This is a genomic window from Streptosporangium nanhuense, assembly GCF_059358815.1.
In genome coordinates this window covers 286,536-342,581 of the sequence record NZ_JCADBG010000008.1, presented here as the reverse complement: position 1 = coordinate 342,581, position 56,046 = coordinate 286,536, and the positions used below count along the sequence as shown (strand labels likewise).

Sequence of the window (56,046 nt, the reverse complement as noted above, 5' to 3'; positions counted from 1 at the left end):
CCTCCGTCTCTTCGGACGTCTCTTCGGACGTCTCTTCGGACGCCTCCTTGGACGCCTCCGCGGTCACCTCCGGGACGCCCGCCATCCGCCGCGCCTGTTCGGCCGCCTCCCACAGTTCGCGGAACCGGCCCTCGTCCTCCCGGCACAGCCGGGCGAGCCCTTCCACCGCGCCGAGGGGAATCCACGTGTCCCCGGCGAGCCATCGCCCCCAGGACGACCGGCTCGCGTGGGTGGCCTGCTCCAGCGCTCGCAGATCGAGCCCCGCCCGTTCCTTGAGGGCCCTCAGCTCCCGCAGGAGAACGCGGGTCGGCTCGGGCAGATCGTCGGGCAGCGGGCGCTGTCGTCGGCTCCGGCTCGTGTTCTCGATCCCATTCACCACGGTGATTCGTCCCAACCTTGTCCCAGAGGCCTGAGTCATCGCAGGTCATACCGTCACATTGGGAACTATTGTCCCAACTTCCCCAATTTCACGATGTGTTTCAGGAATTTCCTGTCAGCGTGTGTCCCGCCAACCGAACGATCAACGGCAGGGACAAGGAGAGCACATGCCCTCGAACCGAAGCTCCTGGATCACGGCGGGAAACCTGGCACTCATCACGGTGCTCGCCTGCGGAGGCGGCCTGGCGCCGGCGTCCGCACAGGCGGCGAGCATCCACATCGACCCGCTGGCGGAGGCGACCACGACGCCGGCACCCACCCCCACTCCGAGCCCGACCCCCACCCCGACGCAGACGTCCGCGCCGGAGGACGAGACCGGCACGTCCCCGGAGCCGGACGAGGAGGAGGGGGTGCAGACGCTGGCCGCCGCGGCTCCGGTGACCCGCTCGCAGATGATCGCCCGGGCCAAGACGTGGAAACCCGGTACCGCCCAGCGCATCCCCTACAGCCAGACCAAGAAACACGGCGGCTACCGGACCGACTGCTCCGGCTACGCCTCCATGGCACTCGGCCTCGGCAAGCCCGGACAGATCACCGTCGGGCTGGCCAAGAGCGCCTACAGCCGTCCCATCAAGATGTCCCAGCTGCTCAGGGGCGATCTGGTCATCGACGCCATCGGCAGCAACACCACCCGGCACGTCGTCATCTTCGACCGGTGGGCCAACTCGGCGCGCACCTCGTACTGGGCCTACGAGCAGCGCGGCGGCTACGGGACCGACTACCGCACGCGCAACTACGGGCTGGCGGCGAAGAGCGAGTACAAGGCGTACCGGGCGCTGAACATCCGTGAGGACGCGCCGCCGAAGCCCACCACGGTTACCCGCGCCCAGGTGATCGCGCGGGCCAAGACCTGGAAGCCCGCCACCGCGCAGCGGGTGCCCTACAGCCAGACCAAGAAGCAGGGGGGCTACCGGGCCGACGGCTCGGGCTACGTCTCCATGACCCTCGGCCTGGCCAAGCCCGGCCCCATCACCACCGCCCTGGCCACCAGTGCCCACACCCGTCCCATCAAGATGACCGACCTCCTGCAGGGAGACCTCGTCATCGACCCCGTCGGCGGCAACACCGCACGACAGGTCGTCATCTTCGACCGCTGGGCCGACGCCAGGCGCACCTCCTACTGGGCCTACCAGCAGCGCTCCGGCTACGGCACCGACCACCGCGTCGTCAAGCACGGCCTGACCTCCGGCACGCAGTTCCGTGCCTACCGTCCGGTGAGGATTCGCTAGTGCGCCGGTCACGGCCCTGTGCCGGACCGTACGGGCCGAGTGGGCCGTACGGTCCGGCACGCCCGGCCCGACCGGCCCGACCTGGTGGATCCGCGGGACCGGGGCGGTCGGCCGGGATCGCGGGAGCGCTCCTCCTCGCGACGGTCACGGGGTTGAGCGCCCCCGGCACACCCGCGGCCGCGGCCACGGCCGCGCCCCTGCCGACCGCTCCCTGCGGCGGCGGAGGGGTGACGGCGAGCGACACGGAACTGGCCGCCGGGCTCAACGTCCGCCTGACGATGAAGATGCGCGGTTACCTGGACGGCTACCGCGTCTCCTGCGCCCGGACGGTGGTCGCGGCGGTCCGCGCCCGGGGCCTGCCCCGGGAGGCGGCGGTGGTCGCGATCACCACGGCCATCGTCGAGACGGGCATACGGAACATCAACCGGGAGGTGGACCACGACAGCCTGGGGGTGTTCCAGCAGCGGGCCACCTGGGGAAGCGCCGCCCAGCGGCTGGACGTGACCTGGGCGACCGGCGCGTTCCTGGACAAGATGCTCCGCAAGTATCCCGACGGGTCCTGGCGGACGGCGGTGGTGGGCGACGTCTGCCAGCGCGTGCAGGTGTCGAAGTACCCGGAGCGGTACCAGCCGCAGGCGGCGGACGGGCAGACGATCGTCTCGGCGTTGTGGCCGGTTCCCGGTGTGACACGGGAACAGGTCATCGCCCGGGCCAGGACCTGGAGGCCCGCCACCGCGCAGCGGGTGCCCTACAGCCAGACCGGGAAGTACGGCGGCTACCGGGCCGACGGCTCGGGCTACGTCTCCATGACCCTCGGGCTCCCGAAACCCGGCCCCATCACCACCATCCTGGCCACAGGCACCCACACCCGTCCCATCAAGATGACCGAACTCCTGCGGGGAGACCTCGTCATCGACCCCGTCGGCGGCAACACCGCACGACAGGTCGTCATCTTCGACCGCTGGGCCGACGCCAGGCGCACCTCCTACTGGGCCTACCAGCAGCGCCGCGGCTACGGCACCGACCACCGCGTCGTCAAGCACGGCCTGGCACCGGGGACCGGCTTCACCGCGTACCGGCCCCTCGCCTTCCGCTGACCCGGAACGTTCACTGACCCGGAACGTTCACTGATGCGGAACGTTCACCGGCCCGGGGCATCCACTGATCCGGGGCGTTCACCGGTCCGAGGCAGGAGCCCGGTCACATTCGTGACCGGGCTCCTCGCCGTTCTCGTCCCGGCCGGATCGGCGGCCCGGAGCGGCACGGGTCTCAGCCGTCCGACCGGTTTCCCCCGGACCGGTACGGATCGCGGCCCAGGACAGCGGCCACGACGACGAACGGGCATCCGTCGCCGGCGTGTGCCGTACCGCGATTTTGTCGGGGGCCTGTCGTAGCGTCGGTAGCCACGGCCGTGGCGGACAGGTCGTGAGCGGGATCGACTCCGATCCCGATCGGACGACCATGAGCATGGCCGCGGTGCCGACCCGGATCGGCACCGGGTCGGAAGGGAACGCCGGTGAGTGGTGTACGAGTGCTGGTCGGCACGCGCAAGGGCGCGTTCATCCTGACGTCGGACGGCAGGCGCGAGCGGTGGGACATCAGCGGCCCCCACTTCGGGGGCTGGGAGATCTATCACGTCGCCGGGTCCCCCGCCGACCCGTCCCGGCTCTACATGTCGCAGTCGGGCGGCTGGTTCGGGCAGGTGATCCAGCGTTCCGACGACGGCGGCGCGACGTGGGAGGCGGTCGGCAACCAGTTCCGGTACGACGGCGTCCCCGGCACCCACCAGTGGTACGACGGCACGCCGCACCCGTGGGAGTTCAACCGGGTCTGGCACCTGGAGCCGTCACCGACCGACCCCGACACGGTGTACGCCGGGGTCGAGGACGCCGCCCTGTTCCGTTCGGTGGACGGCGGGCAGAGCTGGCAGGAGCTGGCCGGGCTGCGCGAGCACCGCTCGGGGCCTTCCTGGCAGCCGGGCGCCGGCGGGATGTGCCTGCACACGATCGTTCCCGACCCGCGCGATCCCGGGCGCATCACCGTGGCGATCTCGGCGGCGGGCGTGTTCAGGACCGACGACGCGGGCAAGAGCTGGCAGCCGATGAACCGCGGCCTGCGCTCCGAGGGCATTCCCGACCAGGACGCCGAGGTCGGCCACTGCGTGCACCACATCGCGTCACACCCCTCGCGTCCGGACGTGCTCTTCATGCAGAAGCACTGGGACGTCATGCGCAGCGACGACGCCGGCGAGTCGTGGCACGAGATCAGCGGTGACCTGCCCAGCGACTTCGGGTTCCCGATCGCCGTGCACGCGCACGAGCCGGACACCGTCTACGTCGTTCCGATCAAGAGCGACTCGGAGCACTACCCGCCCGAGGGGAAGCTGCGGGTGTACCGCAGCCGGACGGGCGGCAACGAGTGGGAGCCGCTCACCAAGGGGCTGCCGCAGAGCCACTGCTACGTCAACGTGCTGCGGGACGCGATGGCCGTCGACACGCTCGACTCCTGCGGCGTCTACTTCGGCACGACCGGCGGGCAGGTCTACGTGTCGGCCGACTCCGGCGACAGCTGGGCGCCCATCGCCCGGGATCTCCCGGCCGTGTTGTCCGTCGAAGTGCAGACGCTCCCATGATCCGCGTGGTGCTTCCCGCTCATCTGCGCAACCTCGCGCGCACCGAGGGCGAGGTGCAGCTCCAGATTCAGGGGGAGGCCACGCAGCGCTCGGTCCTCGACGCGCTTGAGGCCCGCTACCCGGTGTTGCGCGGGACGATCCGTGATCACGCCACACAGCGGCGCCGGCCGTTCGTGCGGTTCTTCGCCTGCGAGCGGGACCTGTCCCACGAGCCGCCGGACACCCCGCTGCCCGAGCCGGTCGCGACGGGGGCAGAGCCGTTCATGGTCGTGGGGGCCATGGCGGGCGGGTAGGCCCGGAAAGCCGTCAGGGCCGAGGAGTCACGACAGGGGCCGGAAATGACCGAGGGCCGAAAATGACCGAGGGCACCTCCGCGATGCGGAAGGTGCCCAGGTCATTCGGCTTCAGCCGGTGGTGCGCCGCCAGGGACTCGAACCCCGGACCCGCTGATTAAGAGTCAGCTGCTCTAACCAACTGAGCTAGCGGCGCTTGCAACGGAGGTAACTCTAGCAGCAGCCTCAGCGCGCTCGCACCACGGTTGATCCCGTTCGGCTCCTGCCCGTCTTCTGAGGGAATTTCCGGAGAAACCGGATCACCCGGCCCCCACACAGACTCGGGGCCGGACAGTCCCCCAACTGCCCGGCCCCGGCCTCTTCGCGGGCGTCGCCTTCGTCTCCCCCAAGACTTCAGGCTGCTCCGCTCAGGAACGCGATCCCCCTCGCGTTCTTATCCGGTGAAAAGTCTCTGCAACGCTCCCCCCGGGCTTCGCAGACCCCTCGACCTGCATCAACACTACCTAGCCAAATGTAACGGGCGCGTCATCCAAAGGTTGATTTTGCGCCTACACCCAACCTTGACCCGGTATCACCGAAGCGCCGACGACCCCTCGGACGTGCGAAGATCCGCCTTCGAGGGGGCGGTCCCATTGGTTTCCGGGCAGGCGCCCCGGGCCCGGCGGCCGTCCGGGGCCGGGGCACGGTGATCATGAGGTCTGCTGCAGGGAGGCGCCGGTTCCCCGGCGAGGACCCTCAGGGGAGTTCGAGCTTGATCTCCATGTTGTCCTTCAGGGCCCGGCTCACCGTGCAGTACTTCTCCTCGACGCGGTGGGCCACGGAGCGGAGGACCTCGGCGGCCTTCTCGTCGCCCTCGGGCAGCTCCACGTCGTAGGTGATGGTGATCGGCCCGAGCCTGGACGAGTCGACCTTCTCCGCCTCGACGGTCATCGCCAGGCGGACCATGCGGTGGCCGCGCTGGGCCGTCAGCGGCTCCACGGTGACGATGTTGCAGCCGCCGAGCGCCGCGAGCAGCAGCTCGACGGGGGTGAAGACCCCCTGCTCGTCACCGCCGCCCATGGCGACCTCGGCTCCGCGATCGTTGCGCGCCACGAACCCGTCGTCGGTCCGCTCCACTCTCACCTGTGCCATGGCGTTCCTCCCCCTGAATCTGCGGATCACCCTACAGATGCCCGCGGAGGGAGGAACGCCCGGGTAAGGGCGGAAACCGGACCGCCCTCAGGCCTCCGGATGTTTGGACAGGTATTCGATGTAGAACGGCCGCAGCGCCTCGCCCAGCTCCCCGTGGCCCGAGGCCATCGCGTCGCTGAGCAGGGCCGAGACCCGGCTGAGGTCGTTGGTCGTCTGGTCCTCGTTCCCCGCGGACGCCTCCGCCGCGGGAATCAACGTGAGCAGCTCCCACAGGAAGCCGAGATCTCCGTGGTGCACGGCGTAGTGGACCGCGCGATCATGCAGTTCCTGGGCCGACAGCGACTCAAGCTCGTCCGTTTCCAACAGACCCACCCCCTCACGCCCCTTCTGCCCCGAGAATATGGCCATCATGCGCAATTGACGGTTCGTACCGTCAGTGCACCAGCCTGACCAGCATCTTTCCCGTGTTGGCGCCGCGGAGCATGTCGATGAACGCCTGCGGGGCGTTCTCCAGGCCGTCGACCACGGTCTCGGTAAAGATGATCTTCCCTTCGCGGAGCCAGGCGCCCACCTCGGCGATCATGTCGGGCAGGCGATCCTGGTGGTCGAACACGAGGAAACCGCGCAGGGTGAGCCGCTTCCCCACGGTCAGTCCGATGTTCCTCGGGCCCGGCACCGGCTCGGTGGCGTTGTAGGCGGAGATCGACCCGCACATCGCGGTCCTGCCGTACGTCCTCAGCTCGTCGATGGCCGCCTCCAGGTGGTCGCCGCCGACGTTGTCGAAGTAGACGTCGATCCCGCCGGGGGCCGCCCTGGCGAGTTGCCCGTGGATGTCGCCGTCGCGGTAGTTGAAGGCGGCGTCGAAGCCGAGATCGCGGACCAGGTGGGTCACCTTCTCCCGCGAACCGGCGCTGCCCACCACGCGCGAGGCGCCCTTCAACCGGGCGATCTGCCCGGCCATGCTGCCCACCGCCCCCGCCGCGCCGGACACGAACACCGCCTCACCGTCCTTGAAGCGGGCGATGTCGAGCAGGCCCACGTACGCGGTGAGGCCGGTCATGCCCAGCGCGCCCAGGTAGGCGGAGAGCGGTACGCCGGGGATCTCCTCGACCTGGCGGGCCTCGCCGGCGTCGAGGACGGCGTACTCGCGCCAGCCGTACCGGTGGATGACGGTGGCTCCGGGCGCGAGGCCGGGGGCGCGTGACTCGACGACCTCGCCGAGCGCGTCGCCTTCGAGGGGCTCGCCCACCTGGAAGGGCGAGATGTAGGACTTGCCCTCGTTCATCCGGCCCCGCATGTACGGGTCGACGCTCATGAAGAGGTTGCGGACGAGGATCTCCCCGTCGGCGAGGGCGGGGAGCTCGACCTCCGCCAGCTCGAAGTTCTCCGGGGCCGGCCACCCCGAGGGCCGCGACGCGAGCCTGATCTCCCTGGTGAGCATACGTTCCCCTCGTCGTGGTGTACGACCGGCGGTCGCGGCCTTCGTGCCGTTCACGCCGGCGGGCCCCGCCCGCGACACGCCCTCCGGGGCCGGTCCGGCCCCTTTCCCCGTTCTCGCCCTCGACTCCGGCTCCGGCTCGGACCCGGGACCGGGGTCGGGCCTGCTCCCGGGGCCCGGCGCCGGAGGGGCTCCCGGCGGGGGCCCGGGCTTGGGAGGGCCGGGTTTCGGCGGAGGGCCGGGCTTGGGGGGAGGGCCCGGCTTGGGCGGGGGGCCGGGTTTGGGAGCGGAGTGGGCCTCGGCTCCGGTTCCGGGCGTCGCCCCGGCTCCGGCGGACGGCTTCGTCGCCCCGGCTCCGGCGGACGGCTTTTCCGGTCGGCCGGTGAATGGTCGGGCGTTGGACATGTTGAGGCCCCCTCGGCGTTTCGTGCTCCTCACCTGGGACTTTCCCATCCAGCGGCGTTTCTCCCCGCCGGGGAGCGGCACGCCTGACATGATCTCGCCACTTTCATGACCACATACGGTCACGGATGCGAAACTCTCCGCGGTCACCGGGCCGGTCCACCGTCCCGGCGATCGTGTCGACGGCCGCGTCCCCGCCGTCCGAGGTGACCGGATCGGCGGGCGCGCAGCCGATCGGCAAAATCACCCGTTATATGCATATATCCACATTCGGAGCGCAAAGCTATCGCCCGTTCGACCATCCATGCGAGGATCCCGAAACGTGAAAATACTCATCAAAATAGTGGTCGTAGCAGCCGCGCTGTGGGCGGCGACCCAGCTCGTGGACGGCATCACGGTGTCCGCGCGCACCCCGGTCAGGGAGATCGGCACGCTCGTCGCCGTCGCCCTCGTCTTCGGGATCGTGAACGCCGTCCTGAAGCCGATCATCGCGACGCTCGGCTGCGCCTTCTACATCCTCACGCTCGGCCTGTTCGCCCTGGTGGTCAACGCCGGGCTGCTGCTGCTGACCAGCTGGATCGCCGGGAAGCTCTCGCTGCCCTTCCACGTCGAGGGCTTCTGGGCCGCGTTCTGGGGCGCGATCGTCATCGGCCTGGTCAGCTGGCTGCTCGACCTGATCCTCGACAAGATCGTCGGCGACTGAGCCGATGACCGTCGTCCTTGACGGCGCCCACCTGACCTGCGAGCAGGTCGACCGGGCGGCCCACGGTTCCGGGATCGCGCTGGGCTCCACCGGCCGCGCGGAGGCGGCATGGCGGACGGCCGGCCTGCTCGACGGGCCCGTGTACGGCCGGACCACCGGCGTGGGCGCCAACAAGGACGTGGAGGCCGAGAACACCGGGCTGGACCTGCTCCGCAGCCACGCGGGCGGCGCCGGGCCGGTCATCGAGGAGTTCCGCGCCCGCGCCACCCTCGTCGTCCGTCTCAACCAGCTGCTCGCCGGGGGCTCGGGGGTCGACCCGGCGCTCCTCCCCGTCCTCGCCTCCGCCGTCAACCGGGGCCTCACCCCGCCGATCCGCACCTACGGCGCCATCGGTACCGGCGACCTCACCGCCCTGGCCACCACCGCGCTCTGCCTCATCGGCGAGCTCGGCTGGACCCCGCCCTCCGAGTCCTCCGAGTCCTCCGTACAGGGCGGGACGCGGGCGGGCGATCCGGTGCCCAGGTTCGCGCTCGCCCCGGGCGACGCGCTGCCGTTCATCAGCTCGGGCGCGGCGACCCTGGCGGACGCGGCGCTGGCCTGCCACCGCCTGGGAGTCCTGCTGTCCGCCGCCACGACGGTCGCGGCCCACTCCTTCCGGGCGATCGAGGCCTCGCTCGAACCGCTGTCCCCCGTCGTGCAACGCGGCCCCGAGCAGACCGGGGTGGCGTCCGGGTTGCGTGCCCTGATCGGTTCCACCAGTCCGCACCGCGTCCAGGACCCGTACGGCTATCGTGCCTTCCCGCAGGTCCACGGGGCCGTCCTCGACGCCCTCGGCCGGGCGGAGCGGACGATCGCCGAGGAGATGAACGCGGCCCCGGAGAACCCGCTGATCGCCGACGGCCGGGCCTGGCACAACGGCAACTTCCACTCGGCGCGGGTAGCGCTGGCCCTCGACGCCCTGCGGGCCGCGCTCGTGCAGACCGCGACGCTGAGCGCCGCCAGGCTCGCCACCCTGAACGACCCGGCCCACACGGGCCTGCTCCCCTTCCTGGCCGAACGTCCCGGGCTGTCCGGGGTCATGATCCTCGAATACGTCGCGCACTCCGCGCTGGCCGAGCTGCGCCACCTGGCGGCCCCGGTCACCCTGGGCGGCGCCGTGCTCTCCCTGGGCACCGAGGACCACGCGAGCTTCACCCCGCAGGCGGCCCGCTCCGCGCTCGCCGCCGCCGAACCGCTGGAGATCGTCCTGGCGTGCGAGCTGGTGGCCTCCGTGCGGGCCCTGCGGCGGCGCGGCCTGCCCTGCGACCTGCCGCTCGACGACGCGATGGAGGACCGCCCCCTGGACGCCGACCTCGACGCGGCGCGCGCCCTCCTGCCCGGCCTCGCTCCCCGAGGCTCGTAAGACCCTCGAAGCCCGTCGGTCAGCCGACCGAGCCAAGCCCGCAGGTCAGCCGACCGAGCCGCGCTCGCGCAGCTGGGGCGCCTGGACGATGCGGCGGCGGCGCGTGTTGCCGTCGGCGGCGGCCACGACGATGCGGACGGCGGCCCGGACGATGCCGTCGATGTCCCAGTCGACCGTGGTCAGGCCGGGGGTGAGCAGGCCCGACATGGGATGGTCGTCGTAGCCCATCACGGACACCTCGAACGGGATGCCCAGCTTCCGCTCGGCCGAGGCCGCGTAGACGCCGTAGGCGATCGAGTCGGCGAAGCAGAAGAACGCCCGGTGGCCGGCGTCGAGCATCTCCCCCGCGACCCGGGTGGCGGCTCCGAGCGACTGCGAGGAGGTGACCGTCTCGATGTCCAGGCCCAGCCGCCCGGCCTCGGCCAGGACGTGCACGTCGGCGGGCCGGTCGGGGGTGCTGGCCCGCGTCGAGGTGAGGACGGCCAGGCGCCGGTGGCCCCGCCCGCGCAGGTGCTCCAGGGCGAGGGTCACCCCGGCGCGGTTGTCGAAGACGACCTCGCCCGCGGTGCGCGCCCCGGCCAGGGCGTCGCCGATCGACACCACCGGCAGCCCCTCGCACAGGTCGGCCCAGAGCGGCGCCGCGGGGTCGACCGGCTGCACGATCAGCGCGTCCACCCGCTGGTCGCGGAGCTGCCTGGCGAGCGTGTGCTCCCTGGCCGGGTCTCCCGCGGCGTCCAGGATCAGGGCGTAGCGGTCGTTGTCCTTGAGCGCGCGGCCGATGCCGACGGCCAGCGCCTGCTGCCAGAGGTCCTCCAGGGAGCCGCAGAGCAGGCCGATCATGCCGGTCCGGCCGCTGGCCAGGGCACGGGCGATGGGGTCGGCCTCGTAACCGAGCTCGGCCGCGGCCCGGCGCACCCGCTCGATGGTCTCCTCCGACACCTGCATGCCGCGCAGGGCGTACGAGACGGCGGCGGGCGACAGGCCGGTGGCCTTCGCCACCTCGCGGATGGTCGCTCGTTTCCGGGGCTGGGGCATCGGACCAGCCTATTCCTCGGGCCCTCCGGAGAGGCGGTTCCCACGCGATCGGGGGCTTCGCGGGGCATCGGACGGTATTGACACGATGCTTAGTGAAGCGGTTCACTGAAACGGTTCACTGAACCGTGTCACCGTTGGATGTGGCGAGGTGGAGGCGTTTACCCCTATTCTAGGTAGGGAATACCTCGAAGACGTGAAAGGAGGGGACCCGTCGTGACCGTCGACGTTCACCAGCATCTGTGGACGCCCGCGTTCGTGGACGCGCTCAGACGGCGCACGGCCGCGCCCCGCCTCGACGGCTGGACCCTCCACCTGGACGGCGAGCCCGCCTACGAGGTCGACCCCGCCGACCACGACCTCGCCGGGCGCCTCGCGCTGAACGCGGGCCTCGACCTGGCCCTCGTGTCGCTGTCCAGCCCGCTGGGCATCGAGTCGCTGCCCCCCGGCGACGCCTGGCCGATCATCGACGCGTACCACGAGGACGCCCTCGCGCTGCCCGCGCCCTTCGGCGCCTGGGCGGCGACCTGCCTCAGCGAGATCGACCCCGCCAGGCTCGCCAAGACCCTCGACACGCGAGACGGCGTCAGGAACGTCGGCGGGAACGCGCGGCCCGGGCTCGTCGGGCTCCAGCTGCCCGCGACCGCCGTGCGCGACGCCGCCGGTCTGGCCGGGGTCGCCCCGCTGCTCGACGTGCTCACCGAGCGCGACCTGCCGCTCTTCGTGCACCCCGGCCCCGCCACCGAGCCCGAGGGGCCCGGCTGGTGGCCCGCCGTCGTGCCGTACGTGCAGCAGATGCACGCCGCGTGGTACGCCTTCGCCGCCTTCGGCCGGGCCCGCCACCCCCGCCTGCGGGTCTGCTTCTCACTGCTAGCCGGGCTGGCCCCGCTCCACTCCGAGCGCCTGGCCAACCGGGGCGGCGAGGGCCGGGGACAGGTCGATCCCGACATGTTCCTGGAGACCTCCTCCTACGGCCCGCGCGCCATCGACGCGATCGTCCGCGAACTCGGCGTCGACATCGTGGTCAGCGGTTCCGACCAGCCCTACGCCACCGCACCGGACCCCGCGCTCGGCGACGCCGCCTGGCACGCCGTCGCGGTCACCAACCCGCACCGCCTTCTGAACGGAAAGGAGTCGCGCAAGTGAACCAGTACCAGGGCCGCGAGAGCTGTGTGCTCCCGGCGGACCACGCCGCGAGCGAGCGGCGCGCAAGAGTCACCGGTCACGTCGGTCACGCCGGGCGAGTGGACATCGCGGGCTCCGGGCCGTTCGGCGGTGAGACCTCATGAGCTACGAGGCCCTGCCCGCCCGCGCCCTCGACCGGCGCGAGCTCCTCGACCTGGTCAACGAGCTGGCCGCCGACCCGTCCGGGTGGGCGGACCAGGTGGAGTTCCCCGAGGAGGGCGGCCGCCACTTCGCCTCCCTCTACCGCGACTCCCACGTGGACGTCTGGCTGCTGTGCTGGCGTCCCGAGGACGACACCGGCTGGCACGACCACGACACCTCCTCGGGTGCCGTCCGCGTGGTGGCCGGGACGCTCCTGGAGTGCAACCCCCGCATCGGCGGCGAGCACCTGGAGACCGTGATCTCGGAGGGCGAGTCCTTCTCGTTCGGCCCCGACCACATCCACCGGCTGACCGGCGCGGTGCACGGCAGCGTCTCGATCCACGCGTACTCGCCGCCGCTGTGGCGCCTGGGCCAGTACTCCATCAGCGACAGCGGCGTGATGCGCCGCGTCTCGGTGAGCTACGCCGACGAGCTGCGTCCCATGGACGACGTCGAGCGGATGGTCGAGGTCGCCTGACACGGTTCCGTTGAAAATTTGACAAGAAGGTAATCCCGGACCGTTGCCGGATTTGATCAAAAACGCTTTGATCAAATCTGGTAACGGAAGGGGACCTGTGAACATCCCGACGATCGTCCGTAGCTCGCTGGCAGCCTTATGCCTTCTGGTTGCGAGCGCGTGTGCGAACGCCGACACCGGCAGCAGCTCCGCGACGGGCTCCGGCGCGCCGTCCGCGCCTGCTGCGGCCACGAAAATCAACTATCTGACCTCGTTCAACGTCTTCGGGCGCGACGCCTACGCCTACGTCGCCCTGGAGAAGGGATATTTCAGGGACGCGGGGTTCGACGTCACCATCAGGCCCGGCAGCGGCACGGCCGACTCCCTCAAGCTGATCGCGAGCGGCCAGGCCGACTTCGGGATCACCGACCTGACCGGCTCCATCGTCACCCTGGCGGGACAGAAGCTGCCGGTCACCGGTGTGGCGGCGATCCAGCAGCGGTCGCTCACCGCCGTCATCGCCCTTGAGGACTCGGGCATCGCCGCGCCCAAGGACCTGGAGGGCAAGAAGATCGCCGACCCGCCGGGCTCTGCCGTCAAACTCGTCTTCCCCGCGTACGCCAAGGCCGCCGGGATCGACCCGGCCAAGGTCACCTTCGTCCCCGCGCCGCCCCCGTCGCTGCCGCAACTGCTCGCCTCGGGCAAGGTGGACGCCATCGGCCAGTTCGTGGTGGGCAGGCCGACCATCGAGCAGGCGGCCCAGGGGCGCAAGGCCGTGGTCCTGCCCTACAGCGACCACGTCAAGGAGATGTACGGCAACATCCTCACGACCACCGCGAAGATGGCGGCCGAGAAGCCCGAGGTGGTGACGAAATTTCGGGACGCCCTGCTCAAGGGGCTGGAGTACGCCGTCGACAACCCCGACGAGTCCGGAAAAATCCTGAACAAGTATCACCCGACCCAGAACGCGGTCACCGCGGCCGCGGAACTGAAGGAGATGGCCGTCTTCGTACGGCCCTCGGAGGCCGGGGTGCCCGTGGGCGCGCTGGACGAGAGCCGCCTGGCCGCCGTCATCGCCATCCTCGAGGACGCGAAGGTGATCCAGCCCGGTTTCAAGCCCTCCGACATCGTCACCTTCGGCCTGGCCCCCGGATCCTGACGTGATCGAGATCTCGGATCTGTCCTGCGTGTTCCCGGGCAGGACCGGACCGGTGACCGCGCTGGAGGGGATCGGCCTGCGGGTGCGCGAGCACGAGTTCGTGGCGGTGATCGGGCGTTCGGGCTGCGGGAAGTCGACGCTCCTGCGGCTGGTCGCCGGTCTCATCCCGGCGACCGGCGGGCAGGTGCGGGTCGCGGGAGAGCCGGTGACCGGGCCGCGCCCCGACGTCAGCCTCATGTTCCAGCGGCCCGCCCTGCTCCCGTGGCGGACGGTCCTCGGCAACGTGCTGCTGCCCGTGGAGTTCCTCGGCCGGTCGAGGGCCGCCCATCTCGGCCGCGCGCGAGAGCTGCTGCGCGTGGCCGGGCTGGAGGGGTTCGAGAAGCGGCTCCCGCACGAGCTGTCGGGTGGCATGCAGCAGCGGGTGGCCCTGTGCCGGTCGCTGATCTGCGAGCCGAAGGTCATGCTCATGGACGAGCCGTTCTCCGCGCTGGACGCGCTCACCCGCGAGGAGCTCTCCGCCGAGCTCCAGCGGATCCGGGCGGAGAGCGCGGCCACGGTCGTCCTCGTCACCCACTCCATCGAGGAGGCGGTACTGCTCGCCGACCGGGTCGTGGTGCTCAGCCCACGGCCCGGCCGGGTCAGGGAGATCGTGGAGATCGACGTACCCCGGCCGCGCTCCCTCGGCCGCGACGCCCACGCGGAGCGGCTGGCCGGGTACGGCGCGCGGCTGCGCTCCCTGCTCGCGGAGCCCCTCGGCGAACGCACGGGCGAGCGAGCCGACGAACAGACCGATGAGCGGCTCGGTGGGCGGGCCGGCGAACAGGCCGGTGACCAGGTCCCGGGCTCGTCCGGGGGGCCGGCGGGGAGAGGCGCCCGATGAGGGTCTGGGTGCTTCCCGTGATCGGCGCGGCGCTGACCGTGGCGGCGTGGTGGCTGGCCACGGTCGCCTTCGGCATCGCGCCGTACGTCCTGCCCGCGCCGCCGGACGTGCTCGCCGTCTTCGGCGAGCACGGCGGCTACCTGCTCGACCAGACCTGGGTGACGCTGGTGGAGACGCTGCAGGGGTACGCGCTCGCCGTGGTGACGGGCGTGCTGATCGCGGTCCTGATCGCCACGTTCCGGATCGTCGAGGAGAGCGTCTACCCGCTGCTGATCGCGGTGAACGCGGTGCCCAAGGTGGCCGTCGCGCCGATCCTGGTCGTGTGGATGGGGTTCGGCCAGCTCCCCAAGGTGGTCATGGTCTTCCTGGTCTGCTTCTTCCCCATCGTGATCTCCACCGCCACCGGCCTGCGGTCCACCCCGGCGGAGTTCGTCGAGCTGAGCAGGTCGCTCCGGGCGAGCTGGTGGCGCCTGTTCCTCCAGGTGCGTTTCCCGCACGCCCTTCCGCAGATCTTCGTCGGGCTCAAGGTCGCGATCTCGCTCGCCGTCATCGGCGCGGTGATCGGTGAGTTCGTCGGCGCCCAGGCGGGGCTCGGCTACGTCATCGTCCAGTCCGGCGCGAGCGCGGACACCGCGCTGGCGTTCGCCGCGATGGTGCTGCTCGGCGCGATGAGCATCGCGCTGTTCTACGCCCTGGTCGCGATCGAGCGCCTCCTGCTGCCGTGGGCGCGCGAGACCACCGCCTGAACCCGGCCCTCCCGGCGGGGACCCGCCGCATCATCCGAGTCGACACGGAGGTATCCGATGAGTGATCCAGAAGCGGGCGAGACCGGGCTGGGCCCGGTGGGCCAGCACATCGTCTTCGAGAACGAGCTGGTCAGGGTCTGGCAGATCGAGCTGGAACCGGGCCAGACCCAGCCCCTGCACCGGCACGACCTCCCGTACCTCGTCATCGCGGTCGGGGAGGCCGTCAACGTCATCGAGACCGCCGGCGGGCAGCTGATCGACGCGCCCGAGCCGCGCGGCTCGGTGATCTTCAGGGAGCCGGGCGCGGTGCACAAGCTGACGAACGTGGGAGAGACGAGATACGTGTCGCGCCTGGTGGAGCTGAAGAATGGCTGACCGCCCGGCCGCCGGCGGGGAGCCCGCTCCGGTCGTCGTGGCCGGCGCGGGTCCCGTGGGGCTCATCACCGCACTCGGGCTCGCCCACCACGGCCTGCCGGTCGTGGTGCTGGAGGAGGACGAGCGGCTGTCCCCGGACACCAAGGCCGGCTCGCTGCTCACCCGCAGCCTGGAGATCCTGCACCGGTACGGCGCGCTGCCCCCGGTGCTCCGCGCCGCGCTGCGCGTCGACGAGATCGGCGAGTTCGAGCGCGCCACGGGCCTGCCCAGGTTCCGGGTGGGCACGGACGCGCTGGCCGGGGACACCCGGTTCCCGTTCCTGGCCAACATCCCGCAGCACCACCTGGAGCCGGTGCTCCGCGACGAGCTGGAGCGCAGGGCCCCGGGCGCCCTGCGCATGGGGCACCGCGTGACGGGCTTCCGGCAGGACGCGGAAGGGGTGGAGGTGACCGCCGAGACGGCCTCGGGGCCGCGGACGATCCGCGGGTCGTTCCTGCTGGGCTGCGACGGCGGGCGGTCGTTCGTCCGGGGGGCGCTCGGCGTGACCGTCGAGGGCCGCACGCTGGAGGAGCGGTACGTGCTCGTCGACCTGGAGGTCGACCTCGACGTCGACACCCCGCGCGACTACCCCTACCTGGGCTACTTCTCCGACCCGGAGGAGTGGGTGGTCGTGGTGCGCCTGCCGCACTGCTGGCGCTTCGTCTACATGCTCAAGCCGGGCACGCCGGAACCGGACGAGGCGGAGCTGCGGGACAGGGCGCTGCGCTTCCTCGGGGAGGTGGGCCCCTCGCGGCTGGTCGGCTGCAACGTCTACCGCGTCCACCACCGGATCGCGAGCCGCTGGCGTGACCGGCGGGTCTTCCTGCTCGGGGACGCCGCCCACCTGATCACTCCGATGTGGGCCCTCGGCCTCAACACCGGGGCGCTGGACATCTCCAACCTGGTCTGGCGCCTGGCGTGGGTGCTGCGGGGGTGGGCCGGCGACCGGCTGCTCGACGGGTACGAGCGCGAGCAGCTCCCGGTGGCCTCCCTGGGCTCGGGCAAGATGGCCGAGGCGGCCCGCGCCGTCATGGCCCATCGCGGTGAGGGCGTCGCGGCCATGACGGAGGGCGGCTGGGGAACCGCCCAGACGCGCACGCTGCTGGGAGTACGGCTCGACGTGGACGGCACCGGCGACTGGGCCATGGTCAGGACCGGTGACACCCCCGCACCGGTGCGGGCCGGCGACCGCGTCCCGGACCTGCCGCTGTTCGGCCCGGCCGGAGAGGTCCACCCGCACGACCTGTGCGCGGACTCCTTCGTGGCGCTGTACTTCACCGACGCCCGGCGGGCTCCCCTGGTCCCGCCCCCCGACTCGCCCGCGCTGCGGCAGTACGTGGTCAGCAGGTGGGACGTGCCACCGGGCTCGGAGCTGCGCGACCGGCTGCTGCTCGACCCCGGCGACCGGGTCCGGCTGCGCTTCGGCGTCCCCGGCGACACGCTGGTGGTGCTGCGGCCCGACGGGCACGTCATCGCGATCAGGCCGTTCGCCCCGCGGGGAGGCGAGGGCCTCGCCGAGACCCTCTACACGGCCGTCACGGACAGGCCGCCGCCCGCGCCCTCCCCGGCCGGCCGGCCCCGTTCCCGACCGTACGGGGTCGTCGTGCCCGGACGGCCGGGAACGGGAGGTGCTAGAAGACGCGCGCCCTGACGGCGCCGGCCATGCCCGGGTCGTCGGCGAAGACGCCGTCGATCCCGAGGGAGTAGAGCCTCTCCAGCCAGCCCATCACGTTGCCGGTGGCGCGCGGGTAGGCCGGGCTCGCCGGGTTCCCGAGCCGGAAGTCCACCGGGAGCTGCGCGTTCTCGTTCCTGACGGTCCAGGTGTGGACCTTCAGACCGGCCCGGTGGGCGTCCCGGACGAGCGAGGTGGGCTGCAGGAGGCGGCCGTCGGGGCCTGCGGGCACGATCCGCCTGGTGTCGACGCCGACGCCGTCCGCGTAACCTGCCACGTCGCGGAGCCCGGCGGGGGTGACCATGGTGTCGTAGGTGCGCGGATCCCCGGCGGCGATCCAGTCGTACGGGGCGCCGGTGGCGGTGATGAGCTGGATCAGCGGCAGCCTGGTCCTCTTGCTCAGCTCGCGCAGGTTGGCGGTCTCGAAGGACTGGATGAAGACCGGGTCCCGGCTCCCGCGCCAGCCGTGGCGGCCGAGCACGTCGAGCAGCGGCTCCTCCAGGGAGAGCCCGATGGAGTCGAAGTAGCTCGGGTGCTTGGTCTCGGGGTAGACGCCGACCCCGCTGCGCTTGGCGAGCGCCACGACCTCGTCGAAGGTCGGGATCTCCGCGAGGCCGTTGAAGGCGGTGTTGTCCGGACGCAGGTCGGGGATGCGCTCCTCGGCCCTGAGCGTCTTCAGCTCGGCGAGCGTGAAGTCCTCGGTGAACCAGCCGGTGATCGGGGTGCCGTCGATGGTCTTGGTCGTCCGGCGCGCCGCGAACTCGGGGTGGTTCTCGACGTCGGTGGTGCCGCCGATCTCGTTCTCGTGCCTGGCCACCAGCACGTGGTCCTTCGTCGAGACCAGGTCGGGCTCGATGTAGTCGGCACCGAGCGCGATCGCGGTCTCGTACGCGAGCAGGGTGTGCTCGGGCCGGTGGGCGCTGGCGCCCCGGTGGCCGATGACGACGGGTTCGCGGCCACGGGGCTCGGCGGTGGCGGGTTCGGGTTGTTGCAGCACAACGGCGACGGTACCGGTCGCGAGGACCGCCAGCGCCGCGGCCAGAAGCCTACGGATCATGTTCAGGAACGTAAGCCGCCCGGATGACCATTGGAACAACGACTCGCGAAGGAAACGGGTCGTACGGGCGGCCGGTGATGCGTTCCGTCCCGAGGGGTGAGCGGCCGGTGACGCGTTCCGTCGCGAACGGCGGGCGGGCGGCGGCGCGTTCCGTCCCGGAGGGCGGGCAACCGGTGACGCGCTCCGTTCCGGGGGACGGGCGGCCGGTGATGCGTTCCGTCCCGAGGGGTTGGGAACCGTCTCAGCCGCCGCCGGGACCGCCCCCTTCCGCCCGTCTCGTCTCGGCGTCCACGTCGTGGCCGGTGAGGTCGGCGTTCATGAACCGCGGTGTGCGGGGGAGGCTGAGATGCAGTTCGGCCTCGGTGTCGATCCGCAGCGTCGCCCGCCGTACCGTGATGTCGATCACGTGGCCGCCGCCGGTACGGCCGGCGTCCAGGAAGTGCAGGTGGTATCCGGCGACCGCGATCCCCTGCGCGTAGTCCGGCGCGCGGAAACCCGCGACGGTGCCCTCGACGTCGGTGAAGGTGGTCAGGCGCTGGTCGCGGGTGGCCTCGACCAGGGGCGGGTAGGGGCGGTGCTGCCTGGCCACGGTACGGGTGGTCACCCGCGCGAACAGCCCGTCGAGGCGCACCGCGTAGAAGAGGTTGCGCCCGGCGGCGAGCCCGTCGCACAGCGACTCCAGCTCCGCGCGCGACGTGCCGGGGCCGACCTCTGCCTCCCGGTCGGCGCGGAAGAAGGTGACGGCGGCGAAGGGGGTCTTCTCCGCGGGGCCGGCCGGGACGGCGGTGCCGTCCGAGCGGAGATGGTGGAAGCGGCCGTCGAACCCCACGAGCTCGCCGTCCAGCTCGTTGAAGGTCCCGAGGCCGAAGTCCCCGTGGCGGCGCAGCTCGCCGACGGTGAGGTCCCCCTCGTACACCCCGTCGAGGAGGGCGTCCATCGTGGAGGACTGGAAGATCTCGTGGGCGCGGGCGGGATCCCGGTGCAGGGCGCCGCCGCCGTCACGGTGCGCGAGGAAGACGCGCACCAGCCCCTCCAGGAAGTCGTGGTGTCCGTTCATCGTGCCGTCACCCCTCCCGGGAGGATGTCACTCGAACGACTCCAGGCGCAGGACCGCCGCGAGGCTCTCGTTGTCGCCGTAGTCGACCGGCACGTCGACGACGACGGGCCCCGGCGTGTCGAGGGCCCGGCGGAGCACCGAGGGGAGCTCGTCCGCGGAGGCCACGCGCATCCCGGTCGCGCCGAAGCTCTCGGCGAAGCGCACCGTGTCGATCGGGCCGAGGTCGACCCCCGACGTCCGCCCGTACTTCAGCCGCTCCTGGAAGGCGACCATGTCGTAGGTGCCGTCGCGCCACACCAGATGCGTGAGGTCGGCGCCGACGCGCACGGCGGTCTCCAGCTCCATGGCGGAGAAGAGGAAGCCCCCGTCGCCGGAGACGGACACCACCCTGTGGCCCGGCCGCACCAGCGCGGTGGCGACGGCCCAGGGCAGTGCCACGCCGAGCGTCTGCTGGCCGTCGGAGAACAGCAGGCCGCGTGGCCGGTAGGTCCGGAAGTGGCGGGCCATCCAGATGTAGTGGGAACCGACGTCGCAGACCACGGTGGCGTCGTCGTCGACCGCCTCCCGCAGGGCGCGGACGATCCGCAGGGGATGGATCCGGCCCGGACGGGACTCGGCGGGCGCGGCGTCCAGCTCGGCGAGCCTGGCGCGCAGCGCGGCGACACGGGCCACGGCGCCGCGGGCGGGAGCGAGCCCGTCCAGCCGGTCGGCCAGCGCCGTCACGGTGGCCGCCACGTCGCCGCGCAGCTCGACCGACGGCCGGTAGCGATTGTCGATCTCCGCCGGGCCGTCGTCCAGGTGGACGATCTCCGGTCCCGGCCCGGGGCCCGGGTTCCACAGCCCGGGGTCGTACTCGACGTGGTCGTAGCCGACGGCGAGGACGAGGTCCGCCTGGGCCAGCGCCTCGTCGCCCGGCTGGTTGCGGAACAGCCCGACCCTGCCGAGGAAGCGTTCCTCCAGCTCCCCCCGCGGCACCACCCCGGCGGCCTGGAAGGTCTCCACCACCGGCAGTCCGGTACGGGACATCAGGCCGCGCACCGCCTCGGCGGCGGCCGGGTCGCCGGTCCGGGCCCCGAGCAGCACGACCGGCGTCCGTGCCCGCCTGACGGCGTCCGCGGCCCGGTCGACCGCCTCCGGAGGGGCGGCCCCGAGCCGTGGCACCTCCGGCGCTCCGGCGGGAGGCTCGGTGACGGCGTCGGCGAGGAGGTCCTGCGGGAGGATGACGGCCACGGCCCCGCGAGGCGAGGTGGTCGCCGCCCGGCAGGCGTTCGACACGACCTCGGGCAGGGCGGCCACGTCGTCCACCTCCCAGGTGAACTTGCAGACCGCCCGGAGCAGGCCGACCGAGTCCATCGACTGGTGCGTCCGCTTCAGCCGGTCGGCGCGGGGCACCGCCCCGGCGAACGCGACGACCGGGTCGCCCTCCGTGGTCGCCGTCGCCAGGCCGGTGGCCAGGTTGGAGGTGCCGGGGCCCGAGGTCACCAGCACCACGCCGGGCCGTCCGGTGAGCCGTCCGGCCGCCGCCGCCATGAAGGCGGCGTTCTGCTCGTGCCGGCACACCACCAGCCGCGGCCCGGCGTCGAGCAGGGCGTCGAACACCGCGTCGATCTTGGCGCCCGGGATCCCGAAGACGTACTCGACCCCAGACATCTCCAGGCAGTCGACCAGCAGGTCCGCACCGGTGGCGGGAACCCGCCTCACGAGCCGGCGCGCCGTCACGACCATGTCCGCCCTCCCGTCCGCATGGCGAGAGGTCCCTGTGACACAGGGTCCCCGTCGCGAGTCGCAAAGAGTGCCGGCCACCCTGGATCCGGGTGAACGCGATGCCGTCCGGCCTGCCGCCGATCACGGTCCCGCCCCCGGTCGTCCGGTGGCGGTCCCGTCCAACGCTACGCGCCCGCCCAGGAAGCCACAAGAGGCCCTTGACCCCGCTGACCAGCGCGTTTACCGAACGCGCACCGGGCCGGGGAAGGCGAGTCCCGCCGCGGGTCAGGCCAGGGAGGGGGATCCCTCGGCCGGCCGGGGGTCGTCCGCGCCGGACGGCGCGATCGGGCGTCCGGCCAGGAAACCGGCCGCCAGCTGCAGGCCGCACGCGCCGAGCCCGGCCAGCAGCGGCAGCGTCCAGCCGCCCGAGAGCTCGTGAAGCGCCCCGATCAGGAGCGGCCCGAGCGCGGCCAGCGTGTAGCCGACGGACTGGGCGACGGCCGACAGCGCGGTCACCGAGACCGGGTCGGGCGCGCGGAGCGTGATGATGAGCAGGGCCAGCGCGATCGAGGCGCCCTGTCCCACCCCGAGGACGATCATCCAGAGCCACGGCAGGGTGGCCGGGGCGATCAGCACGCCGAGGTATCCGGCGACCGTGAGAACGGTCGCGGCGGTGACGTACGGCACCTGCGACCGGGCCCGTCCCGCGAGCACCGGGACGGTCAGGGTGGCCGCCACCTGGGCCAGGTTGGTGAGGCTGAGCATGTATCCGGCCTGGTCGGCGGGGAGCCCCGCGTCCTTGAAGATCGTCGGTATCCAGGCCAGCATGATGTAGAAGGTCAGCGACTGCAGGCCCATGTAGACGGTGACGTACCAGGTCACCCGGCTGCGGAGCAGCTGGGCGAACGGCCTGGGCGCGACCTCCGGGCGGGCGGGGCGGCGCAGGGCCTGGGGCAGCCAGAGGGCCGCCGCCGCGAGCGCCGGGATCGCGGTCATCGCGGTCACCTCGCGCCAGCCGAGCCCCGTGGCCCGCTCGATCGGGACCACGGAACCGGACGCCACGGCGGCGCCCAGCACCAGGCAGGAGACGTAGACCGCGGTGAACGGGCCGACCTTCGCGGGGAAGTGCTGCTTGACCACGCCGGGCATCACGACGTTCATCACGGCGATGGCCGTGCCCGCGACGGCCGCGCCCGCGTAGAGCGCGGGGACGCTGCCCACGCTGCGCAGCGCCACGCCCGCGGCCAGGATCAGCAGCCCGGCCATGAGCGTGCGGTCCAGCCCGAAGCGGCGGGCGAGCAGGGGGGCGAGCGGGCCGAGGACGCCCAGGCAGACCACCATGACCGTGGTGATCGCCCCTCCCCCTGCGGCGCTCAGCCCGAGATCGTCCATGATCTCGCCCAGCACCGGGGAGACGCCCGCGAGCGCGGGCCGCAGGTTGAGCGCCGCGAGCACGAACCCCGCGATGAGCAGAACCCGCGACACCCACGACACCGGTGACACCCGCGACACGCTCACTCCCCGCTCGGACATTGCCCAACTCTCCCATAAGCCTCACAGAGCACCAAAGGGGGAGGTTATTCAACGCATCAGAAGGGATACGTCGCGATATTTCCTTGCATCGTCACCCAGCGCGTCTCGGTGAAGGCCTCGATGTTGGCCCGTCCCCCGCCGAAGCGCGAGCCGGTGCCCGACGCGCCGACCCCGCCGAACGGTGCCACCGCCTCGTCGTCCACCGTCTGGTCGTTGACGTGCACGATCCCGGTGGGAACGAGGTCGGCCAGCGCCAGGCCGCGCATCGCGTCGCGCGTCAGGATGCCCAGCGACAGGCCGTACTCGCTGTCGGACGCCAGCGCGGCGGCCTCCTCGATCGTGGAGAACGGCAGGACGGGCGCGACCGGGCCGAACACCTCCTGGACGTACGCGGGAGCGCGCGCGGGCAGGTCGGCCAGGACCGTGGGCCGGTAGAAGAGTCCCTCGTAGGTGCCGCCAGCCGCCAGCCGCGCCCCCGCGTCGACGCTCGCGGTGACCAGGCCGTGGACCTTGTCCCGCTGGCCGGCGTCGATCAGCGGGCCGAGCGCGACCTGCCCGCCCGCCGGGTCGCCGACCGGCAGGTGGTCGGCCTTCTCCGCGAGCCGCGCCACGTACTCCTCCGCGATCGAGGAGTGCACCAGGTGGCGTCCGGTGGTCATGCAGATCTGCCCCTGGTGCAGGAAGGAGCCCCAGGCGCCCGCCGAGACCGCGAGGTCCAGGTCGGCGTCGTCCAGGACGATCAGCGCGCTGTTGCCGCCGAGTTCCAGGTGCGCCCGCTTGAGCAGCCGCCCGCACGCCTCGCCGACCGCGCGCCCCGCCGAGGTCGAGCCGGTGAAGGAGATCACCCGTACCAGCGGGTCGCCGACCAGCGCCTGCCCCGCCGCCACCCCTCCCGGCAGCACCTGGAGCAGCCCGGACGGCAGCCCCGCCTCCTCCAGGACGCGGGCGATGACGACGCCCCCGGAGACGGCGGTGCGCGGGTCGGGCTTGAGGATCACCGCGTTCCCCAGCGCGAGCGCCGGGGCGACCGACCGGATGGCGAGGATCAGCGGGAAGTTGAACGGGGCGATCACCCCGACCACCCCGGCGGGCACGCGCCGGGCCAGGCTGAGCCGCTGTTTGACGGTCGGCAGGATCTCCCCGAGCGGCTGGGACGCCAGCGCGGCGGCCTCGTGACACTCCTGTGCGGCGACGTGCGTCTCCACGCCCGCCTTGGGGCGGATTGACCCGGCCTCGCGGACCAGCCAGTCCTGGATCTCCTCCGCGTGCTCCTCGAACAGCCCGCCCGCCCGCCGCAACACGGCCGCCCGCTCCTCGAACGAGGTCGCCGCCCACTCCCGCTGCGCCCGTACGGCGAGCACGGCCGCCGCCGCCACGTCCTCGGCCCCGGCCACCCCGACCCTGCCGAGCTCCGCGCCGGTGGCGGGCTCGACCACGGCCGCGTCACCCGCGCGCGAGGTGACCCATCCGTCCCCGAAAATCTGCCCGGCCCACTTCTTGGCATCCATAAGCGGCATGGTGTCTCCTTTGTCTTTTTCGTCATGGCGGGGTGCGCGGTTGTCACCCGGCCGTGGCTGTCATTCAGCGGGCGAGGCCGGCAGGGCCAGGCCGGCGGGGCTGCGGTGCGCCTCGGCCGGGTCGCCGGTGACGACGGCAACCGCGGTACCCGGCGCGACCGGCGGCCCCGGCTCGTCGACCCGGACCGGGTGGTCCCCGGCGAGACCGGCGAGCCGCCCCATCAGGAAGGGCTCCAGCGCGAGGTGCCCGCGGTCCTGCTGCCCGGCCGAACCCTCGTGCAGGGCGAGGACGAACTCCAGGTCGTCGGGGAACCCGGCCAGCAGGGAGACCTCGGTCGAGCCGGGGTTGGCGAAGATCGTGGTCATGCCGGTACGGCGGAGCACGTCGAAGGTCGCGTCCCTGACGGTCCGCACCGGCCCGCCCTCCCCCGCCGGGCTCACCGCTCACCTCGTGCCCGCTGGATCTGGGCGTACAGGTGGCCGCGCAGGTCGGCGAAGCGCGGCAGGGAGCGGGTGGTGAGCTGGTCGCGCCCGGGGGGCAGGTCTATCTTGAGGTCCTCCAGCACGACGGTCGGCGAGGACGACAGCACGACCACCCGCTGCCCGAGATAGACGGCCTCGTCGATGTCGTGGGTGACGAACAGCGTCGTCACCCCGAGGTCGCGCCAGAGCGCGAGGATCAGGTCCTCCAGGTCCGCCCTGGTCTGGGCGTCGACGGCGGCGAACGGCTCGTCCATCAGCAGCACCTGCGGCTCGTACGCGATCGCCCTGGCGATCGCCACCCGCTGCTGCATGCCGCCGGACAGCTGCCAGGGGTAGGCGGCGTCGGCGTCGGCGAGGCCGACGGAGGCCAGTGACCCGGCCACCAGCTCCTCCCTGCGTTCGCGCGGCACCTTCTTCTCCCTGAGCGGGAGCTCGACGTTCTGCCGCACCGTCATCCAGGGGAACAGGCTCCGGCCGTACTCCTGGAAGACCACCGCCATGCGCGGCGGCGGGCCGGTCACCGGCACGCCCGCCACCCGCACCGACCCCGAGGTGGGGGCGAGCAGGCCGGCCACGCAGCGCAGCAGGGTGGTCTTGCCGCATCCGGAGGGGCCCACGACGCAGACCAGCTCGCCCGCGCCCACCCGGAACGTCAGGTCGCGCAGGGCCTCGACGTCCCGGTCCTCGTAGACCTTCCTCAGCCCGGAGATCTCAAGCATGGTCACCCCCGCGTCCGTGGTACCGGTGAAGGACGCGGCGTTCGAGCCGCCCGAACAGGACGGCCGGCCCGTGACCGAGCATGCCGAGCAGCAGGATGCCGCTCCACATCTCGGGGATCTCGAACCCGCGCCGGAAGAGCGCGATCGTGAAGCCCAGACCGCTGCTGCCGGCGAACATCTCGCTGATCACCATCAGGATGATCCCCACGGACAGCGCCTGCCGCAGGCCCGTCATGATCTGGGGGGGCGGCGGCGCGCAGCCGGGGCGAGAAGCCGGGCCCGACTCGGGGGAGGCTCTGCCCGGACCACGAGAAGCCGCGCCCGGACCGGGAGGAACCCTGTTCGGAGCGAGGGGGACCATGCCCGGGAGATGCTCGCGGCGCCGCCCTGCACAGGGGTGATCGTCAGGTCGATGTTCTGCCGGTCGAAGAACCCCTTGGCCTTGCCGAGGCGAGTCGGCGCGGTGTCCACGATGGCGATCACACCGGCGTTCCCCCTGTCCTTGGATCCTCCGGCACCCCCGGCAGGTTGCCCGTCCGAACCGCACGCGACCACGCCGGTCAGGAGGCCGGTCAGGACGGTTGTGGGACGGCGCACGGGACCTCCCGAAGGGAAGAACGCAAGGGGTGACGTTCGTTATACGAACAATGATTCTCCGGACGAACGGGGCATATCGCGGAAGTTACGCCGCCCGTGTCAAGTGTGTCAAGCAATCGCGAGCCGCCCGAGTTGACCGTCAGAACGACGGGTCAGTATGTTCATTGAGAGAACATCCGTTCACATAACGAACAAACACTCCGGCAGCTGTGTCACCCGACGTCCCCCGACGTCACCCGAGCACCGGAGCGGCCGAAGCACCGGGCGGACAGGAGTTTCCGACCTTGAACGACGTCTACGTCCTCGACGCGGTCCGCACCCCCATCGGCCGGTACGGCGGGGCGCTGTCGGGCGTCCGCCCCGACGACCTGGCCGCGCACGTCGTCCGCGCGCTGGCCGACCGCGCCCCCGCCCTCGACCCCGCCGCCATCGAGGACGTGTTCTTCGGCGCGGCCAACGGGGCGGGCGAGGACAACCGGGACGTCGCGCGGATGGCCGTGCTCCTGGCCGGGCTGCCGGTGACGGTTCCCGGCACCACCCTCAACCGGCTGTGCGGCTCCGGCCTGGAGGCGGCGATCGCCGCCTCCCGCGCGGTGGCCGTGGGCGACGCGTCCCTGGTGGTCGCCGGAGGTTCGGAGTCGATGAGCCGGGCGCCGTGGGTGATGCCCAAGCCAGCGCGGGGCTTCGACCGGGGAGAGCGGACCCTGCACGACACGGCCCTCGGCTGGCGCATGGTCAACCCCCGGATGCCCGCCGAGTGGACGGTCGCCCTGGGCGAGGGCGCCGAGATCCTCGCCGACCGCTACGACATCGGCCGCGAGGCCCAGGACCGGTTCGCGCTGCGCAGCCACCGGCGCGCGGCGGCGGCCTGGGAGCGCGGCGTCTTCGACCGCGAGGTGGTCCCGCTCGAAGCCCTCGACCGCGACGAGTCCGTCAGGGCCGACTCGACGGAGGAGTCGCTGTCCCGCCTGAAGCCGGTCTTCCGTTCCGGCGGCACCGTCACCGCGGGAAACGCCTCCCCCCTCAACGACGGCGCCGCCGCGCTGCTCGTCGGCGACGAGGCGGGGGCCGCCCGGTCCGGGCGAGCCCCGCTGGCCAGGATCGTCTCCCGCGCGGTGGTCGGCGTCGAGCCGCACCTGTTCGGCATCGGACCGGTCGAAGCGGCCCGTACGGCCCTCAAGCGGGCGGGCGTCGGCTGGTCCGACCTGAGCGCGGTCGAGCTCAACGAGGCGTTCGCCGCCCAGTCGCTGGCCTGCCTCGCCGAGTGGCCCGACCTCGACCCCGAGATCGTCAACGTCAACGGCGGCGCCATCGCGCTCGGCCACCCCCTCGGCTCCTCGGGGGCACGCATCCTCGGCACCCTCGCCCACGATCTGCACCGCCGGGGCGGCGGGTACGGCCTGGCCGCCATCTGCATCGGCGTGGGCCAGGGACTGGCCGTCGTCCTTGAGGGAATCGGTTCCTGAGCGGCGTTCGAACCACCCGGAGGTGGACATGACCTCTCCAGCGACTCCCGCGACCGGCGGCCTGTTCTCGGGGATGTTCGCCAGGGGCGCGGTCCCGGCGGAGGTGTCGGACGTCGCGTGGCTTGCCGCCATGCTGGACGCCGAGGCCGCGCTGGCCCGCGCGCAGGCCGGGATCGGCCTGGTCCCCGCCGAGGTGCCCGCCGCGCTGGCGCGGGCCTGCCGCCCCGAGCTCTACGACATCGCCGAGCTGGGCGAGCGGGCCGCGCGGACCGGCAACCCCGTCATCCCCCTGGTCGCCGCCCTGCGGGAGCGGATCGAACCCGGCCTGCGGCGGTTCGTCCACTACGGCGCCACCAGCCAGGACATCAACGACACCGCCGCCATGCTGGTCGCCCGCCGCGCCCTGGCACCGATCCTGGCCGACCTGTCCGCCTGCGCGGACGCCTGCGCGCGGCTGGCGTCCGACCATCGCGGCACCGTCATGGCCGGGCGCACCGTCCTGCAGCACGCCGTGCCCGTCACCTTCGGGTTGAAGGCCGCGGGCTGGCTGAGCGCGCTGGACCGCTCGCGGACCGGGCTCGCGGAGGTTCCGCTGCCGGTCCAGTACGGCGGGGCGGCGGGCACCCTGTCGGTCCTCGGCGAGCGCGGCCACGAGGTGCCTCCGCTCCTGGCCGCCGGGCTGGGGCTGGCCGAGCCGGTCCTCCCCTGGCACACCGACCGGACCCCGGTGGCCCGGCTGGCCTGCGCGCTCGGCACCGCCGCCGGGACGCTCGCCAAGGTGGCGAACGACGTGAAGCTGCTCGCCCAGACCGAGGTGGCGGAGGTCGCCGAGCCCACCGGCCCCGGCCGGGGCACCTCCAGCGCGATGCCGCACAAGCGCAACCCGGTGGGCTCGATGTCCGTGCTCGCCTGCGTCCAGCGCGTCCCCGGGCTGGTCGCCTCGATCCTGGACGGCATGGTCCAGGAGCACGAGCGCGCGGCGGGCCCCTGGCAGGCCGAGTGGGAGACGCTGGGCGAGCTGCTCCGGCTGACCGGCAGCGCCGCCTCCTGGCTCCGCGAGGTGCTGGAGGGCCTGACCGTGGACACCGCCCGGATGCGCGCCAACCTCGGGGCGACCCGCGGGCTGCTCATGGCCGAGCAGGTCGTCGTACGGCTCGGAGGCACCCCGGAGGCCCGGCGGCTGGTGGACGCCGCCTGCGCCCGCGCCGCCAAGGAGGGCGCGGAGCTGCGGGAGGTCCTGCTCGCCGACCCCGGTGTCTCCCTGCCCCCCGAGGAGATCGACGCGGCCCTCGACCCGGCGGGCGCCCTCGGCTCCGCCGCCGCCTTCGTCGACCGGGCGCTCGCCGCCCACGAGAACCTCACCGAAGCCGAGACCGAAACCGGAACAGGAGCGGGAGCGGGAGCCGGCACGTGAGCGAACGGGACACCGGAGAGACGAGCACGAACGGACAGGAGAGCGGGTACATGAGCGAGCCCACAGGCGGGGAGACGAACGGCGCGAGCGGACGGGCCTCCGAAGAGGCGGACCGCGCGAACGAAAGCGCGGCCGAAGGAGCGAACCGTACGAACGGATGGGCGGCCGGGGACGCGACACGCCGGGCCGTACTCGGTGACGAGCACGTGGACCGCGCCGTCGCGAGCACCACCCCGTTCACCGCGGACTTCCAGGAGTTCATCACCACGTACGCGTGGGGTGAGATCTGGACCCGTCCCGGCCTGGACCGGCGTACCCGCAGTTGCGTCACGCTGGCCATGCTCGCCACGCTCGGGCACGAGCACGAGCTGGCCATGCACGTCAGGGCGGCGCTGCGCGTCGGCCTGACCGAGGAGGAGATCAAGGAAGTGCTGCTGCAGACCGCGATCTACGCGGGCGTGCCCGCCGCCAACCGGGCGTTCGCGGTGGCACGGGCGGCGCTAGAGTTCGACCGGAACGAGGAGGGCGGGGATGGTCGAACCGGTTGACCGTGGCTCGGACCACGTGCAGTCGCTGGCACGCGGGCTCTCGGTGATCAAGGCGTTCAGCGCGACGAGCCCCGAGCTGACGCTCAGCGAGGTGGCCCGCGCGACCGGCCTGACCCGGGCCGCGGCCCGGCGGTTCCTGCTGACGCTCGTCGACCTCGGCTACGTCAGGACCGACGGGCGGCTGTTCGCGCTCTCCCCCCGCATTCTGGACCTCGGATACGCCTACCTGTCCAGCCTCTCGCTGCCCGAGGTGGCCGAGCCGCACCTCGAACGCCTCGTCGCCGAGGTGCACGAGTCGGCGTCGGTGGCGGTGCTCGACGGCGAGGACGTCGTCTACGTGGCCCGGGTGGCCACCAGCAGGATCATGCGGGTGACCATCAACATCGGCACCCGTTTCCCGGCCCACTGCACCTCGATGGGCAGGGTGCTGCTGGCCTGGCTGCCGCCCGGCGACCTCGACGCCTACCTCGGGAACGTCGAGCTGCACAGGTTCACCCCCAAGACGATCACCTCCCCCACCGCGCTCGGCGCCGAGCTTGACAGGGTCCGCGCCCAGGGCTGGGCCATGGTCGACCAGGAGCTGGAGGAGGGCCTGCGCTCGATCGCCGTCCCGGTCAGGGAACGCTCGGGGCGGGTGACCGCCGCGATCAACATCTCCTCCCACGCGAGCCGTACGACCTCGGAGTCCGCCCGCCGCCACCTGCTCCCGCCGCTGCTCGCCACCGCCGCGCGGGTGGAGGCCGACCTGCACGCCTCGGGCGTCAAGGGCAGCGCCCTGTCTCCCCGCTGATCCTGACCACCGGGCAGCGCCCTGTCCCCCCGCTGACCCTGACCACCGTCCCTGGCACGTCACCTCGATGACAACGTTGTCAGCAGGCCGAACCTGGGCGATGATCGGTGCCGTGACAGAGAGCTCGCGGGGACGTCCCACCATGAAGGACGTCGCGGCCCTGGCCGGAGTGGCGCTGAAGACCGTCTCCCGGGTCGTCAACGACGAGCCGGGGGTCAACCCCGCCACCGCCGAACGGGTCACGGCCGCCATCGAGCGGCTCGGCTACCGGCGCAACGAGAGCGCCCGCGTCCTGCGCCGGGGCAGGACCGCGAGCATCGGCCTGGTGATCGAGGACGTGGCCGACCCCTTCTACGCGGGGTTCAGCCGCGCGGTCGAGGACATGGCGCTCCGGCACGGCTCGCTGCTGCTCAGCGGCTCCTCCGGGGAGGATCCCCGGCGCGAGCGGGAACTGGCGCTCGCCTTCTGCTCCCGCGGGGTCGACGGCCTGATCATCGTGCCCGCCGGGACCGACCACGACTACCTGCGGCCCGAGCTCGACGCGGGCGTCGCCGCCGTCTTCGCCGACCGGCCGGGCGGGCTGGACGCCGACACGGTGCTCTGCGACAACGCCGGAGGCGCGCACACCGGTGTGGCCCACCTGATCCGGCACGGTCACCGCCGCGTCGCCTACGTCGGCGACGACACGTCCATCTTCACCTCCGGCGAGCGTCTGCGCGGCTACCGTCGCGCCCTCGAGGAGGCGGGCCTGCCCTTCGACGCCTCCCTGGTCGCGACCGGCCCGGCCCGGCAGGCCGGACCCGCCCTGGCCCGGATGCTCTCCGGCGAGAACCCGCCCACGGCGGTGTTCACCGGCAACGGCCGGATCACCGTGGCCGCGCTGCGCACGGGACACCGGCCCGCCCTGGTGGGTTTCGACGACTTCGAGCTGGCGGACCTGCTGGACCCCGGCGTGACCGTGGTGGCCCAGGACCCGGTCCGGCTCGGCGGCACCGCCGCCGAACTGCTCTTCCGCCGCCTGTCCGGCGACCACGGCCCTCCCGAGCGGATCGAGCTGCCGACCCGGCTCATCCCCCGGGGCTCGGGAGAACTCCCGCCGTGACGGGCTTTCCAGCAGTCAAAGCGGTCAAAGCGTTCAAAGAGGTCAGGCGATGTGGGCGGGCAGCGCGACGCCGGTGAGGCGTTCGGCCTCGGCCCACAGCCGGGCGTTGGTCGCGGCGTCGAGGGCCCTGCGGGGCGGCCGGGCGGTGACGGTGGGGCCGACCAGTCCGAACCGCCTGCCGGGGCCGTAGTAACCCCCGGCGACGGCGTCGGGATCGGTCGCGGCGTACAGCAGCGGCTCGGTGCCCTGCTCGACGCCCTGTGAGGGCAGGAGACCGTCGAAGGCGCCGAGGAGGGCCGACAGGCGCGACCTCCTGCCGCCGCCGAGGCTCGCGCCCGCCGTCTGCAGGTTCGTGCGGGTGTAGCCGGGGTGGGCGGCGGTGCTCAGCACGTTCCAGCCGCGCTGTTCGGCGAGGGCGGAGAGGTGCCGGGTCAGCATGAGGTCGGCGAGCTTGGACTGGGCGTAGGCGCGGTTGGGCCCGTAGCGGCGCTCACCCTGGAGATCGTGGAAGTCGATCCGGCCGAAGTGGGCCATGCCGCTGCTCATGGTGACCACGCGCGGCACCGGGGCGGCGAGCACCGTCGGCAGGAGCCGGACCGTCAGGGCGAAGGGACCGAGGTAGTTGCTGCCGAACTGCAGCTCGAAGCCGTCGGCCGTGGTCAGGCGGGTGGGCGGGGCCATCACCCCGGCGTTGTTGACCAGCAGGTCCAGCGGGGTCCCCTCGGCGATGACCCCGTCGGCGAACTCCTCGACCGAGCCCAGGTCGGCCAGGTCGATCCGGCGCACCTCCAGCCGGGCGTGCGGGTGCCGGGCCAGGATCTCGGCGCGGGCCCGCTCGCCCTTGGCGACCGTGCGGACGGCCATCACGACGCGCGCCCCCGCGTCGGCGAGACGCCGGGCGGCCTCCCTGCCCGTACCGCTGTTGGCCCCGGTGACGACGGCGAACCTCCCGCTCTGGTCGGGTACGGCGTACACGGCGGCTCCTTCGGATTCTTTTAAAGACTGACGGTCTGTTGTCGTGGACGCTAGCAGACTGACGGTCTCTTAACAAGGGACCGCCGGTCTGTAGACTGCCGGGATGACGACCTTCCAGCGCGCACGCAGCGAGGAGCAGCGCGCGATGCGCAGGCAGGCGATCCTGGACACCGCCGCCGCGATGCTGGCCGAGATGCCGGTGGCGCAGGTGAGCCTCAACGAGCTGAGCAGGCGCGTCGGCCTGGCCAAGTCGAACGTGCTGCGCTACTTCGAGTCCCGCGAGGCCGTGCTCCTCGAACTGCTCGACGCCGCCTCACGGGAATGGCTGGAGCGGCTCGACGGCGCGCTCACCGCGGCGGTCGGCACCGGCACGCCGTACGAGCGCGGCGACCAGGTGGCCGCCACGCTCGCGGCCACGCTCGCGGACCGCCCGGTCCTGTGCGACCTGGCCGCCGCCCAGGCGTCGGTGCTGGAGCACAACGTCTCCCCGCTGGTCGCCGCGCAGTACAAGCGCGCCGCCGTCGCCAACGCCACCACCCTGAGCCGGCTGACGGGCCGGCACCTCCGCGAGCTCGGCGAGCACGACACGATCAGGCTCGCCGGCGTCACCGTCATGGTGGTCGGCGCCGTGTGGAGCCACTCGCGCCCGGCGGCCGCGATGCTGGCCGCCTACGAGGCCGACCCGTCACTGGCCGCCATGCGGCTGGACTTCGGCACGGCTCTCCGCGAGACGCTCGAAACCCTGATCGCTGGCCTGCTCACCCGCCCGTCCCACCGGGGCGAGGCGTAGCCCGGACCGCCGCGGCGCAGGTCGGTGCGGGATTGGCCGGGGCGACGGCGGGCATACCGACCTCGTTGCCGACTCGGGGGGAGAACGCATGTCACAGGGGTGGAAGACGGTCGTTCGGCGACGTCCGCGCGCACGGACCGTCATGAGACCGGGACGCGCCCACGATCCGGCCGCACCGACCGCGAGGCGACCGTGAGCCTGACGGCGGGGATCCTCGCGGGCGCGGCGGGCACCACCGCGCTGAACATCGCCGGCTACCTGGACATGGTCGTACGCGGCCGGCCCGCGAGCGAGCTGCCGGCCCGGGCGGCGGGCGAGCTGGCCGAGGGCGCGGGCATCGACCTCGGCCCGGGGGAGGCCTCCGGCAGCAGGCGCGAGAGCCTGGGCGCGCTGCTCGGGTACACGACGGGCATGGGGGTCGGCGGGTTGTACGGCCTGCTCGCCGCGGACCGGCGCGTTCCGCCGCCGGTGGCCGTCCTGGGACTGTCGGCGATGGCGATGGCCGCGAGCGTCGTCCCTCTCAGCCTGCTGCGCCTGACCGACCCGCGCGACTGGGACGCGTCGTCGTGGATCTCCGACATCGTCCCGCACCTCGCCTTCGGCCTGACGGCCGCGACCGCGTACGACCGCCTGACCCACCCCTGACCCGGGCTCCCGCCGGTCGTTCGCCCGTGGCAGATCCGATCAAGGAGACGCCGCGGGGCGAGCAGCATGGAACGCATGACGATAAAACTCACTAAATACGGACACGCGTGTGTGCGGCTGGAGAAGACGGTCTGATCAACGAGTGGGGCGTCAAGGTGCTGGAGGGCGTGCTCGCCAGTGAGGCCGAGAAGCTCGGCGCCGACATCCGGCGCCTCAGGCCCGGCGAGAGCGTCGAACTCTGATCCCCGGATCCAGCGTCACGCGGCTCCTGCTCGCACCACTACCGGCGGATGCTCGCCCCTCTGCTGGAGGCGCTGGAGTTCCGGTGCGACAACGCCGCCTACCGGCCGGTGGCGCTACCCGGACGAGGATCTGCCGGGCGACTTCGAGGCCAACCGGGGCGTCCACTGCTTCGCCCTCGCCAGGCCCATGGACGCGGCCGAGTTCGTCGCTGACCTCGAGCAGTGCCTGTCCGGCTCCCTTGACCGGTTCAACACCGGCCTGGCCAAGGGACACCACCGGCGGCCCGCGGGTCGTCGAGAACTGGAACGGCGGTCGCTCTCGGCCTGGGGAGCGCGGCGTGGAGGCGTGGCCTTTGCCTCCAGGGATCTCTCAGCCGGACTTCGGGGCGTGGTCAGGGTTTCCAGTGGGGAGTGCGGCCGGTGAGGGCGACGACACGGTCGATCAGAGGGCTGTCGGAGAGGACCGGGACTTCAGGAGCGTAGACGCCCATCTGGAGGCCTGTCTCCGCGGTGTCCTTGACCTCGTCGTAGAGGAAGCCGAGGAGGTCAAGGTCCCAGGTGGGGTGTTGTGCCGTGGCTTTGGCCAGGTCCCAGCCGTGGACGACCAGTTCGGTGACGACCATGCCGCCTACCAGGTGGGCCGGAAGTTCGGTGGGGCCGAAGGGGGTCATGCCGGTCCAGACCTCGGGGGCGCTCCATGCGGACGCGGTGCGAGTGATCCGCTCTTCGAGCGTGCTGACCCAGTCGTCCTGAGTGTGGCCGGTCTCAGAACCGTCCAAGGGGGGCGCGGGCTTCTTGTGAGCAGCGCCCTCCAGGACGGGGCTCCAGTGCAGCAGATGGCTCACCAGCGCACGGACGTCGAACTCCTGGCACGGAGTCGGGGCGTCCAGCTGATCGGGCTTGATCGCGTGGATAATGGCGACCATGGTCTGGGCGGCGCAACCGGGCAGTTCACTTGTGTGCATGCCTTCAACTCAACCACCGGCCCTGAAGCAGCGGATTGAACAAACGCGACAGAGCCTGGTCCCGTGGTGAGGGATACCCGTGAGTTGGCCGGCGCCTGGCGGAAGTACCAGCGCCACACCCGCATCCCGCCGTCCCCCGACCTCGCTCCGTACGTCGAGTACTACTGGACGGCCGAGTGGTACTACGAATCCCCCTACCGTCAGCTGATCGTCCCCCTTCCCAACGTCCACCTCACCTTCCGGGACAGCCGCGCGATCTTGAACGGTGTGCGCACCCGCCACCACACCAAGATCTTGGACGGCGACGGCCAGGTCACCGGCGTGGCCTTCCGCCAGACGCGTTTCCGCCCTTTCCTCAATGCCCCGGTCGCCACGATCACCGACCGGGAACTGGACGCCGCCCAAGCCCTCCCGGCGGCACTCCCGGCCGTTCCAACCGTCCCGGCGATCGAGGATTACCTCCGCGCCTGCCTGGCGGTCTCATCCGAACCACCGCGGGGAGGAGAGCCACTTGCGGAGGCCGCCATGGCGGCGATCACCGGCGATGCCCGTGTGACCACCGTCGCGGCACTGGTCGGCCGGTTCGGAGCGAACATCCGAACCCTGCAACGGACCTTCGCCGAACACGTCGGCGTCCCGCCCAAATGGGTGATCCGCCGCTACCGGCTGCACGAGGTGACCGAACGCCTGGCCCAAGGCCGGGAACCCCGCTGGTCAGCACTCGCCTTCGAACTGGGCTACGCCGACCAGGCCCACCTCATCCGGGACTTCAAGTCCATCTTCGGCGAGCCCCTGGAGTATTACCGGCAGCGGTACTGACGCAAGCATCATGATCGGCTCAGAGTCGCGGAAGCCTTTGCCGTTCCGGCTGGGTGATGTTCCGTAAGGGGATCTCCCACCGGAACACTCGTACAGCCGGCCGGAACGGACCCCCAGGCCCGGGTGTCCCGGTGAAGGCCCCCTGTCCGGAACACCTGGCCGCGTGAACGGAACCCGGGCCGGCTACGCGCGCCGCTCCACCGACGAACAAGACGTCGTGATCCGGACCGAGCAGCTCCTCGCGCTCGGCGTCCACTTCGGCCTCGGCGCATCCGTCCACGACTGGAGCGACCCCTTCGGCCGGCTCTTCCCGCAGCCCCTCGCGATGGTCGCGGAACCCGCGAAGGGCCACGGTTCCTCACCCGGCACGACGCCTGAACCGCCTGGGCCGATCCACCTCCGGGGCGACGACCGACCCACGACAAGTCGCGACATAACGCGAAATTTGGCGAAAGGCTTGCCGCGCGTCTCACTCTATACGTAGGCTTATACGTATACGGGATGAGGATGGAACGATGCCCAATAAAACGATCTACGTCTCGGACGAGGACCTGCCGCTGTTCCAGCGGGCCCAGGAACTCGCCGGAGGCAAGCTGTCAACGGCGATCAGCCTGGCGCTGCGGCGCTACGTCGAGATGGAGGAGGGCCGCCAGGAGGGCTACGAGGAGATCGTCCTGCAGGTCGGCCAGGGCGGCACGGGCCGCAAGCAGCGCTTCTCCGGGGTGCTGCTCGGCGAGTGGGGACGCACGACGGGCAGCCGGATGGAGATGTTCCGGGTGTACCGCTCCCGCAAGGACAACTACGTCCTGCACGTGGACCGCTCGCCCGACTGGACGGACAGCCTGACGTCGGGAGCCGACAACTGGCTGGAGGGCCTTCTCTCCCGTGGCGCGTGGCGGAGTTACCTCGGGCTGGTCGACTCGAGCTGGGGCTTCGTCCAGGGCGAGTCCACGCTCGATGTCGTGAAGACCTTCCAGGAGCTGCGCGGCAGGATCCCTGACGAGTTCTACGACCTGATCGCCGACATGGCCGAGCGTCCCGCCGTGGAGGACCTCGACATCTGACCCGTCCACCGAACGCGATCGGACGGTCGAAAGGCGACCGCCCGCTACCCCGTCACGCCCTCATCCCCCTTGTCCCATGGAAACCGTGAGAAGGAGAGACCCGCATGCCCCCCGCAGTCACAGCCGAAGGGCTGGTCAAGAAGTACGGCGACGTCGTCGCCCTCGACGGGCTCGACCTGTCCGTCCCCCAGGGCACGGTGTTCGGCCTGCTCGGCCCCAACGGCGCCGGCAAGACCACGACCGTGCGGATCCTGACCACCCTCCTGAAACCGGACGCGGGCCGCGCCACGGTCGCCGGGTTCGACGTCGTCGCCGACGCGCACCGGCTGCGCGGCCACATCGGCGCCTCCGGCCAGTACGCCGCCGTCGACGAGCACCTCACCGGCGCCGAGAACCTGGAGATGGTCGGCCGCCTCTACCACCTCGGCGTCAAGCGCAGCAGGCAGCGGGCCCGCGAGCTGCTGGAGCGCTTCGACCTGACCGAGGCGGCCGACCGCCCCGTACAGGGTTACTCCGGCGGCATGCGACGCCGCCTCGACCTGGCCGGGGCGCTGGTCGCCAACCCGCCGGTGCTGTTCCTCGACGAGCCCACCACCGGCCTCGACCCCCGGGCCCGCACCGGCCTGTGGGACGTCATCTCCGAACTCGTCGCCGACGGCACCACCGTGCTGCTCACCACGCAGTACCTGGAGGAGGCCGACCGGCTGGCCAGGACGATCGCGGTGGTCGACCACGGCCGGGTGATCGCGCTCGGCAGCGCCGACGAGCTCAAGGACCAGGTCGGCGGCGACCGCGTGGAGCTGACCATGACGAGCGCGGCCGACCTGCACACCGCGCGGCGCGTGCTCGCCCCCCTGGCCGTGGGGGAGACACGGACCGACGACGTCACGTTCCGGCTGACGGTCCCGGTCAGCGACGGCACGACCTCCCTCACCACGGCCCTGGGCCACCTGGCCGCCGAACGCGTCGCCGTACGCGACGCCGGGCTGCGACGGCCGACGTTGGACGAGGTGTTCCTGACCCTCACCGGACACCAGGCCGGCGACCCCACCACGACGAAGACGAAGGAGCCCATCCGATGAACACCCTCCAGCTGGCGATCGCCGACGGCATGACGATCACCAGACGCAACGTCCTCAAGATCAAGCGAGCGCCCGACCTGCTGGGCGGCGTGATCATCCTCCCAATCGTGTTCGTGCTGCTGTTCGCGTACGTCTTCGGCAGCATGATGAGCCTGCCGGGCATGTCGTACCAGGAGTACATGATCCCCGGGATCTTCGTCCAGACGATCGTGACGAGCGCGCAGATCACCGGCTACACGCTCACCCAGGACCTGCAGAAGGGCATCTTCGACCGGTTCCGCACGCTGCCCATGTCCCCGTCGGCGGTGCTGACCGGCCAGACCTCCAGCGACGTCCTCATGAACGTGAGCAGCATCGTCGCGATGGCCCTTGTCGGGCTCGCCGTCGGCTGGCGCATCCACTCGGAGCCGCACCGGGCCGTGCTGGGGTTCCTGCTGCTCCTGCTGTTCTCGTACGCGTTCTCGTGGGTGACCGCGACGGTCGCGCTCGCCCTGCACAAGCCCGAGATCTTCAACAACATCGCCACCGTCGTGTCGATGCCGCTGGTCTTCCTGTCCAACGCCTTCGTCGACAGCACCCGCCTGCCCGGGCCGCTGCGGTTCGTCGCCGAGTGGAATCCCGTCTCCACGGTCGTCCAGGCCGCCCGCGAGCTCTTCGGCAACACCAACGCGGCCATGCCCGTGCCCGCCGCCTGGCCGCTCCAGCACGCCGTGCCCGCGACGCTGCTCTGGTCGGCACTGCTCCTGGTCGTGTTCGTGCCCCTGTCCATCCGGCTGTACAAGCGGGCGGTCAGCCAGTGATCCCGCTCGATGAGGAAAGGCAGATGAGGACGCAGATGGAACCACGGATACGCGTCTCCGACGGAGAACGCGACAGGGTCGTACGCCGGCTCCAGCAGGCGTTCGCCGACGGCCGCCTCGGCCCCGGCGAGATGGAGGAACGGCTCGAACGCGCGCTCACGGCGAAGTCCCACGGCGACCTGTTGCCACTGATCGCCGACCTGCCCGACGACCCGGACGGCCCGGACGGCCCGGACACCCCGGGCGCCCCGGACGACGTGCTCCGGCTGACGTCCACGGGCGGCCGCATCAAGCGGTCGGGCGACTGGGAGGTTCCGCGCCGGCTGCGCGCCGAGTCCGAGTACGGCGGGGTGCGGCTCGACCTGTCCCAGGCCTTCGTACGGTATCCGGAGATCGACATCGAGCTCCGGCTCCCCTACGGCTCCGCCACGATCATCCTGCCGCCCGGCGCGACCGCGAACGTCGACGGGGTACGCACCGGATGGGGCAGCGTGAACTGCTCGCTGCCCGGCCGCGCACGTCCGGGCGGGCTGCACGTCCGGATCACCGGAGAGCTCGAGTACGGCCGCCTGCGCGTCCGCACCTCGCGCGCCCTGCCCGGCCCCCGCCACTGAGGCCACACACTGAGATGCGTTGAAGTCAGCCGATTGCAGCACCATGCCCGTCCCCCGCGGTGGAGCGTCGTCACGCGGGCCTCCGTCCGCCGCCTCTCAGGGACCGGTGCAGGACGAGCGAGCAGAGGACGGTCGCGGCTCCCACGAGGACGATCGCCGTGTGCGGGGAGGTCAGCTCGGCGGCGGCACCGGCCAGGGCGCCGCCCACGGCCTGGCCGGTCATCATTCCCGCCGAGGCCAGGCCGAAGGCCTGTCCCCTGACCGGTTCGGGGACCGCGTCCACGAACCACCGCTGCAACCCGAGCTGGCAGGCGGTCGACGCCGCCGTGGCGAGCAGCACGATCAGCGCGGCTCCCGCGAGTCCCGGCCGGGCGGCGAAGGCGAGCAGGGGAAGGCCCGACACGACCGCGAGGGGAAACGCCAGCCGTTCCCTGCCTGCGGGCGGGACGAACCGGCCGACGACGAAGTTGCCGGCCGCCAGGCCGACGGAGGCGGCGGCGAGCGCGAGCCCGGCGGTGTTTCCCAGGTAGGGGACCATCATCGCCTCGGCCCCCACCACGAGCGAGATCGGCAGCCACTGCGCGAGCAGCAGGCCGCGCACCCGGCGGTCGGCCAGCAGTGCCCGGTTGACCCGCAGCGTCTCCCGTACGGCACCGTCACCCTTCGCACCCCCGTCCCTCGCGCTCCTGGCCGGGAAGTCGGGCAGGCCCCGGCGCAGTACCGCCGCCGCCAGGACGGACAGCCCGGCGGTGACGGCCAGCGCCCCCTCGGGTCCGGCGAGGGCGAGGATGGCGCCGCCCGCCGCCAGGCCGCCGATCTGGGCCCCGGCGGACGTCACGTTCAGCACGGACCTGGCCAGGACGAACGCGTCGCCCGGCAGCAGGCCGGGCAGCAGGGCGCTGCGCGCCGCGCCGAAGACCGGCGAGAACAGGCCGGTGGCCAGGACCAGGACGAGCATCGCCCAGACGGGCAGCCCGGCGAAGGCCAGGAGCAGGCAGGTCACCACCCGCAGCAGCTCACCGGCGACCATCAGAGCGCGCGGGCGGATCCGGTCGGCGAGCGAGAGCAGGAACGTCCCGCCGACGATGTAGGGGAGGAAACCCACCATGTACGCCGCCGCCGACAACCCCGGCGAGCCGGTCCGCGCGTAGACCAGCGCCGACAGGGCCAGCATCTTGACCTGGTCCCCCGCCACCAGCAGGGTGAAGCTCCCGAACAGGACACGGAACTCCCGGCTCGCGAAGACCTCCGTATAGGTCGCGCCGCGCTCTTGTGTGGTCATGGACACGATGGTGGGAGGCTCCCGGACGGCTGGCTAAGCTTTCGGATATATCCGAAAGGTCGTTTCATGGTCTTCCGCATCGAGGTCACCCCGCAGGACATCATGGCCAGCAGGTTCGCCATCTCCCCGCTCATCGTGACCAAGGACGCGCTCTGGATCCTCTCCGGCAGGCGGGAGGCCGGGGAGTGGCGGGCGTGGGCCGCAAGGATGCGGGAGCCGTACGGGAGACTGCTGCTCGCACACCCCGGGCTGGGCGCCATGGTGGCGCTGTTCCGCGAGCTGCACTACAACGCCGACTTCCCCGCGCCGCCGCCGACCGGGGTGAACACCCCGTTCGAGGCCGAACTCGCGGTGGTGCGCGCCACCCCGGTGGCGCGGGCGCACGCCGAGATCGCCAGGAACCTGGAGGGGATGCCGCGCCTCCCGGAGCCCGTCAGGGAGGTGCTGTTCTCACCGGACGTCGTGCGGCTGTTCGCCGAGGCGTTGAGCGCGGCCTGGAAGGAGATCGTCTCCCTCGCGTGGCCGCGCTTCCACGCGATCCTGGAGCGGGACGTGGTCCAGCGGGCGGGCCGCCTGGCGACCTACGGCTGGGGCGCGGCGCTCGACGACCTCAGCCCCCGGGTCCGGTGGCGTCCCGACGGTGTCATCGAGGTGCTCGCCAGGGGCACGGACGAGACCTACCGGCTCGACGGGCGCGGGCTGCTCTTCATGCCGACCGTCTTCCCCATCGGGGTCGGCTCCTACCTGGAGAACCACTGGCCGTACGCGATCAGCTATCCGGCCCGGGGCACCGGCATCCCGCCCGAGACGCCGGACGGCCTGGCCGGGCTGATCGGCAGGACCAGGAGCCGCCTCCTGCTGGAGCTGGCGATCCCGGCGACCACCACCCAGCTCGTGAGCCTGCTGGAACTCAGCCTGGGAACCGTGGGCGGCCACGTCTCCGCCCTGCGCAGGGCCGGCCTGGTCACCGGCAGCCGCACCGGCCGGGGCGTCCTGTACCACCGCACCGCGCTGGGCGACTCCCTGGTCAGCCCTTCGGGGCGCTGAGCCTCGCTTCCGCCCCGGCGAACGGAGGCCGTCGTCGACGCCGCCCGCGAGCCGTCCGAGCCGGCGGCGTGGACCGGCTCGGCGCGAGCTCCGGCGGCGACCGCGTCACGCGTCCGGATCCCGTCCCGGTCAGGAGGAGCCGTGATACCCGGCGGCGCGTAGCCGCGTGGCGATGCCGTCCAGGCCGCAGGGATCGGCCCATCGTGATCGCGGATCGATCTCCTCCCGGCCCCCGATCATCCGCAGGCCGCTGCCGAGGAGCACTCCCTGCGGATGGGCCAGGTAGACCGGCGTCCCGGCGGGGAGAGCCGCACGGTCCTTGATCACGGGCCACTCCTTCCGGACGTCCGGGTAGACGAACAGCAGGATCCCGGTGCCCTTGGGCACCCCCCTCCGGAAATCCGCCACCGAGTGGACCGGGGTCCGGTTCCGCCACACGCCCCCCTGGAAGAACTTCACGTGGACCAGGCCGGCGGACCGCCCTCTGAACCGCTCCGTCACCCGCACCGGCATCAGCACGTAGTGCGTACGGTCGTCGGGGAGCCCCTCCTCGACGACCGGTCCCGGTATGAAGTCCCCGACCGTTCCCGCGACGACCAGCGGCGTCTTCGCCGCGAGTTCCTCCGGGGAGTTGAGGGGGTCGTAGTCGGCGACGGTCTGCCGAAGCAGTCTGGGGTCCAGCCTCCTAGAGGGGACCGGAGCACACCTGGCCCCGGCCTCCGCCCCCGCCCGCGTCCCCGTCGAGGCCGACGCCGGCGCGGGGGGAGAGGCCGCCGGTGCGCTCGTGCTCCGCGTCACGGGCGCGGGCGCGGGCGCGGAGCAGCCTGCCAAGGCGACGAGAAGCGTGAGGACGATCAATCGCATGATCATGAGACGTCCGCGGGCCTCGTCCGGTTCAGCCTTTCAGGACCGCCGGGTCGCGGAGCCGCGCGAGAACCGGCCGAGGACGAACGCGGGCGGCCCGGACCGCGGAGGCGCCCGGTCCCGTCAGCGACGCCGCGTTCACGCCGCGTGCGACGGGAGCGGGACGCCGGTCAGGTCGGCGCACGCGTCGAGGAGGCCGTCCTGCACCTCGGGCGACCGCGCGGCGGGGTGGGCGAAACACGTCTCCTGGTGGTGGAAGTAGCAGCCGGTCACCATCGCCTCGGGGTCCTGGCTCGTGGCCAGCCACACCTGCGTCACCGGGCCCAGGGAGAGATCGTCGGGCGCGCCCGGACCTCCCATCTTCGTCGGGACCCAGCCGGGTTCGAGCGCGTTGGACAGCACGTCCGGCCAGCGGCGGGCGACCGCGAACGCCAGGACGACGTCCAGCAGCTTGCTGTCGGCGTACGCCCGCGAGCCGTCCCAGTTGCGGGTGTTCCACTGGAGGTCGTCCAGCTTGGGGTCCCCGCCGCGATGCATGCCGGAGCTGAGGTAGACCAGCCGGGCGGGCGGGGTGATGAGTGCGGTGAGCAGGTACGGGGCGAGCACGTTGACCGCGAAGACGTGGGCCAGGCCGTCGGCGGTCTCGATCCTGCTCGGTTCCCGGTAGCCGACGGCGGCGTTGTGGACGATCGCGTCGTAGCGGCCCAGCTCGTCGGCCTGGGCCGCCACGGAGCGCATCCCCTCGATGGTGGTCAGGTCTCCGACGAGGACGGCCTCCGCCTCCGGCAGTGCCTCGCGCGCGTCGTCGGCGCGGGTGTCGTTGCGCGCGTGCAGCGTGACGGCGTGGCCGTCGTGGGCCAGCAGCCGGGCGGCCATCAGCCCGAGGCCGTCGGTGGAGCCGGTGATCAGAATACGCGCCATGAGACAGATCCCCCTCGCAGAACATGCTGGTCGTTAACTACCCACGGGGAGGGCACACACGCCGCCGGACACATATCCGGCCAGGTCAGGAACCTCGAACGAACACCTGAGAACGCCTCCGGCACGCTGGAGGACCCTGGGCGAACGCCTCGGGAACGTCTCGGACGCGCCGGGCATCCGGGCGGGGATCTCAGACGCGCTGGACGGCCCCGTCGGACAGTGCCACGACGGTGACCCCGAAGTCGTGGATGGTCGCCGACAGCTCGTCGGGCGAGAGGCCGGGGGCGACGACGACCAGGGAGCCGCGCATCAGCGCCAGCCCGATCAGGGTCGTCATGGCCAGGCTGCACCTCAGGGGCCAGGTCACCAGCAGGACGTCGGACTTCTCCAGCTCGACGCCCTCGTCGAGCACGCTCATCCGCACGATCAGGTCGTGGTGGGTGTGCACGCCCCCGTCGTCGACCAGGAGGGCAGGCTGCACCGCCGGATCGAGGAAGGGCAGCGGGACGGGCTCCAGGAGCAGCAGGTCGGCGAAGTCGACGGTGTCGCGGGCCTGGCCGAACGCGATCACCTGCCGGACCCGCGAGTCCTCGACGGCCCGCAACGACGCGTCCGCCAGGCGCGGGGTGGTGATGAGCAGCCGCGCGTCCCACTCGGCCAGCAGGTCGGCCATCTCCTCGCATCCGGAGGTTATCGGCGCCGCCACCCCGCCCGCCGCGATGACCGTGTGCACCGCCAGCGTCTGGGCCACCGCGCTGTCCACGTGGATCCCGGCCACCTGGCGCCGCCGGGCACCCCGCCTCACCAGGCCCGACGCTCCCCGCGTCACCTCCGCGGCCAGCCGGCGGTAGCCGTACACCACTCCGGCGCCGAGGTCGATCAGTGCGGGCCGGTCACCTCGACCGTGCGCGTAGCCGAACACCGCCTCGGTGAGGGTGCAGCTGGTGGACGGAGAGGTCGGTCTCATTCCGCCGACGGTAGGGCCGCCCCGCGCACGCGGGCATCCGCAGATGTATGTAGATGACTGTGTATTCGGCCCCCTCCCCCCGGCGGCGCCCGTTTTCCCCGCCCTGAAAGGGCTTCCGGTCCCCTCGTACGGCCCCCGGCTCCTCCTCGGGGCCCCGGTTGCCGGCGTGGTTCCCGCTTCGCGGGCCCCGACGCGCCGCGATGACCGCGACGACGAGGAGAAACCCGGAGAAGGGCCTGGAAAGGCCAGGGGCGGGCCCGAGCCCTGCGCGACTCGAGCCCGCTGTCGCATGACCCATGGCCCAGGCCCCCACCCCTCCGAGGAGACCTCGGCCATCAACGGGGACACGCGACGTCCGCAGCGTGCTCGACCGAGACGCCCGGGATGGTGTGGACCTGCCGTCCCGGACCGGAACTGTGACCGGCACGGTGCGGAAGGCTGGACGTCATCGGTCGAACACCAGGAAAACGTACGGTGCGCGGCGGGTACGACACATGCTCCGGACTGCGTATCCCGGGATGTATCTTCACGGCCGTGAATGTGTAGCCCGGAGTATGTAGAAACTCACCGGCTCCGGGCGAGCCCTGTGAGCCGGTCGCGCCGGGCGAGCCCGCTAGGAGCGGTTCTGCTCGATGACCCAGGTGGCGACCTGCGTGCGGGAGGAGAACCCGAGCTTGGCCAGGATGTTGGCGACGTGCCTGGCCGCGGTGGCGGGACTGATCACCAGCTCGTCGGCGATGGCCTTGTTGCTCATCCCCCTGGCGATCAGCTCGGCGATCTCCCACTCCCGGCAGGTGAGCGTGGTCATGGGGGCGACGACCGGATGCTTGCCGAGCAGCACGGGTGTCTCGTACGGCTCGTCGAACTGCAGCGCGTAGCGGACCGCCTGCTCCTGGGACATCTCCTGGCCGTGCGCCCACAGCTGCGCGACCAGCGCGTCGCCGAGGCGCACCCGGGCGGGCTGGAGCAGCTCCTCCATCCGCGCCCCGAACCCGGGCGGCAGCACCGCGCCGCCCATCGCGCTCCTGATCGCGGCGGAGGCCCCGGCCAGGCGCACCGCCCGGCGGTCGTCCTCCTCGGCGAGCGCGAGCTGCGCGAGTGTCTCGATGCGGCGGGCCACGCCGAGCCGCTGGCCGGTCCCGATGCAGAGCCGCAGGCTCTCGATCAGCCTGCCCCGCGCGGTGGCGAGGTCTCCCTGGGCCAGCGCGATCCGGCCCAGCCCCGACAGGCAGGTGATGGCCTGCCAGTGGGCGGTGATGTCCTGGAGCATGTCGAGGGCGCGCTCGTAGTGGGCGCGGGCCTCGCCCAGGTCGCCGCGGAGCCAGGCGACCTGGGCCAGGCCGATGAGGGCGACCGGCGCGGCCCAGTGGTTGTCGAGCTCGTGGGCGATGGCGAGCGCGGCCTCGAAGGATCGCTGCGACTCCTTCGCCCTGCCCTCCGACAGCGCGAACGTGCCCTCCATGGACCGGATGACCGTCTCGTGCCAGGGGTCGTCGATCGTGCGCACGGCCTCCAGCGCGTCGTCGAGCAGGGACCTGGCCCGCTCGGGGCGTCGCTGGTAGATGGCCACCCAGGCGAGGATGGCGAGCGCGCCGCTGAGCGGTCCGTACAGGCCCGCCTCGCGGCACAGGCCGACCGCGGCGGCGCAGGCGATCTGCGCGGTGTCGGGGTCGCCCTGCCCGAAGGCCACCTGCCCGCGCAGCGCGAGCGCGTCGCCGCGCACGCACGACGTCAGCTCCCCGGAGTCGGCGTCGAGCAGGCGGTCGAGCCATTTGTCGGCCGGGGTGAACCTTCCCCCGGCGATGATGGGCCAGCGCAGCAGGACGAGGAGGCGCAGCGCGCTCTCGGGGTCGCCCGCGGACTCGACCGACCAGCGCACCGCCGCCCACACGTTGGCCTGGAGCTCGTCCAGCAGGACCAGCATCGGGCAGATCTCGGTCCAGGCCGGGCGGGGGCTCCGGACGATCGTCTGGTGGATCCGGGCGGCGAACTCGATCATGTGGTCGCGGTGCAGCCTCCGGAACTCGGGCTCCTCGCCCGAGGCGTCGAGCTGCTCGGTGGCGTACTCGCGGATCGTCTCCAGCATGCGGTAGCGGGTCTCGCCGGCCACCTCGGCGTCGGCCAGGACCAGCGACTTGTCGACCAGGTCGCAGAGCACCCCCAGGACGTCCTCCGCCCACAGCGCGTTGCCCGCGCAGACCTGCTCGGCCATGTCGAGCGTCCACCCGCCGGTGAAGACCGCGAGCCGGCGCAGCAGGATCCGCTCGGGCTCGTTGAGCTGCTGGTAGCTCCAGTCGACGGTCGCCCTGAGCGTCTGCTGCCTGGCCGGGGCCGTCCGGTCGCCCGCCGACAGCAGCCGGAACCTGTCCCTGATCCTGGCGTTGATCTGCTCCACGGTCAGCACCCTGCACAGGGCGGCGGCGAGCTCGATGGCGAGCGGCATCCCGTCGAGCGCCTCGCAGAGCCCGGCGATGTCGGCCGCGTTCTGCTCGGTGACGGAGAAGGCCCGCGAGGCGGCGGTGGCACGGTCGGCGAAGAGGCGGACCGCCTCGCTGGTGCCGAGGAAGAGCCGCACGGCCTCGCTGGTGCCGAGGTCGTGGCCGTCGCTGCGGGGCAGGGTGAGCGGCGGCACCCGCCACACGGTCTCCCCCGCCACCCGGAGCGGCTCGCGGCTGGTCGTGAGCACGCGTACGTCGGGGCAGACGGTGAGCACGGCGCGGCAGAACCGCGCGGACTCCTCGATGAGCGACTCGCAGTTGTCCATCACCAGCAGCAGCCGCCGGTCGCCGAGCGCGTCGATCAGGGTGTCGGCCAGCGCGCGGGACGGCTCGGCCTTGACCCCGAGCACGGCCGCCACCCGGGGCTCGATCTGGTCGCCGCGCACCGCGTCGGCCAGCTCGACCAGCCAGACGCCCCCGGGGAACTCCGGTGCCACCTGGGCGGCGACCCGGACCGCCAGCCTGCTCTTGCCGATGCCGCCCGCCCCGCAGAGCGTCACCACCCGGGCGACGCCCAGCAGGTCGGTGAGCTCTTCCACGTCGGCTTCACGCCCCACGAAGCCGTTGGGTTCGAGGGGAAGGTTGCCTCCGGTGAGGGAGGCGTGTGCGGTGTCCTGGGTCATCGGCTCTTAGGAGAGGTCGCGGGTAGAACCGTCACAGAAAGTGTGACATCAATTACCGAACCATGCCCACTCTTAGACGTTTTCCGGCCTATGTGATTACCTCGCGCCCCCGCCCCGTGCCGTGCGGTGCCCCGTGGCGTGCCCCGCCCCGGTGTGACCGCCCACGGCCATCCGGTGGCCGCACGATGGCCATCACCGGCGCGGCGACTCACACTGCTCCCATGGCAGACTCCCCCACCGACCCGGCCCCCGAGATCGGCGAGATCAGCGTCGCCGACTGGTACGCCCACACCGACAAGATGGCGAAGGTCGGCTTTTTGACCGTCGCCCGCAGGCTTCCGGCGCTGGTGTCGCAGGCCGTCAGGCTGGCGTGGGCGGCCAGTCCCCGCGACACCGTCGTCACGATCACCCTGAACCTGCTGAGCGGGGTGTTCACCGCGTTCGGGCTGCTCGCCACGACCGGGGTGCTGTCGGCGCTGTTCGAGGCGGGACCGACCCCCGAGCGGGTACGGGCCGCCCTGCCCAGCCTGGTCCTGGTGGGGGTGGCCGCGACCCTGCGTACCCTCACGCAGGCGGGCGCGGGCTGGGCGCAGTCGCGGCTGGAACCCCAGGTGGGCCGGATCGCCGAGGAGCGCCTGTACGGGCTGACCGGCAGGGTCGGCCTCGCGTCCTTCGACGACCCCGACTTCCACGACGCGCTCCAGCGGGCCAGGTCGCGCGGGGTCGCCGTCGCGGACGATGTGGTGGGCACGGCCATCAACACGCTGAGCGCGGTCATCGGCATCGTCGCTGCGGCGGGCGTGCTGGGGGTGCTCCACCCGGTCCTGCTGCCGCTGCTGGTGCTGGCGGTGCTGCCCGACGCGTGGGCGGCGGTCCGCTCGGCGCGCATGCGCTACACGACGATGTACTCCCTGATCCCGGCCAGGCGCCGTAAGTGGATCATCGCGGAGCTGCTCGCGGACCGCGACCCGGCCGCGGAGGTGCGCTCGTTCACCATGCGCGGCTTCCTGATGCGGATGTACGACGCGGTGGCGACGGCCGAGCAGACCGTCATGCTCGGCCTGGCCCGGCGGCAGGTCCTCGCGCGGGTCGTCGGCGAGGCGCTGGGCGGCGTCGGCACGGCCCTGGTCTACGTCGCCCTCGGCGTGCTGCTGGCGGTGGGGGCGGTCCCCCTGGCGGTCGCGGGCACCGCCGTGCTGGCGATCCGTTCGGGCCAGACCTATCTGGCCAACCTGATGTACGCCACGAACCGCCTCTACGAGGAGGGCCTGTACTTCACCGACTTCCTCGACTTCTGCGCCGAGGCCGAGGGCAGGCTGCCCACCGGACGCCCGGTGAAGGCACCGGAGGGCTTCGAGCGGATCACCGCCGAGGACGTCGTCTTCACCTATCCGGGCTCCGCCGGCCCGGCGCTCCAGGGACTCACGGTGACCATCGGCAGGGGCGAGGTGATCGCCCTCGTCGGGGAGAACGGCTCGGGAAAGACCACGCTGGCCAAGATCCTGTCCGGGCTGTACGAACCGGATGCCGGCCGGGTCAGCTGGGATGACACCGACCTGGCGGACGTCGACCCCGACGACCTGCGCGACCGCATCGCGGTCATCGCCCAGGACCACACGCGCTGGCCGCTGACCGCCCGCTACAACATCAACATGGGCACCGACAAGGGGGAGCCCGCGCTCGTGGCGGCGGCCGAGGTCGCGGGCGCCGACCAGGTGGTGGCCGAGCTGCCGAACGGTTACAGCACCCTGCTCGACCGGCGTTTCAAGGACGGCCACGAGCTGTCCGGCGGCCAGTGGCAGCGGATCGCGGTGGCCCGCGGTTTCCACCGGGACGCCCCGCTGCTGATCTGCGACGAGCCCACCGCGGCCCTGGACGCCCGCGCCGAGCACGCCCTGTTCGAACGCATCCGGCAGCACGCCGACGGGCGCACCGTACTGCTGATCACCCACCGGCTGGCGAGCGTCCGCTACGCCGACCGGATCTACGTCCTCGACCACGGCAGGGTCGTCGAGCACGGCACCCACGACGAGCTCATGACCCTCGACGGCCTCTACGCCGACCTCTACGGCCTCCAGGCCAGGGCCTACTCGACCTGACCTCGGGGAGACCTCTCCCGCTCGGTCCGACCGGCGGGGCGACCGCGACGAACTCTCCGGGCCGGTCGCTACTCGGTCTGGCCGCCCAGGAACGCCTCGATGACGGCCCTGGCGACGGGGGCCGCCACCCGCCCGCCCGGCCCGCCGCCCTCGACCAGGACCCCGACGGCGATCCGGGGGGAGACGGCCGGGGCGAAGCCGGTGAAGATCGCGTGGTCCTCGCCCGCGACGGCGTTCTGCGCAGTGCCGGTCTTGCCCGCGACCTTCACCCCCCGGACGGCCGCGGCGGCACCGGTCCCTCCCCTCCCGGTGACGGCGATCATCATCTCGGTGAGCCGTTCCGCCTCCTCGGCGCCGAGCGCGCGGCGGTACGGCGAGGGTTCGGTCACGTCGATCACCGTGCCGTCGGCGAGGCGGACGTCGTCCACGAGGTGGGGGCGCATCAGCGAGCCGTCGTTGGCCACCGCCGCCGCGATCATCGCGATCATGAGCGGGGTGGCCCGGACGTCGAACCGGCCCAGCGCGGACAGCGCGGTCTGCGCGTCGTCCAGCGCGGGGGGATAGACGCTCCTGGCCACCGGCATGGGCACCTGCAGGTCGTCGGTGTCGAACCCGAATGCCTCGGCCTGCTCGCGCAACGCGTCCTGGCCGAGGTCGACGCCCATCCTCGCGAAGGGGGTGTCGCACGAGAGCCTGAACGCCTGGAGCAGCGGAAGCGCGCCGCCACCGCAGGCGCCGCCGCCGAAGTTGCGCAGGTAGGTGGAGGTGCCGGGGAGGCGGAAGGCCTTCGGGGCGCTGACGCGGGTGTCGAGGTCGTAGCGCCCCGAGCCGAGCGCCGCCGCACCGGTGATGATTTTGAAGGTGGAGCCCGGCGGGTAGCTCCGCTGGATCGCCCGGTTCAGCAGCGGGTCCTCGGGGTCGCCCTGCAGCCGCTTGTCCACCCGGTCGAGCTTGGCCGCGTCGAAGCTCGTGTAGAGGTTCGGGTCGTACGAGGGCAGGGAGACCATGGCCAGGATGGCGCCGGTGCGAGGGTCGATCGCGACGACGGCGCCGGGCCTGCCCGTGGCGCGCAGCCCGTCGTAGGCGGCCCGCTGGGCGCCGCGGTCGACGGTGAGCCTGAGCGTGGCGCCGCCCCGGGTGCCGTCGACCAGCCCGCGCACCTTCACCCGGGGGTCGTTCCCGGACAGCAGGGCCTCCTCGGCCTGCTCGACGCCGCCGGTGCCGTGGAGCGAGAAATGCCCGGTGACCGCCGCGTAGAGCGGGCCGCCGGGATAGACCCTGCGGTAGCGGTACGTGGCGTTCCTGGCCTTGCGGCTGGTCGCGACGACCGTGCCGTCGCGGAGCAGGATCCTGCCCCGGGGGCTCTCGAAGCGCGCGATCATCGTCCGCTTGTTGCGCGGGTCCTCGTTGAGCCGCTCGGAGTCCAGTGCCTGGATGTAGGTCATGCTGGCGAGAAGGGCGAACAGCATTCCCCCGCACATCAGTGCGACGTGGCGCAGCGGAATGTTGATCCGGCGCGCGCGCGGTGCGACCATGGCCCCTCCCTGGACACCCGACCTCGGTATCCGGTTTAACAGCCGGACCGAAAAGGGCACCTCGACCAGGGGCAAAGCCGCCGTACGGCTTCCGAACGGCCATAAGCCTCAGGGCTTACCGGCGGCACGAACCGCGCACCCGTCCAGCCTCACACCGACACGAGCCGCACGGCTTCCGGCCTCACGCCGACACGAGCCGCACGGTCCTCGCGCACCCGCCGGCGCGGGCCCGGTGGTTCCGCGTCACCCGCCGACACGAGCCGCGCGGTCGCCAGTCGACCACCGAGTCGCTAGTCGACCACCGAGTGGTAGTAAGCGATCTTGTTGCGGATCGCCACCTGCTTCTCGCGCAGGTTCTCGACCTGCTCCTCCACCCGCCTGTCGTGGGCTTCGAGCAGCGCGATGCGGTCGCGGACCGTGTGGTCGCCCGCCCTGGTCATCTCGGCGAAGCGCAGCATCTGCGCGATCGGCATGCCGGTGTCGCGCAGGCAGCGGATCATGCCGAGCCAGCCGACGTCCTCCTGGGTGAACCTGCGCTGTCCGGCCGCGTTGCGGCCGATCGACTCAAGCAGCCCGATCCGCTCGTAGTAACGAAGCGTGTCGAGGCTGAAGCCGGTCTCCTCCACCACCTGTCCCGGTGTGTACACACTCACATCGAGCAGCATTTCACCTGGAGCCCACTCAAGGTCAAATCCCCTGTTCTCCGGCGGCCCGCTTGCCCTGGAGTCCACTCCAGCATCCAGGGTGGCTTCCATGACACGCATCCCCCTCGCCCTGGGCACCATCCCCTTCGGCACCGTCCTCGACGACAGGACCGGCTTCGCGATCCTCGACCGGTTCGCCGACGCCGGGGGCGTCCTGCTGGACACCGCGAACAACTACCCGTTCTGGAACGAGGGCGCCACCGGCGACGAGAGCGAGCTGGCCATCGGGCGCTGGCTGGCCGCCCGGGGCAACCGCGACCGGATGGTGCTGAGCACCAAGTGCGGCGGGCGGCCGACCGTCCCCGGCGACCGGACCCTGGACTCCGCCGAGGGCCTGTCCGCCACGGCGATCACCGCCGCCGCCGAGGGCAGCCTGCGGAGGCTGGGCACCGACCACGTCGACGTGTACTGGGCGCACATCGAGGACCGCTCCGTTCCCCTGGAGGAGACCCTGGGCGCCTTCGCCGGGCTGGCCCAGGCGGGCAAGGTGCGCGAGATCGGCGCGAGCAACGTCCCGGCCTGGCGGCTGGAGCGCGCCCGCGCCACCTCGCGGGCCAACGGCTGGCCGCTCTACACCAACGTCCAGCTGCGCCACACCTACCTGCGGCCCCGGCCGGGGGTGCGGCTGCCGGAGGCGGGTCACGTCCTGGTCCAGGACGACATGCTCGACTATCTGCGCTCGGAGCCCGGCCTGACGCTGTGGGCGTACAACACGCTGATGTTCGGCGCCTACACCCGCGAGGACCGGCCGATCCAGGACATCTACCGGCACCCGGGCACCGAGCGCGGGCTCGCCGTGCTGCGGGAGATCGCGGGCGAGCTGGGCGCGACCGTCAACCAGGTGGTGCTGGCCTGGCTGGTCGGCGGCGACGTGACGACGGTCCCGATCGTGGGCGTGAGCTCCCTGGCCCAGCTGGAGGAGGCCCTGGGCGCCCTGGACCTCAAACTCGACGACGAGCACCGCGCCCGCCTGGACGCCGCCCGCTGACGGCCCGCCCCGCCCGGACGCCGCCCGGACGCCGCCCGGACGCCGCCCGGACGCCGCCCGGCTGACGGTTGACGGCGGGCGGCGTCGCCGTCACTCCTGCGGCAGGTGCGCCGACAGGTAGCGGCGGACCAGGTGCTTGCACTCGTCGATCAGCTCGGGGTCGCCGTCGGGCAGGGAGCGGAAGGCGAGCTTGAGCACCGCGTCGGCGGCCTCGACCGCGACGAAGAGCACCCGGTCCAGCTCGGGGCCGAGCGGGGCGCCGAGCAGCTCGACGGTGATCGTGCGGAGCCGGTCGGCCACGATGGCGTTGTTCTCCAGGGCGGCGTCGAGCATGCGGCGGGTCCCCACGAGGAGGGGACCTCCGGGCGAGGCGAGCACCCCCCCGAAGTCGACGACCGCGAACCCCGGAGTGGACCGTTTCATCGCGACGAACTCGTCGATCGCGAGGTCGACCATCTCCGTCCACTCGGACAGCCGCACCTCGGCGAGCCTGGCCGTGATCTTGCCGAGGAACGCCTCCAGATTGCGCAGCGCCAGCGCGCGTACAAGCCCCTGTTTGTCGGGAAAGAACTGGTAGAAAGTGCCGATCGGCACCTCTGCGCGGCGCGCGACCTCCTTGGTGGTCAGTGCCTCGTAGCCGACCTCGTCCAGTAACCGCGCGCACTCGTCCAGCATGCGCTCCACCCGTTCCAGGCTGCGGCGCTGAGCGGGTTGGCGGCGAAGCGTTCCCCCGGAGACGTTCGTCATCTCCCCATCATCCCCCACGACAGGCCCGGGGGATTAACATGAGCCAGACTCACGCTAATTGGAGGCCGGGATGTTCCTCTGGGGTACGGCGACCGCGTCCTACCAGATCGAAGGCGCCGTCGCCGAGGACGGGCGGGGCGCCTCGATCTGGGACACCTTCACCAGCGAGCCCGGCCGCGTCCGTGACGGCGACACCGGCGACGTGACCTGCGACCACTACCACCGCTGGCCGGAGGACGTCGCGCTGATGTCCGGTCTCGGGGTGAACTCCTACCGCTTCTCCATCGCCTGGCCGCGCGTCCAGCCCGACGGGAAGGGCGCGATCAACCAGGCGGGTCTCGACTTCTACGACCGGCTGACCGACACGCTCCGCGAGAAGGACATCGTCCCCGCCGCCACGCTCTTCCACTGGGACCTGCCCCAGGCCCTGGAGGACGAGGGCGGCTGGCTGAACCGCGACACCGCGTACCGTTTCGCCGAGTACGCCGCGGCCGTGGCCGACAGGCTCGCCGACCGGATCCCCCTGTGGATCACCCTGAACGAGCCCTTCATCCACATGGTCTTCGGCTACGCCCTGGGCACCCACGCCCCCGGCAGGACCCTGATCCTGGACGCGCTCCCGGCCGCCCACCACCAGCTGCTCGGGCACGGCCTGGCCGTACGGGAGCTCAGGGCGCGCGGCGCGGAGAAGGTCCTGATCACCAACAACTGCACGCCGGTCTGGCCCGCCTCGCAGGACCCCGCCGACCTGGCCGCCGCCGACGCCTACGACACCCTGCACAACCGCCTGTTCAACGACCCCGTGCTCCTCGGCGCCTATCCCGACCTGTCCGCGTACGGGGTGAGCCTCGACTGCGTGCGCGACGGCGACCTGGAGCTGATCGGCGCACCCCTCGACGGCCTCGGGATCAACTACTACAACCCCACCCGGATCGTCGCGCCCACCGGCGAGGGGCTGCCCTTCGAGGACGCGGGCGTCACCGGCTACCCCACCACCGCCTTCGGCTGGCCCGTCGTCCCCGACGGCCTGCGCGAACTCCTCACCGGCCTCAAGGCCCGGTACGGCGACGCCCTCCCCCCGGTCTACGTCACCGAGAACGGCTGCTCCCAGCCCGACGAGCCCGGCCCAGGCGGGACCGTGGACGACCAGGCCAGGATCACCTTCCTGGACGGCCACATCGAGGCCGTCGAGCGGGCGCGGGACGAGGGGGTGGACGTGCGCGGCTACTACGTCTGGTCCCTGCTGGACAACTTCGAGTGGGCCGAGGGCTTCAGCCAGCGCTTCGGGCTCGTGCACGTCGACTTCCCCACCGGGACTCGCACCCCGAAGGCCTCCTACCACTGGCTGCGCGACCGCATCTCGCGGGGTCCGAACGGCACGCCCTCCGGGCCGTAGTCCGAAAGATGTACGGCGGCTTCGCCGTCACGCAGGAGGTCACGCGGGGCCCGGCGCCGGATGATCGGGGGTGAGGAGAACCGGAACCCAACCGATCACCCCCCGTACCCGCCTCCACGGTCGCGGCCGTGAACGATCGCGAACGACTGCGAACGACTGCGAACGGCCGCGAACGGCACCGGGCGCGCGGGGCACGCGGGGGCCGCCGCGCCCCCGGCGTCACCGACGGAGAGCGAAGTTGACCACCGAACTGGTACTGACCCTGGCAGCCCTGGCGCTCGTCGACAGCACGAGCTTCGGGACCCTCGGCATCCCCGCCTACCTGCTGCTCGCCTCGGACCGGTCGCCGGCCGGACGCCTGCTGGTCTACCTCGCCACGGTCGCCGTCTTCTACTTCGCCGTCGGCGTCGCGCTCATGCTCGGGCTCGCCGCGGCCCTCGACGCCTTCGAGGAGGCCCTGTACAGCCGCACCGCCTACTGGATCCAGCTGGTGATCGGCGTGGGGCTGTTCCTGCTCAGCTTCCGTTTCGACTCCAAGAAGCAGAGGGAGAAGGAGGGGCCGAGCCGCTGGGAGCCCCGCCTCGGCGGGCCGGGGGCGATGGTCCTCCTGGGGCTGACCGCCGCCCTGCTGGAGGTCGCGACGATGGTCCCCTATCTCGGCGCGATCGGGTTCATGACCGGCGCGGACCTGCCCGCCGTCCAGTGGGTGCCGCTGCTCGCGTGCTACGTGCTCGTGATGATCCTGCCGCCGCTCGTGCTGCTCGGCCTCAAGATCGTCGCCGGAGGCTGGCTGGACCCGAAGCTGGAACGGCTGCGCGCCTGGATGCGCAGGCACTCGGCCTCCGCGATCGGCTGGACCCTGGGCATCGTCGGGTTCCTCATTGCCCGCGACGCGGCCTGGCGCCTGTTCTCGGGCTGAGCCGGGCACCCTCCGGCCCGCCGGACGCGGGCCGGTGGAAAACCCGTTGCGAGGTGGCGAGACGGGCCGTACCGTCTAGAGCCATGTGCTTGTACTTCGCCTGCCAGATGGTCGGCTAC

General features: G+C 72.1%; 55 protein-coding genes, 1 tRNA gene and 1 pseudogene (1 of these 57 cut by a window edge). 32 read left to right on the top strand and 25 right to left on the bottom strand.

Annotated features, from left to right (window positions below):
- A protein-coding gene (locus AC5L38_RS18470; protein WP_495244027.1) for a helix-turn-helix domain-containing protein crosses the window boundary here: on the bottom strand, positions 1–379 show its 5' end (the start). It extends 824 nt beyond the left edge of the window; the window shows 379 of its 1,203 coding nt (coding positions 1–379); it begins with the start codon at positions 377–379; its stop codon lies beyond the left edge, outside the window.
- A 166-nt stretch (positions 380–545) separates the two neighbouring features.
- Between AC5L38_RS18470 and AC5L38_RS18465 the strand changes: the two genes are divergently transcribed.
- The 4 genes from AC5L38_RS18465 to AC5L38_RS18450 all read left to right on the top strand — a co-directional run bounded on the left by AC5L38_RS18465 (position 546) and on the right by AC5L38_RS18450 (position 4,592).
- Positions 546–1,667, top strand: coding sequence for a hypothetical protein (locus AC5L38_RS18465; protein ID WP_495244026.1), 1,122 nt, complete (start codon positions 546–548; stop codon positions 1,665–1,667).
- 152 nt (positions 1,668–1,819) lie between these two features.
- The gene (locus tag AC5L38_RS18460; RefSeq protein WP_495244025.1) at positions 1,820–2,764 is read left to right on the top strand and encodes a hypothetical protein; all 945 of its coding nucleotides are present in this window, start codon (positions 1,820–1,822) and stop codon (positions 2,762–2,764) included.
- A 419-nt stretch (positions 2,765–3,183) separates the two neighbouring features.
- A complete protein-coding gene (locus AC5L38_RS18455; RefSeq protein WP_495244024.1) occupies positions 3,184–4,299 on the top strand; it encodes a WD40/YVTN/BNR-like repeat-containing protein in 1,116 nt (371 codons plus the stop codon).
- A gap of 8 nt (positions 4,300–4,307) precedes the next feature.
- Positions 4,308–4,592 carry a MoaD/ThiS family protein gene (locus tag AC5L38_RS18450; protein ID WP_495244023.1) on the top strand — a complete coding sequence of 95 codons (285 nt, stop codon included), beginning with the start codon at positions 4,308–4,310 and terminating at the stop codon, positions 4,590–4,592.
- Between the two features lie 119 nt (positions 4,593–4,711).
- On the opposite strand, the gene AC5L38_RS18445 is transcribed toward AC5L38_RS18450, so the two are convergent.
- The 4 genes from AC5L38_RS18445 to AC5L38_RS18430 form a co-directional block, all read right to left on the bottom strand.
- A tRNA-Lys gene (locus AC5L38_RS18445) sits at positions 4,712–4,788 on the bottom strand.
- Between the two features lie 539 nt (positions 4,789–5,327).
- A complete protein-coding gene (locus AC5L38_RS18440; RefSeq protein WP_495244022.1) occupies positions 5,328–5,723 on the bottom strand; it encodes an OsmC family protein in 396 nt (131 codons plus the stop codon).
- An 87-nt stretch (positions 5,724–5,810) separates the two neighbouring features.
- The gene (locus tag AC5L38_RS18435) at positions 5,811–6,095 is read right to left on the bottom strand and encodes a hypothetical protein (protein WP_329085017.1); all 285 of its coding nucleotides are present in this window, start codon (positions 6,093–6,095) and stop codon (positions 5,811–5,813) included.
- A 61-nt stretch (positions 6,096–6,156) separates the two neighbouring features.
- Positions 6,157–7,164 carry an NADP-dependent oxidoreductase gene (locus tag AC5L38_RS18430; RefSeq protein ID WP_495244021.1) on the bottom strand — a complete coding sequence of 336 codons (1,008 nt, stop codon included), beginning with the start codon at positions 7,162–7,164 and terminating at the stop codon, positions 6,157–6,159.
- Positions 7,165–7,885: 721 nt separating this feature from the next.
- Between AC5L38_RS18430 and AC5L38_RS18425 the strand changes: the two genes are divergently transcribed.
- Positions 7,886–8,266 (top strand): phage holin family protein, encoded by a 381-nt coding sequence (locus AC5L38_RS18425; protein WP_495244020.1) that lies wholly within the window; start codon positions 7,886–7,888, stop codon positions 8,264–8,266.
- A gap of 4 nt (positions 8,267–8,270) precedes the next feature.
- On the top strand, positions 8,271–9,668 hold the full coding sequence (locus AC5L38_RS18420; RefSeq protein ID WP_495244019.1) for an aromatic amino acid lyase: 1,398 nt from the start codon (positions 8,271–8,273) through the stop codon (positions 9,666–9,668).
- A 45-nt stretch (positions 9,669–9,713) separates the two neighbouring features.
- On the opposite strand, the gene AC5L38_RS18415 is transcribed toward AC5L38_RS18420, so the two are convergent.
- Complete coding sequence (locus AC5L38_RS18415; RefSeq protein ID WP_495244018.1) at positions 9,714–10,703, bottom strand: LacI family DNA-binding transcriptional regulator; 990 nt, start codon at positions 10,701–10,703, stop codon at positions 9,714–9,716.
- Positions 10,704–10,916: 213 nt separating this feature from the next.
- Between AC5L38_RS18415 and AC5L38_RS18410 the strand changes: the two genes are divergently transcribed.
- From AC5L38_RS18410 to AC5L38_RS18380, 7 genes are all read left to right on the top strand, one after another.
- Positions 10,917–11,846 (top strand): amidohydrolase family protein, encoded by a 930-nt coding sequence (locus tag AC5L38_RS18410; RefSeq protein ID WP_495244017.1) that lies wholly within the window; start codon positions 10,917–10,919, stop codon positions 11,844–11,846.
- Positions 11,847–11,985: 139 nt separating this feature from the next.
- On the top strand, positions 11,986–12,504 hold the full coding sequence (locus AC5L38_RS18405; RefSeq protein WP_495244016.1) for a cysteine dioxygenase: 519 nt from the start codon (positions 11,986–11,988) through the stop codon (positions 12,502–12,504).
- 97 nt (positions 12,505–12,601) lie between these two features.
- Positions 12,602–13,642, top strand: coding sequence for an ABC transporter substrate-binding protein (locus tag AC5L38_RS18400; protein WP_495244015.1), 1,041 nt, complete (start codon positions 12,602–12,604; stop codon positions 13,640–13,642).
- Position 13,643: 1 nt separating this feature from the next.
- Positions 13,644–14,522: an ABC transporter ATP-binding protein gene (locus AC5L38_RS18395; RefSeq protein WP_495244014.1), complete on the top strand. Its 879-nt coding sequence runs from the start codon at positions 13,644–13,646 to the stop codon at positions 14,520–14,522.
- The gene (locus tag AC5L38_RS18390; RefSeq protein WP_495244013.1) at positions 14,519–15,268 is read left to right on the top strand and encodes an ABC transporter permease; all 750 of its coding nucleotides are present in this window, start codon (positions 14,519–14,521) and stop codon (positions 15,266–15,268) included. The genes AC5L38_RS18395 and AC5L38_RS18390 overlap by 4 nt, the downstream gene beginning before the upstream one ends.
- Before the next feature lie 57 nt (positions 15,269–15,325).
- On the top strand, positions 15,326–15,643 hold the full coding sequence (locus AC5L38_RS18385) for a cupin domain-containing protein (protein ID WP_495244012.1): 318 nt from the start codon (positions 15,326–15,328) through the stop codon (positions 15,641–15,643).
- Positions 15,636–17,333 carry an FAD-dependent monooxygenase gene (locus AC5L38_RS18380; RefSeq protein WP_495244011.1) on the top strand — a complete coding sequence of 566 codons (1,698 nt, stop codon included), beginning with the start codon at positions 15,636–15,638 and terminating at the stop codon, positions 17,331–17,333. Before AC5L38_RS18385 ends, AC5L38_RS18380 begins: the two co-directional genes overlap by 8 nt.
- Here AC5L38_RS18380 and AC5L38_RS18375 read toward each other — a convergent pair.
- The 9 genes and pseudogenes from AC5L38_RS18375 to AC5L38_RS18335 all read right to left on the bottom strand — a co-directional run bounded on the left by AC5L38_RS18375 (position 17,314) and on the right by AC5L38_RS18335 (position 26,021).
- The gene (locus AC5L38_RS18375) at positions 17,314–18,411 is read right to left on the bottom strand and encodes a glycerophosphodiester phosphodiesterase (RefSeq protein ID WP_495244010.1); all 1,098 of its coding nucleotides are present in this window, start codon (positions 18,409–18,411) and stop codon (positions 17,314–17,316) included. The genes AC5L38_RS18380 and AC5L38_RS18375 overlap by 20 nt on opposite strands.
- A gap of 241 nt (positions 18,412–18,652) precedes the next feature.
- Positions 18,653–19,468: an acetolactate decarboxylase gene (gene budA / locus AC5L38_RS18370; protein WP_495244009.1), complete on the bottom strand. Its 816-nt coding sequence runs from the start codon at positions 19,466–19,468 to the stop codon at positions 18,653–18,655.
- A gap of 27 nt (positions 19,469–19,495) precedes the next feature.
- Entirely contained in the window at positions 19,496–21,193 is a 1,698-nt protein-coding gene (gene alsS / locus AC5L38_RS18365; protein WP_495244008.1) for an acetolactate synthase AlsS, read from the bottom strand.
- A 264-nt stretch (positions 21,194–21,457) separates the two neighbouring features.
- A complete protein-coding gene (locus AC5L38_RS18360; RefSeq protein ID WP_495244007.1) occupies positions 21,458–22,705 on the bottom strand; it encodes a CynX/NimT family MFS transporter in 1,248 nt (415 codons plus the stop codon).
- 56 nt (positions 22,706–22,761) lie between these two features.
- Positions 22,762–24,222: a benzaldehyde dehydrogenase gene (locus AC5L38_RS18355; RefSeq protein ID WP_495244006.1), complete on the bottom strand. Its 1,461-nt coding sequence runs from the start codon at positions 24,220–24,222 to the stop codon at positions 22,762–22,764.
- Between the two features lie 60 nt (positions 24,223–24,282).
- Positions 24,283–24,663 carry a thiamine pyrophosphate-binding protein gene (locus AC5L38_RS18350; protein ID WP_495244005.1) on the bottom strand — a complete coding sequence of 127 codons (381 nt, stop codon included), beginning with the start codon at positions 24,661–24,663 and terminating at the stop codon, positions 24,283–24,285.
- Entirely contained in the window at positions 24,660–25,424 is a 765-nt protein-coding gene (locus tag AC5L38_RS18345) for an ABC transporter ATP-binding protein (protein WP_495244037.1), read from the bottom strand. Before AC5L38_RS18345 ends, AC5L38_RS18350 begins: the two co-directional genes overlap by 4 nt.
- A pseudogene (locus tag AC5L38_RS18340) lies at positions 25,417–25,668 on the bottom strand (ABC transporter permease); the annotation flags it as partial. The pseudogene AC5L38_RS18340 and the gene AC5L38_RS18345, both read right to left, overlap by 8 nt.
- Positions 25,656–26,021, bottom strand: coding sequence for a hypothetical protein (locus tag AC5L38_RS18335; RefSeq protein ID WP_495244040.1), 366 nt, complete (start codon positions 26,019–26,021; stop codon positions 25,656–25,658). The pseudogene AC5L38_RS18340 and the gene AC5L38_RS18335, both read right to left, overlap by 13 nt.
- Before the next feature lie 284 nt (positions 26,022–26,305).
- Between AC5L38_RS18335 and AC5L38_RS18330 the strand changes: the two genes are divergently transcribed.
- From AC5L38_RS18330 to AC5L38_RS18310, 5 genes are all read left to right on the top strand, one after another.
- Positions 26,306–27,487, top strand: a complete 1,182-nt coding sequence (locus AC5L38_RS18330) for a thiolase family protein (protein WP_495244004.1) — start codon at positions 26,306–26,308, stop codon at positions 27,485–27,487.
- Between the two features lie 28 nt (positions 27,488–27,515).
- On the top strand, positions 27,516–28,901 hold the full coding sequence (gene pcaB, locus AC5L38_RS18325) for a 3-carboxy-cis,cis-muconate cycloisomerase (RefSeq protein WP_495244003.1): 1,386 nt from the start codon (positions 27,516–27,518) through the stop codon (positions 28,899–28,901).
- A 50-nt stretch (positions 28,902–28,951) separates the two neighbouring features.
- Positions 28,952–29,449, top strand: a complete 498-nt coding sequence (pcaC, locus tag AC5L38_RS18320) for a 4-carboxymuconolactone decarboxylase (RefSeq protein ID WP_495244002.1) — start codon at positions 28,952–28,954, stop codon at positions 29,447–29,449.
- Positions 29,433–30,239, top strand: coding sequence for an IclR family transcriptional regulator (locus tag AC5L38_RS18315; protein ID WP_495244001.1), 807 nt, complete (start codon positions 29,433–29,435; stop codon positions 30,237–30,239). The genes pcaC and AC5L38_RS18315 overlap by 17 nt, the downstream gene beginning before the upstream one ends.
- Before the next feature lie 112 nt (positions 30,240–30,351).
- Positions 30,352–31,341 (top strand): LacI family DNA-binding transcriptional regulator, encoded by a 990-nt coding sequence (locus AC5L38_RS18310; protein ID WP_495244000.1) that lies wholly within the window; start codon positions 30,352–30,354, stop codon positions 31,339–31,341.
- Between the two features lie 42 nt (positions 31,342–31,383).
- Here the strand turns inward: AC5L38_RS18310 and AC5L38_RS18305 are convergent, their stop codons facing one another.
- Entirely contained in the window at positions 31,384–32,316 is a 933-nt protein-coding gene (locus tag AC5L38_RS18305; RefSeq protein ID WP_495243999.1) for an SDR family oxidoreductase, read from the bottom strand.
- Positions 32,317–32,419: 103 nt separating this feature from the next.
- On the opposite strand from AC5L38_RS18305, the gene AC5L38_RS18300 reads away from it, so the two are divergent.
- The 3 genes from AC5L38_RS18300 (at position 32,420) to AC5L38_RS18290 (ending at position 33,993) form a co-directional block, all read left to right on the top strand.
- Complete coding sequence (locus AC5L38_RS18300) at positions 32,420–33,106, top strand: TetR/AcrR family transcriptional regulator (protein ID WP_495243998.1); 687 nt, start codon at positions 32,420–32,422, stop codon at positions 33,104–33,106.
- A gap of 192 nt (positions 33,107–33,298) precedes the next feature.
- Positions 33,299–33,751 carry a hypothetical protein gene (locus AC5L38_RS18295; protein ID WP_495243997.1) on the top strand — a complete coding sequence of 151 codons (453 nt, stop codon included), beginning with the start codon at positions 33,299–33,301 and terminating at the stop codon, positions 33,749–33,751.
- A 107-nt stretch (positions 33,752–33,858) separates the two neighbouring features.
- A complete protein-coding gene (locus AC5L38_RS18290) occupies positions 33,859–33,993 on the top strand; it encodes a hypothetical protein (protein ID WP_495243996.1) in 135 nt (44 codons plus the stop codon).
- 392 nt (positions 33,994–34,385) lie between these two features.
- On the opposite strand, the gene AC5L38_RS18285 is transcribed toward AC5L38_RS18290, so the two are convergent.
- Entirely contained in the window at positions 34,386–34,958 is a 573-nt protein-coding gene (locus AC5L38_RS18285; RefSeq protein WP_495243995.1) for a TIGR03086 family metal-binding protein, read from the bottom strand.
- Between the two features lie 66 nt (positions 34,959–35,024).
- Between AC5L38_RS18285 and AC5L38_RS18280 the strand changes: the two genes are divergently transcribed.
- From AC5L38_RS18280 to AC5L38_RS18255, 6 genes are all read left to right on the top strand, one after another.
- Complete coding sequence (locus AC5L38_RS18280; RefSeq protein ID WP_495243994.1) at positions 35,025–35,777, top strand: DUF6597 domain-containing transcriptional factor; 753 nt, start codon at positions 35,025–35,027, stop codon at positions 35,775–35,777.
- A gap of 163 nt (positions 35,778–35,940) precedes the next feature.
- Entirely contained in the window at positions 35,941–36,261 is a 321-nt protein-coding gene (locus AC5L38_RS18275) for a hypothetical protein (protein ID WP_495243993.1), read from the top strand.
- 31 nt (positions 36,262–36,292) lie between these two features.
- Entirely contained in the window at positions 36,293–36,841 is a 549-nt protein-coding gene (locus AC5L38_RS18270; RefSeq protein ID WP_495243992.1) for an EXLDI protein, read from the top strand.
- A gap of 104 nt (positions 36,842–36,945) precedes the next feature.
- Complete coding sequence (locus AC5L38_RS18265) at positions 36,946–37,923, top strand: ATP-binding cassette domain-containing protein (RefSeq protein ID WP_495243991.1); 978 nt, start codon at positions 36,946–36,948, stop codon at positions 37,921–37,923.
- Positions 37,920–38,723, top strand: coding sequence for an ABC transporter permease (locus tag AC5L38_RS18260; RefSeq protein WP_495243990.1), 804 nt, complete (start codon positions 37,920–37,922; stop codon positions 38,721–38,723). Before AC5L38_RS18265 ends, AC5L38_RS18260 begins: the two co-directional genes overlap by 4 nt.
- A gap of 35 nt (positions 38,724–38,758) precedes the next feature.
- The gene (locus tag AC5L38_RS18255; RefSeq protein ID WP_495243989.1) at positions 38,759–39,337 is read left to right on the top strand and encodes a DUF1707 SHOCT-like domain-containing protein; all 579 of its coding nucleotides are present in this window, start codon (positions 38,759–38,761) and stop codon (positions 39,335–39,337) included.
- Positions 39,338–39,407: 70 nt separating this feature from the next.
- Here AC5L38_RS18255 and AC5L38_RS18250 read toward each other — a convergent pair whose 3' ends face one another.
- Positions 39,408–40,619, bottom strand: a complete 1,212-nt coding sequence (locus tag AC5L38_RS18250) for an MFS transporter (protein WP_495243988.1) — start codon at positions 40,617–40,619, stop codon at positions 39,408–39,410.
- Between the two features lie 66 nt (positions 40,620–40,685).
- Between AC5L38_RS18250 and AC5L38_RS18245 the strand changes: the two genes are divergently transcribed.
- On the top strand, positions 40,686–41,666 hold the full coding sequence (locus AC5L38_RS18245) for an ArsR/SmtB family transcription factor (RefSeq protein WP_495243987.1): 981 nt from the start codon (positions 40,686–40,688) through the stop codon (positions 41,664–41,666).
- A gap of 129 nt (positions 41,667–41,795) precedes the next feature.
- Here AC5L38_RS18245 and AC5L38_RS18240 read toward each other — a convergent pair whose 3' ends face one another.
- The 4 genes from AC5L38_RS18240 to AC5L38_RS18225 all read right to left on the bottom strand — a co-directional run bounded on the left by AC5L38_RS18240 (position 41,796) and on the right by AC5L38_RS18225 (position 47,539).
- Positions 41,796–42,530 (bottom strand): hypothetical protein, encoded by a 735-nt coding sequence (locus AC5L38_RS18240; RefSeq protein ID WP_495243986.1) that lies wholly within the window; start codon positions 42,528–42,530, stop codon positions 41,796–41,798.
- A gap of 138 nt (positions 42,531–42,668) precedes the next feature.
- On the bottom strand, positions 42,669–43,451 hold the full coding sequence (locus tag AC5L38_RS18235; protein ID WP_495243985.1) for an SDR family NAD(P)-dependent oxidoreductase: 783 nt from the start codon (positions 43,449–43,451) through the stop codon (positions 42,669–42,671).
- A 190-nt stretch (positions 43,452–43,641) separates the two neighbouring features.
- A complete protein-coding gene (locus AC5L38_RS18230) occupies positions 43,642–44,418 on the bottom strand; it encodes an AMP-binding protein (RefSeq protein WP_495243984.1) in 777 nt (258 codons plus the stop codon).
- 613 nt (positions 44,419–45,031) lie between these two features.
- Positions 45,032–47,539 carry a tetratricopeptide repeat protein gene (locus AC5L38_RS18225; protein ID WP_495243983.1) on the bottom strand — a complete coding sequence of 836 codons (2,508 nt, stop codon included), beginning with the start codon at positions 47,537–47,539 and terminating at the stop codon, positions 45,032–45,034.
- A 221-nt stretch (positions 47,540–47,760) separates the two neighbouring features.
- Between AC5L38_RS18225 and AC5L38_RS18220 the strand changes: the two genes are divergently transcribed.
- Complete coding sequence (locus tag AC5L38_RS18220) at positions 47,761–49,638, top strand: ABC transporter ATP-binding protein (RefSeq protein ID WP_495243982.1); 1,878 nt, start codon at positions 47,761–47,763, stop codon at positions 49,636–49,638.
- A 68-nt stretch (positions 49,639–49,706) separates the two neighbouring features.
- Here the strand turns inward: AC5L38_RS18220 and AC5L38_RS18215 are convergent, their stop codons facing one another.
- On the bottom strand, positions 49,707–51,173 hold the full coding sequence (locus AC5L38_RS18215; RefSeq protein WP_495243981.1) for a peptidoglycan D,D-transpeptidase FtsI family protein: 1,467 nt from the start codon (positions 51,171–51,173) through the stop codon (positions 49,707–49,709).
- A 290-nt stretch (positions 51,174–51,463) separates the two neighbouring features.
- Positions 51,464–51,826: a MerR family transcriptional regulator gene (locus tag AC5L38_RS18210; protein ID WP_495243980.1), complete on the bottom strand. Its 363-nt coding sequence runs from the start codon at positions 51,824–51,826 to the stop codon at positions 51,464–51,466.
- Positions 51,827–51,926: 100 nt separating this feature from the next.
- Between AC5L38_RS18210 and AC5L38_RS18205 the strand changes: the two genes are divergently transcribed.
- Complete coding sequence (locus AC5L38_RS18205) at positions 51,927–52,865, top strand: aldo/keto reductase (protein WP_495243979.1); 939 nt, start codon at positions 51,927–51,929, stop codon at positions 52,863–52,865.
- Positions 52,866–52,955: 90 nt separating this feature from the next.
- Here AC5L38_RS18205 and AC5L38_RS18200 read toward each other — a convergent pair whose 3' ends face one another.
- Positions 52,956–53,612, bottom strand: a complete 657-nt coding sequence (locus tag AC5L38_RS18200) for a TetR/AcrR family transcriptional regulator (protein WP_495243978.1) — start codon at positions 53,610–53,612, stop codon at positions 52,956–52,958.
- Positions 53,613–53,682: 70 nt separating this feature from the next.
- Between AC5L38_RS18200 and AC5L38_RS18195 the strand changes: the two genes are divergently transcribed.
- Both AC5L38_RS18195 and AC5L38_RS18190 read left to right on the top strand, forming a co-directional pair.
- Positions 53,683–55,008 carry a GH1 family beta-glucosidase gene (locus tag AC5L38_RS18195; protein WP_495243977.1) on the top strand — a complete coding sequence of 442 codons (1,326 nt, stop codon included), beginning with the start codon at positions 53,683–53,685 and terminating at the stop codon, positions 55,006–55,008.
- A 238-nt stretch (positions 55,009–55,246) separates the two neighbouring features.
- Positions 55,247–55,927 (top strand): GAP family protein, encoded by a 681-nt coding sequence (locus AC5L38_RS18190; RefSeq protein WP_495243976.1) that lies wholly within the window; start codon positions 55,247–55,249, stop codon positions 55,925–55,927.
- Positions 55,928–56,046: the final 119 nt, after the last annotated feature.

Excerpts from the sequence above, each read along its gene's own strand:
- AC5L38_RS18465 (WP_495244026.1), top strand. The coding sequence starts at position 546 with ATGCCCTCGAACCGAAGCTCCTGGATCACGGCGGGAAACCTGGCACTC.
- AC5L38_RS18440 (WP_495244022.1), bottom strand. The coding sequence starts at position 5,723 with ATGGCACAGGTGAGAGTGGAGCGGACCGACGACGGGTTCGTGGCGCGC.
- AC5L38_RS18430 (WP_495244021.1), bottom strand. The coding sequence starts at position 7,164 with ATGCTCACCAGGGAGATCAGGCTCGCGTCGCGGCCCTCGGGGTGGCCG.
- AC5L38_RS18420 (WP_495244019.1), top strand. The coding sequence starts at position 8,271 with ATGACCGTCGTCCTTGACGGCGCCCACCTGACCTGCGAGCAGGTCGAC.
- AC5L38_RS18415 (WP_495244018.1), bottom strand. The coding sequence starts at position 10,703 with ATGCCCCAGCCCCGGAAACGAGCGACCATCCGCGAGGTGGCGAAGGCC.
- AC5L38_RS18405 (WP_495244016.1), top strand. The coding sequence starts at position 11,986 with ATGAGCTACGAGGCCCTGCCCGCCCGCGCCCTCGACCGGCGCGAGCTC.
- AC5L38_RS18390 (WP_495244013.1), top strand. The coding sequence starts at position 14,519 with ATGAGGGTCTGGGTGCTTCCCGTGATCGGCGCGGCGCTGACCGTGGCG.
- AC5L38_RS18385 (WP_495244012.1), top strand. The coding sequence starts at position 15,326 with ATGAGTGATCCAGAAGCGGGCGAGACCGGGCTGGGCCCGGTGGGCCAG.
- AC5L38_RS18380 (WP_495244011.1), top strand. The coding sequence starts at position 15,636 with ATGGCTGACCGCCCGGCCGCCGGCGGGGAGCCCGCTCCGGTCGTCGTG.
- AC5L38_RS18375 (WP_495244010.1), bottom strand. The coding sequence starts at position 18,411 with ATGATCCGTAGGCTTCTGGCCGCGGCGCTGGCGGTCCTCGCGACCGGT.
- budA (WP_495244009.1), bottom strand. The coding sequence starts at position 19,468 with ATGAACGGACACCACGACTTCCTGGAGGGGCTGGTGCGCGTCTTCCTC.
- alsS (WP_495244008.1), bottom strand. The coding sequence starts at position 21,193 with ATGGTCGTGACGGCGCGCCGGCTCGTGAGGCGGGTTCCCGCCACCGGT.
- AC5L38_RS18360 (WP_495244007.1), bottom strand. The coding sequence starts at position 22,705 with ATGTCCGAGCGGGGAGTGAGCGTGTCGCGGGTGTCACCGGTGTCGTGG.
- AC5L38_RS18355 (WP_495244006.1), bottom strand. The coding sequence starts at position 24,222 with ATGCCGCTTATGGATGCCAAGAAGTGGGCCGGGCAGATTTTCGGGGAC.
- AC5L38_RS18345 (WP_495244037.1), bottom strand. The coding sequence starts at position 25,424 with ATGCTTGAGATCTCCGGGCTGAGGAAGGTCTACGAGGACCGGGACGTC.
- pcaB (WP_495244003.1), top strand. The coding sequence starts at position 27,516 with ATGACCTCTCCAGCGACTCCCGCGACCGGCGGCCTGTTCTCGGGGATG.
- pcaC (WP_495244002.1), top strand. The coding sequence starts at position 28,952 with ATGAGCGAGCCCACAGGCGGGGAGACGAACGGCGCGAGCGGACGGGCC.
- AC5L38_RS18315 (WP_495244001.1), top strand. The coding sequence starts at position 29,433 with ATGGTCGAACCGGTTGACCGTGGCTCGGACCACGTGCAGTCGCTGGCA.
- AC5L38_RS18300 (WP_495243998.1), top strand. The coding sequence starts at position 32,420 with ATGACGACCTTCCAGCGCGCACGCAGCGAGGAGCAGCGCGCGATGCGC.
- AC5L38_RS18285 (WP_495243995.1), bottom strand. The coding sequence starts at position 34,958 with ATGCACACAAGTGAACTGCCCGGTTGCGCCGCCCAGACCATGGTCGCC.
- AC5L38_RS18270 (WP_495243992.1), top strand. The coding sequence starts at position 36,293 with ATGCCCAATAAAACGATCTACGTCTCGGACGAGGACCTGCCGCTGTTC.
- AC5L38_RS18265 (WP_495243991.1), top strand. The coding sequence starts at position 36,946 with ATGCCCCCCGCAGTCACAGCCGAAGGGCTGGTCAAGAAGTACGGCGAC.
- AC5L38_RS18260 (WP_495243990.1), top strand. The coding sequence starts at position 37,920 with ATGAACACCCTCCAGCTGGCGATCGCCGACGGCATGACGATCACCAGA.
- AC5L38_RS18255 (WP_495243989.1), top strand. The coding sequence starts at position 38,759 with ATGGAACCACGGATACGCGTCTCCGACGGAGAACGCGACAGGGTCGTA.
- AC5L38_RS18250 (WP_495243988.1), bottom strand. The coding sequence starts at position 40,619 with ATGACCACACAAGAGCGCGGCGCGACCTATACGGAGGTCTTCGCGAGC.
- AC5L38_RS18245 (WP_495243987.1), top strand. The coding sequence starts at position 40,686 with ATGGTCTTCCGCATCGAGGTCACCCCGCAGGACATCATGGCCAGCAGG.
- AC5L38_RS18240 (WP_495243986.1), bottom strand. The coding sequence starts at position 42,530 with ATGCGATTGATCGTCCTCACGCTTCTCGTCGCCTTGGCAGGCTGCTCC.
- AC5L38_RS18235 (WP_495243985.1), bottom strand. The coding sequence starts at position 43,451 with ATGGCGCGTATTCTGATCACCGGCTCCACCGACGGCCTCGGGCTGATG.
- AC5L38_RS18230 (WP_495243984.1), bottom strand. The coding sequence starts at position 44,418 with ATGAGACCGACCTCTCCGTCCACCAGCTGCACCCTCACCGAGGCGGTG.
- AC5L38_RS18225 (WP_495243983.1), bottom strand. The coding sequence starts at position 47,539 with ATGACCCAGGACACCGCACACGCCTCCCTCACCGGAGGCAACCTTCCC.
- AC5L38_RS18220 (WP_495243982.1), top strand. The coding sequence starts at position 47,761 with ATGGCAGACTCCCCCACCGACCCGGCCCCCGAGATCGGCGAGATCAGC.
- AC5L38_RS18215 (WP_495243981.1), bottom strand. The coding sequence starts at position 51,173 with ATGGTCGCACCGCGCGCGCGCCGGATCAACATTCCGCTGCGCCACGTC.
- AC5L38_RS18205 (WP_495243979.1), top strand. The coding sequence starts at position 51,927 with ATGACACGCATCCCCCTCGCCCTGGGCACCATCCCCTTCGGCACCGTC.
- AC5L38_RS18200 (WP_495243978.1), bottom strand. The coding sequence starts at position 53,612 with ATGACGAACGTCTCCGGGGGAACGCTTCGCCGCCAACCCGCTCAGCGC.
- AC5L38_RS18195 (WP_495243977.1), top strand. The coding sequence starts at position 53,683 with ATGTTCCTCTGGGGTACGGCGACCGCGTCCTACCAGATCGAAGGCGCC.